This window comes from Trichocoleus sp. FACHB-46, from assembly GCF_014695385.1.
In the GTDB taxonomy this organism is placed as follows: Bacteria; Cyanobacteriota; Cyanobacteriia; order FACHB-46; family FACHB-46; genus Trichocoleus.
This window is the reverse complement of record NZ_JACJOD010000030.1, coordinates 173,015-230,218: the sequence shown is the minus strand read 5'-3', so window position 1 is coordinate 230,218 and position 57,204 is coordinate 173,015. Positions and strand designations below refer to the sequence as shown.

Annotated in this window: 57 protein-coding genes and 1 tRNA gene (2 of these 58 only partly in view); 17 read left to right on the top strand and 41 right to left on the bottom strand. The window is 49.1% G+C overall.

What is annotated here, in order from left to right:
• Window positions 1-1,072, bottom strand: partial view of a PAS domain S-box protein gene (locus H6F72_RS30315; RefSeq protein ID WP_242016996.1) — the beginning only. Its footprint begins 2,465 nt before the window's first position; only the first 1,072 of its 3,537 coding nucleotides appear in the window; the start codon lies at window positions 1,070-1,072; its stop codon lies beyond the left edge, outside the window.
• A 406-nt stretch (window positions 1,073-1,478) separates the two neighbouring features.
• Between H6F72_RS30315 and H6F72_RS17520 the strand changes: the two genes are divergently transcribed.
• Window positions 1,479-2,468 carry an aspartate carbamoyltransferase catalytic subunit gene (locus H6F72_RS17520; RefSeq protein WP_190438303.1) on the top strand — a complete coding sequence of 330 codons (990 nt, stop codon included), beginning with the start codon at window positions 1,479-1,481 and terminating at the stop codon, window positions 2,466-2,468.
• A gap of 82 nt (window positions 2,469-2,550) precedes the next feature.
• Entirely contained in the window at window positions 2,551-3,078 is a 528-nt protein-coding gene (locus H6F72_RS17515; protein ID WP_370527522.1) for a molybdenum cofactor biosynthesis protein MoaE, read from the top strand.
• A 58-nt stretch (window positions 3,079-3,136) separates the two neighbouring features.
• Here the strand turns inward: H6F72_RS17515 and H6F72_RS17510 are convergent, their stop codons facing one another.
• Together H6F72_RS17510 and H6F72_RS17505 are read right to left on the bottom strand one after the other, a co-directional pair.
• Window positions 3,137-3,736, bottom strand: coding sequence for a Uma2 family endonuclease (locus H6F72_RS17510; protein WP_242016995.1), 600 nt, complete (start codon window positions 3,734-3,736; stop codon window positions 3,137-3,139).
• A 16-nt stretch (window positions 3,737-3,752) separates the two neighbouring features.
• Complete coding sequence (locus H6F72_RS17505) at window positions 3,753-4,892, bottom strand: tRNA (guanine-N1)-methyltransferase (protein WP_190438297.1); 1,140 nt, start codon at window positions 4,890-4,892, stop codon at window positions 3,753-3,755.
• 220 nt (window positions 4,893-5,112) lie between these two features.
• On the opposite strand from H6F72_RS17505, the gene H6F72_RS17500 reads away from it, so the two are divergent.
• Window positions 5,113-5,436: a hypothetical protein gene (locus H6F72_RS17500; RefSeq protein ID WP_242016994.1), complete on the top strand. Its 324-nt coding sequence runs from the start codon at window positions 5,113-5,115 to the stop codon at window positions 5,434-5,436.
• Between the two features lie 36 nt (window positions 5,437-5,472).
• Here the strand turns inward: H6F72_RS17500 and H6F72_RS17495 are convergent, their stop codons facing one another.
• The 3 genes from H6F72_RS17495 to H6F72_RS17485 all read right to left on the bottom strand — a co-directional run bounded on the left by H6F72_RS17495 (window position 5,473) and on the right by H6F72_RS17485 (window position 8,393).
• Window positions 5,473-5,820: a DUF2103 domain-containing protein gene (locus H6F72_RS17495; RefSeq protein WP_370527521.1), complete on the bottom strand. Its 348-nt coding sequence runs from the start codon at window positions 5,818-5,820 to the stop codon at window positions 5,473-5,475.
• Window positions 5,821-5,851: 31 nt separating this feature from the next.
• Entirely contained in the window at window positions 5,852-6,178 is a 327-nt protein-coding gene (gene clpS / locus H6F72_RS17490) for an ATP-dependent Clp protease adapter ClpS (protein WP_190438295.1), read from the bottom strand.
• A 94-nt stretch (window positions 6,179-6,272) separates the two neighbouring features.
• The gene (locus H6F72_RS17485) at window positions 6,273-8,393 is read right to left on the bottom strand and encodes an FAD-dependent oxidoreductase (RefSeq protein ID WP_370527520.1); all 2,121 of its coding nucleotides are present in this window, start codon (window positions 8,391-8,393) and stop codon (window positions 6,273-6,275) included.
• Between the two features lie 291 nt (window positions 8,394-8,684).
• On the opposite strand from H6F72_RS17485, the gene H6F72_RS17480 reads away from it, so the two are divergent.
• On the top strand, window positions 8,685-9,254 hold the full coding sequence (locus H6F72_RS17480; protein ID WP_190438294.1) for an NUDIX hydrolase: 570 nt from the start codon (window positions 8,685-8,687) through the stop codon (window positions 9,252-9,254).
• Window positions 9,255-9,472: 218 nt separating this feature from the next.
• Window positions 9,473-9,850, top strand: coding sequence for a hypothetical protein (locus H6F72_RS17475; protein ID WP_190438292.1), 378 nt, complete (start codon window positions 9,473-9,475; stop codon window positions 9,848-9,850).
• On the opposite strand, the gene H6F72_RS17470 is transcribed toward H6F72_RS17475, so the two are convergent.
• From H6F72_RS17470 to H6F72_RS17445, 6 genes are all read right to left on the bottom strand, one after another.
• Window positions 9,847-11,949, bottom strand: coding sequence for a cation:proton antiporter (locus tag H6F72_RS17470; RefSeq protein ID WP_190438290.1), 2,103 nt, complete (start codon window positions 11,947-11,949; stop codon window positions 9,847-9,849). The two genes, H6F72_RS17475 and H6F72_RS17470, sit on opposite strands and share 4 nt — an antisense overlap.
• A 125-nt stretch (window positions 11,950-12,074) precedes the next feature.
• Entirely contained in the window at window positions 12,075-12,743 is a 669-nt protein-coding gene (locus H6F72_RS17465; RefSeq protein ID WP_190438288.1) for an HAS-barrel domain-containing protein, read from the bottom strand.
• 5 nt (window positions 12,744-12,748) lie between these two features.
• Entirely contained in the window at window positions 12,749-12,946 is a 198-nt protein-coding gene (locus H6F72_RS17460; protein ID WP_190438286.1) for an NAD(P)H dehydrogenase subunit NdhS, read from the bottom strand.
• A 169-nt stretch (window positions 12,947-13,115) separates the two neighbouring features.
• Complete coding sequence (gene rodA, locus H6F72_RS17455; protein WP_190438274.1) at window positions 13,116-14,384, bottom strand: rod shape-determining protein RodA; 1,269 nt, start codon at window positions 14,382-14,384, stop codon at window positions 13,116-13,118.
• Between the two features lie 77 nt (window positions 14,385-14,461).
• Window positions 14,462-15,529 (bottom strand): Mrp/NBP35 family ATP-binding protein, encoded by a 1,068-nt coding sequence (locus tag H6F72_RS17450; RefSeq protein WP_190438271.1) that lies wholly within the window; start codon window positions 15,527-15,529, stop codon window positions 14,462-14,464.
• 132 nt (window positions 15,530-15,661) lie between these two features.
• Window positions 15,662-16,132 carry an SRPBCC family protein gene (locus H6F72_RS17445; RefSeq protein WP_313930222.1) on the bottom strand — a complete coding sequence of 157 codons (471 nt, stop codon included), beginning with the start codon at window positions 16,130-16,132 and terminating at the stop codon, window positions 15,662-15,664.
• Window positions 16,133-16,720: 588 nt separating this feature from the next.
• On the opposite strand from H6F72_RS17445, the gene hemF reads away from it, so the two are divergent.
• From hemF to psb29, 3 genes are all read left to right on the top strand, one after another.
• Window positions 16,721-17,767: an oxygen-dependent coproporphyrinogen oxidase gene (hemF, locus tag H6F72_RS17440; protein WP_190438266.1), complete on the top strand. Its 1,047-nt coding sequence runs from the start codon at window positions 16,721-16,723 to the stop codon at window positions 17,765-17,767.
• A gap of 269 nt (window positions 17,768-18,036) precedes the next feature.
• Window positions 18,037-18,396 (top strand): STAS domain-containing protein, encoded by a 360-nt coding sequence (locus H6F72_RS17435; protein ID WP_190438263.1) that lies wholly within the window; start codon window positions 18,037-18,039, stop codon window positions 18,394-18,396.
• A gap of 263 nt (window positions 18,397-18,659) precedes the next feature.
• Window positions 18,660-19,382, top strand: a complete 723-nt coding sequence (psb29, locus tag H6F72_RS17430) for a photosystem II biogenesis protein Psp29 (protein WP_190438641.1) — start codon at window positions 18,660-18,662, stop codon at window positions 19,380-19,382.
• 48 nt (window positions 19,383-19,430) lie between these two features.
• Here the strand turns inward: psb29 and H6F72_RS17425 are convergent, their stop codons facing one another.
• The 17 genes from H6F72_RS17425 to H6F72_RS17345 all read right to left on the bottom strand — a co-directional run bounded on the left by H6F72_RS17425 (window position 19,431) and on the right by H6F72_RS17345 (window position 34,575).
• Window positions 19,431-20,426, bottom strand: coding sequence for a CBASS cGAMP-activated phospholipase (locus H6F72_RS17425; RefSeq protein ID WP_190438261.1), 996 nt, complete (start codon window positions 20,424-20,426; stop codon window positions 19,431-19,433).
• Window positions 20,427-20,624: 198 nt separating this feature from the next.
• Window positions 20,625-21,383, bottom strand: a complete 759-nt coding sequence (locus H6F72_RS17420) for a phycobilisome rod-core linker polypeptide (RefSeq protein ID WP_190438259.1) — start codon at window positions 21,381-21,383, stop codon at window positions 20,625-20,627.
• Between the two features lie 125 nt (window positions 21,384-21,508).
• Window positions 21,509-22,252: a phycobilisome rod-core linker polypeptide gene (locus tag H6F72_RS17415; protein WP_190438257.1), complete on the bottom strand. Its 744-nt coding sequence runs from the start codon at window positions 22,250-22,252 to the stop codon at window positions 21,509-21,511.
• A gap of 65 nt (window positions 22,253-22,317) precedes the next feature.
• Window positions 22,318-23,163, bottom strand: coding sequence for a phycobilisome rod-core linker polypeptide (locus H6F72_RS17410; protein WP_190438254.1), 846 nt, complete (start codon window positions 23,161-23,163; stop codon window positions 22,318-22,320).
• 62 nt (window positions 23,164-23,225) lie between these two features.
• Window positions 23,226-23,894 (bottom strand): HEAT repeat domain-containing protein, encoded by a 669-nt coding sequence (locus tag H6F72_RS17405; protein WP_190438251.1) that lies wholly within the window; start codon window positions 23,892-23,894, stop codon window positions 23,226-23,228.
• A gap of 86 nt (window positions 23,895-23,980) precedes the next feature.
• Complete coding sequence (locus H6F72_RS17400; RefSeq protein ID WP_190438248.1) at window positions 23,981-24,832, bottom strand: HEAT repeat domain-containing protein; 852 nt, start codon at window positions 24,830-24,832, stop codon at window positions 23,981-23,983.
• A gap of 50 nt (window positions 24,833-24,882) precedes the next feature.
• The gene (locus tag H6F72_RS17395) at window positions 24,883-25,218 is read right to left on the bottom strand and encodes a phycobilisome linker polypeptide (RefSeq protein WP_190438245.1); all 336 of its coding nucleotides are present in this window, start codon (window positions 25,216-25,218) and stop codon (window positions 24,883-24,885) included.
• A gap of 127 nt (window positions 25,219-25,345) precedes the next feature.
• The gene (locus H6F72_RS17390) at window positions 25,346-25,579 is read right to left on the bottom strand and encodes a phycobilisome linker polypeptide (protein ID WP_190438242.1); all 234 of its coding nucleotides are present in this window, start codon (window positions 25,577-25,579) and stop codon (window positions 25,346-25,348) included.
• A gap of 126 nt (window positions 25,580-25,705) precedes the next feature.
• Entirely contained in the window at window positions 25,706-26,578 is an 873-nt protein-coding gene (locus H6F72_RS17385) for a phycobilisome linker polypeptide (RefSeq protein WP_190438240.1), read from the bottom strand.
• A 128-nt stretch (window positions 26,579-26,706) separates the two neighbouring features.
• Window positions 26,707-27,195: a phycocyanin subunit alpha gene (gene cpcA, locus H6F72_RS17380; protein WP_190438238.1), complete on the bottom strand. Its 489-nt coding sequence runs from the start codon at window positions 27,193-27,195 to the stop codon at window positions 26,707-26,709.
• Between the two features lie 83 nt (window positions 27,196-27,278).
• Window positions 27,279-27,797, bottom strand: a complete 519-nt coding sequence (locus H6F72_RS17375; RefSeq protein ID WP_190438236.1) for a phycocyanin subunit beta — start codon at window positions 27,795-27,797, stop codon at window positions 27,279-27,281.
• A 566-nt stretch (window positions 27,798-28,363) separates the two neighbouring features.
• Window positions 28,364-29,329 (bottom strand): RluA family pseudouridine synthase, encoded by a 966-nt coding sequence (locus H6F72_RS17370; RefSeq protein WP_190438233.1) that lies wholly within the window; start codon window positions 29,327-29,329, stop codon window positions 28,364-28,366.
• Between the two features lie 131 nt (window positions 29,330-29,460).
• Entirely contained in the window at window positions 29,461-30,276 is an 816-nt protein-coding gene (cobA, locus tag H6F72_RS17365) for a uroporphyrinogen-III C-methyltransferase (protein ID WP_190438232.1), read from the bottom strand.
• A 164-nt stretch (window positions 30,277-30,440) separates the two neighbouring features.
• The gene (locus H6F72_RS17360) at window positions 30,441-31,322 is read right to left on the bottom strand and encodes a sirohydrochlorin chelatase (protein ID WP_190438229.1); all 882 of its coding nucleotides are present in this window, start codon (window positions 31,320-31,322) and stop codon (window positions 30,441-30,443) included.
• A gap of 330 nt (window positions 31,323-31,652) precedes the next feature.
• On the bottom strand, window positions 31,653-32,213 hold the full coding sequence (locus tag H6F72_RS17355; RefSeq protein ID WP_190438226.1) for a Dps family protein: 561 nt from the start codon (window positions 32,211-32,213) through the stop codon (window positions 31,653-31,655).
• Window positions 32,214-32,465: 252 nt separating this feature from the next.
• The gene (locus H6F72_RS17350) at window positions 32,466-34,025 is read right to left on the bottom strand and encodes a serine/threonine-protein kinase (protein ID WP_190438223.1); all 1,560 of its coding nucleotides are present in this window, start codon (window positions 34,023-34,025) and stop codon (window positions 32,466-32,468) included.
• A gap of 139 nt (window positions 34,026-34,164) precedes the next feature.
• A complete protein-coding gene (locus H6F72_RS17345; protein ID WP_190438220.1) occupies window positions 34,165-34,575 on the bottom strand; it encodes a DUF4359 domain-containing protein in 411 nt (136 codons plus the stop codon).
• 149 nt (window positions 34,576-34,724) lie between these two features.
• Here H6F72_RS17345 and H6F72_RS17340 point away from each other — a divergent pair.
• Window positions 34,725-34,797: transfer RNA gene (locus tag H6F72_RS17340), tRNA-His, on the top strand.
• 92 nt (window positions 34,798-34,889) lie between these two features.
• On the opposite strand, the gene H6F72_RS17335 is transcribed toward H6F72_RS17340, so the two are convergent.
• The 8 genes from H6F72_RS17335 to H6F72_RS17300 all read right to left on the bottom strand — a co-directional run bounded on the left by H6F72_RS17335 (window position 34,890) and on the right by H6F72_RS17300 (window position 43,118).
• Entirely contained in the window at window positions 34,890-35,456 is a 567-nt protein-coding gene (locus H6F72_RS17335) for a hypothetical protein (RefSeq protein WP_190438218.1), read from the bottom strand.
• 222 nt (window positions 35,457-35,678) lie between these two features.
• Window positions 35,679-36,272 (bottom strand): hypothetical protein, encoded by a 594-nt coding sequence (locus H6F72_RS17330; protein WP_190438215.1) that lies wholly within the window; start codon window positions 36,270-36,272, stop codon window positions 35,679-35,681.
• Between the two features lie 328 nt (window positions 36,273-36,600).
• Complete coding sequence (locus H6F72_RS17325) at window positions 36,601-37,101, bottom strand: hypothetical protein (RefSeq protein WP_190438214.1); 501 nt, start codon at window positions 37,099-37,101, stop codon at window positions 36,601-36,603.
• A 60-nt stretch (window positions 37,102-37,161) separates the two neighbouring features.
• A complete protein-coding gene (locus tag H6F72_RS17320) occupies window positions 37,162-37,965 on the bottom strand; it encodes a hypothetical protein (RefSeq protein WP_190438211.1) in 804 nt (267 codons plus the stop codon).
• Window positions 37,966-38,690: 725 nt separating this feature from the next.
• Window positions 38,691-39,014: a thioredoxin gene (trxA, locus tag H6F72_RS17315; RefSeq protein WP_190438208.1), complete on the bottom strand. Its 324-nt coding sequence runs from the start codon at window positions 39,012-39,014 to the stop codon at window positions 38,691-38,693.
• Between the two features lie 184 nt (window positions 39,015-39,198).
• Window positions 39,199-39,645, bottom strand: coding sequence for a response regulator (locus tag H6F72_RS17310; RefSeq protein ID WP_190438204.1), 447 nt, complete (start codon window positions 39,643-39,645; stop codon window positions 39,199-39,201).
• 176 nt (window positions 39,646-39,821) lie between these two features.
• Window positions 39,822-42,518 carry an ATP-binding protein gene (locus H6F72_RS17305; RefSeq protein WP_190438201.1) on the bottom strand — a complete coding sequence of 899 codons (2,697 nt, stop codon included), beginning with the start codon at window positions 42,516-42,518 and terminating at the stop codon, window positions 39,822-39,824.
• A 270-nt stretch (window positions 42,519-42,788) separates the two neighbouring features.
• On the bottom strand, window positions 42,789-43,118 hold the full coding sequence (locus H6F72_RS17300; protein ID WP_190438198.1) for a YkvA family protein: 330 nt from the start codon (window positions 43,116-43,118) through the stop codon (window positions 42,789-42,791).
• Between the two features lie 218 nt (window positions 43,119-43,336).
• Between H6F72_RS17300 and H6F72_RS17295 the strand changes: the two genes are divergently transcribed.
• A complete protein-coding gene (locus H6F72_RS17295) occupies window positions 43,337-44,053 on the top strand; it encodes a MotA/TolQ/ExbB proton channel family protein (protein ID WP_190438196.1) in 717 nt (238 codons plus the stop codon).
• Window positions 44,054-44,080: 27 nt separating this feature from the next.
• Window positions 44,081-44,800 (top strand): biopolymer transporter ExbD, encoded by a 720-nt coding sequence (locus H6F72_RS17290; protein WP_190438191.1) that lies wholly within the window; start codon window positions 44,081-44,083, stop codon window positions 44,798-44,800.
• A gap of 63 nt (window positions 44,801-44,863) precedes the next feature.
• On the opposite strand, the gene H6F72_RS17285 is transcribed toward H6F72_RS17290, so the two are convergent.
• Window positions 44,864-46,681, bottom strand: a complete 1,818-nt coding sequence (locus tag H6F72_RS17285) for an aspartate kinase (RefSeq protein WP_190438188.1) — start codon at window positions 46,679-46,681, stop codon at window positions 44,864-44,866.
• Window positions 46,682-46,968: 287 nt separating this feature from the next.
• On the opposite strand from H6F72_RS17285, the gene H6F72_RS17280 reads away from it, so the two are divergent.
• Window positions 46,969-47,619, top strand: coding sequence for a ParA family protein (locus tag H6F72_RS17280; protein ID WP_190438185.1), 651 nt, complete (start codon window positions 46,969-46,971; stop codon window positions 47,617-47,619).
• Window positions 47,619-48,437: a hypothetical protein gene (locus H6F72_RS17275; protein ID WP_190438184.1), complete on the top strand. Its 819-nt coding sequence runs from the start codon at window positions 47,619-47,621 to the stop codon at window positions 48,435-48,437. The genes H6F72_RS17280 and H6F72_RS17275 overlap by 1 nt, the downstream gene beginning before the upstream one ends.
• Before the next feature lie 291 nt (window positions 48,438-48,728).
• Here the strand turns inward: H6F72_RS17275 and H6F72_RS17270 are convergent, their stop codons facing one another.
• Window positions 48,729-50,288, bottom strand: a complete 1,560-nt coding sequence (locus H6F72_RS17270) for an NAD(P)H-hydrate dehydratase (protein ID WP_190438180.1) — start codon at window positions 50,286-50,288, stop codon at window positions 48,729-48,731.
• A 45-nt stretch (window positions 50,289-50,333) separates the two neighbouring features.
• Window positions 50,334-51,161 carry an SPOR domain-containing protein gene (locus tag H6F72_RS17265; RefSeq protein ID WP_190438178.1) on the bottom strand — a complete coding sequence of 276 codons (828 nt, stop codon included), beginning with the start codon at window positions 51,159-51,161 and terminating at the stop codon, window positions 50,334-50,336.
• A gap of 152 nt (window positions 51,162-51,313) precedes the next feature.
• Here H6F72_RS17265 and mnmA point away from each other — a divergent pair, with 152 nt between their 5' ends.
• A complete protein-coding gene (mnmA, locus tag H6F72_RS17260; protein ID WP_190438176.1) occupies window positions 51,314-52,390 on the top strand; it encodes a tRNA 2-thiouridine(34) synthase MnmA in 1,077 nt (358 codons plus the stop codon).
• Between the two features lie 71 nt (window positions 52,391-52,461).
• Here mnmA and ndk read toward each other — a convergent pair whose 3' ends face one another.
• Window positions 52,462-52,911, bottom strand: coding sequence for a nucleoside-diphosphate kinase (gene ndk, locus H6F72_RS17255; RefSeq protein ID WP_190438638.1), 450 nt, complete (start codon window positions 52,909-52,911; stop codon window positions 52,462-52,464).
• A 211-nt stretch (window positions 52,912-53,122) separates the two neighbouring features.
• Here ndk and speA point away from each other — a divergent pair, with 211 nt between their 5' ends.
• The 3 genes from speA to H6F72_RS17240 all read left to right on the top strand — a co-directional run.
• Window positions 53,123-55,150 (top strand): biosynthetic arginine decarboxylase, encoded by a 2,028-nt coding sequence (speA, locus tag H6F72_RS17250; protein ID WP_190438175.1) that lies wholly within the window; start codon window positions 53,123-53,125, stop codon window positions 55,148-55,150.
• 214 nt (window positions 55,151-55,364) lie between these two features.
• The gene (locus H6F72_RS17245) at window positions 55,365-56,354 is read left to right on the top strand and encodes a metal ABC transporter substrate-binding protein (protein ID WP_242016991.1); all 990 of its coding nucleotides are present in this window, start codon (window positions 55,365-55,367) and stop codon (window positions 56,352-56,354) included.
• A gap of 5 nt (window positions 56,355-56,359) precedes the next feature.
• Window positions 56,360-57,204 carry the 5' portion of a metal ABC transporter ATP-binding protein gene (locus tag H6F72_RS17240; RefSeq protein ID WP_190438174.1) on the top strand. It continues 37 nt past the right edge of the window, so 845 of the gene's 882 nt are visible here — the first part of the coding sequence; its start codon is at window positions 56,360-56,362; the stop codon falls past the right edge of the window.

Below are 57,204 nucleotides of genomic sequence, written 5' to 3'. Positions count from 1 at the left end.
CCTCCATCCACATGTGGCAGGTTTTGACATAGGCGATAAAGGCAATTAAGTGCTGGTACATTTCCAGCCCTAACATCCGACGTAGCTCCTGCCGACAAAACTCTGCTTCCTCGGAATTGAGAAAAATAAAGATAGAGCAATACAGCAAACTTGTTTCTACAGCTCTGTCGCCTTCGGATAGAGCACTCAGCACTTCGGGATGAGCCGACAATAAGGTGAGGTGGTCGTCTACCTCTAGCTCCGTAGGAGGTGGCGCTTCCAACAAAGCTAGGACCTCCTGAGCTTCTACTCCCAAAGGACGCAAAGAGCAGCTATGGCAGATCATGCAGTAAGGAATCGCGCAATAACGAGAAAGATAGGCAGAGAGCTTTTCTTTGAATACTGGCGATAAAGGATTACCTAGATAAGCTAGCTGAGTCTGGTGCCATAGGTTTTCTAGGACTTGAGGATAGGTCTGAGCGGGACCAAAAAAGGGTGGTACAAAGCCTAGTTGCGTTTGAATATGAGTTTGAATGTCTTCACTGGTTCGCAACCCTAGAGATTCGCTTGCCTGCGGTAGTTGACTGGCTTGACTCAGGCTTAAGCGCTGACGTCTGAGTTCTAGCTGAGCTACTACTTGATGGCTCAGAACCCGCAGGGCTTCGAGCTGATCAACATTTATCTCTCTAGGAACATAATCAATGATACAAAGCGTTCCTAAGTTAAAGCCTTCAGGAGTCGTTAACGGCACCCCAGCGTAGAAGCGAATATAGGGTTCCGTAATCACTAAAAGATTTTGGGCAAAGCGGACATCTGACAAAGCGTTGGGGACGACCAAGATGTCATTTTGCAAAATTGCGTGAGCGCAAAATGCCAGATCTCGCGGAGTTTCGCTGATGGACAAACCAACCTTTGACTTAAACCACTGGCGATCGCGATCAATGAGACTAATGAGAGCAACTGGCGTACTGCAAATGCGGGCAGCTAAGCTAGTTAGTTCATCAAAAGTAGATTCAGATTCTGTATCCAAAATCTGATATTGCTGAAGAGACTGTAGTCTCTCTGTCTCATGATCTGGACAAGCAGCTTTCATGAATTTTTATGGTTCCTGAAGAAGTAGTGCTTTGCTAAAGCCGTGGGATTGGTTGTCTTGAGACAAGTCTCTAGATCTCGCCAACATATCTAGCGGACCTGTCTATCCAGCCTGGATCAATGAAGGCTAAACAAATGGCATGCCACCCATCGGTTTAAACCTGTAGCGACTCCGTACATACCCGTATATAGTGCCCATTTGAGGGGAGAGTTACCTTAGCTAGATGGCTGAATCTAATCCGCTAAAGCGCAATGGTCGAAGCTCGAAGCTTACAGGACCGATTTGGAAGGTTGTGCTCGTTGACTTTGAGTAACTTTAATTGGGGCTGATTTATCGGCTGATTGGTCTAATGGTTCCGTAAAAGTTTTAAAGTTGGAACCTGAGACTATCGGGCTAAATCACCAGCATGGCTACTACAGCTTGGACTCGCCGTCACGTCATTTCTTTGATTGATTTTTTTCCCGCAGAGTACGACACAGTCTTACAAACTGCTGCCAGTTTTCGAGAGGTTTTATCTCGGCGAACCAAGAAAGTTCCAACTCTTCAGGGGCAGGTAGTTGCTAACCTGTTTTTCGAGCCATCTACACGCACTCGGAGTAGTTTTGAGCTCGCGGCCAAACGTTTATCCGCTGATACTCTTAATTTTACTCCGGGAAATTCTTCTTTAACAAAAGGAGAAACGATTCTCGATACGGCCAAAACCTACTTGGCGATGGGTACTGATTTGATGGTGATTCGTCATCAGCAGGCAGGCGTACCCCAAGCGATCGCCGATGAGATGGACCGATTAGCCTCGCTAGTTGGGGTGCTAAATGCCGGAGATGGCCAACATGAGCATCCCTCCCAAGCTCTGCTCGATCTATTCACAATTTGTACCCTGCTTGATCCAGAACGACCCCGCTTAGATTTATTGGCTGACAAAAAAATCGCGATCGTCGGAGATATTTTGCATTCACGGGTGGCGCGATCGAACATCTGGAGCTTAACGGCCAGTGGCGCAGAAGTACATTTGGCTGGACCTCCGACGCTTCTGCCCCAACTGTTTGCTGACTGTGGCAAAGACCGAGCGGGCAAGCTATTTTTGCACTGGAATCTAGAGCCCGCTTTGCAAGATGCTGATTTTGTCATGACGCTACGGCTGCAAAAAGAACGCATGACCCAGCATTTGTTGCCTAGCTTGCGAGAGTACCATCAACAATTCGGCATTACTCGCGATCGCCTCAAGCTCTGCAAGCCAAATGTCAAAGTCCTTCATCCGGGCCCTGTGAACCGGGGGGTAGAAATTAGCTCCGACTTGATGGACGACCCAGAGTTCAGCTTAATTTCGCAACAAGTCACCAGTGGCGTAGCTGTCCGAATGGCTTTGTTGTACTTGATGGGCAGCGGCAAAGCTTAAGACGTTTGGATTGGAGAGAGCGGCGGAGAAATTCTGCAATCTCAATCCAAAATTTTCTCTGTTTCACGCAAAGATCCGCACAATGGAGGCAGGACGTTCTACAAAGCTGATGCCAATGGATGCTGCTACCACCCTAGCCATTTCTGCCCCCACTTCCCTAGACGAGCGAGACAGTTTTGCTATGGCGTTTGCACCGTTATCTCTAGACGAGGTGTATCGCTTAGCAGACGATGCTGCCAACGGAGCGATCGTGGTGATGAGTGGGATGGTGCGTAACCAAACCGATGGCAAACCTGTGGTTGCATTGGAATATCAAGCATATGAGCCAATGGCGATCGAGGTTTTTAAGCAAATTGCCACCCAGATTCGGCAGAAGTGGACAGACGTAACGCGGGTGGTGATTCATCACCGCACTGGGAAGCTAGGAATTGGAGAAATCAGCGTTCTTGTTGCTGTAGGCTGTCCGCACCGCACTGAGGCATTTGAGGCATGTCAGTACGCGATCGATACGCTGAAGCACAATGCCCCCATTTGGAAAAAAGAACATTGGGCTGATGGTTCTAGCAGTTGGGTGAGTATTGGCGCTTGTGAAGCTAAGGTAGCTACCTGAATGCCTGAAACCAAGTTCGTAGCGACTGAACTGCTGTAGCGATCGCCTCTCACTTAACTCACTGACCTGCCGTAAACAGTTGAGATACTGTTAAATTTAGTTCTTCAAGCTGGGGCGATCGCATCTGATCCTCACCCTGGAGCGTGGAAATTTCTGTATAGACATCACCACTTAGTTCTAAAACCAGCACTGTTTGTAGTTGCGGGTCTACGATCCAGTATTCTGGGATGCCCCGATCTTGGTATTGCATCCGTTTGGCAATATAGTCGCGATCGCGCTGCAACTCTCCGGGGCTGACAATTTCAACCACAAGCAAGGGAGGAGCCATATCAAACCGTAAGGTATTGCGTCGTCTCAACTGCTCAACATGCTCCTCTCCGATCACTGTCAAATCGGGGTAGCGGTTTCTCGGCTCGCCTCGGACTTCGAGTTCCAGCCCGTGAGGTCTCACTCTGGCATGACCTACGATCGTTGCCAACTTTAACAGTAAAAAGATTGCGATCGCTACATTTTCTCCTGATTCGGGTGGCACCTCGATTAGTTCTCCATTGAACAGTTCATACAGCTTTTCTGTGCCATCGTCGTAGGCTAGGTACTCTTCAAAGCTCTCAAATCTGGGTTTAGTTGAGATCATGATGTTGAGCGAAGGCGATCGCATCTATTTTGTTTTAATTCTAGGAGCTAGAACTAGTGGCAGATTGGCATTGCCTGGCTAGTTCAATGCAAACGGCGATCGCGGCGTTGGTTTTGATGGCCTGAGCATTAATGTGAGTGGGGCTGGCTTGGTAGCCCTCAGCCTGAAGTAGCTGGATCAGGCGATCGCGAGGAGGTGGGTCCATTTTGCCGCGCCGACCAATTTCACCTAAACCGAAAAAGTAGGGAGGTAGGTCTGCTTCAGCCTGCATAGTTTGTAGCAGTTGCACTCGTTCTGGCCAATTCCACTGTTGGGCCAACTGCTCCATTCGTTGCAACATGGGGCGATCGTGTAGGGGGCCGAGCCACATTGGGCCGCTGAGGGTGAGTGGTTCTGGGGAAGCGTGGTGGTGGCAAACAGCACGGCTGAGTTGACGCCAAGACACGGTTTCATAGTGGCCGCAATGATGGCAGTAGCCCAGAAATCCATAGTGTTTTAGCTCAGAACTAGGATGGGCTAGAACTCGCACCATCACCCGGTAAACCTGACCATTAAACAGCGAAAAAATTGGTTGAATACTTAAGCCCTTGTTATTGGCTTGTTGTAGAACACTACCAAGTAACAGCCGCAATCCCTGTTCATGCAAAGCAGGATGCCAGCGGGCGTAAGCCCCATATACTTGCAGGCTTTTTTCAGGTTCATGGCCCGAACTGGTGCGTCCATCGGTACTCGTTAGATAGAGCAATCCACCAATTTTTGTTGCCCAGAGACTAGTGCTGAAGTGGGGTGCAGGACTGCCAAAACTATCTACATCTACTAAGTCGTAGTAGTCTTGCCGTTGATAGCAATCAAAAAAGACGCGATTGGCATCTTGATAGGTGATTTGATAAGAACTTGGCTCTAAATAGCTAGCTAGATTTTGGCTTAAAGTCACGTTTACTTCTGGGTTGGCATCATTCACCCAAACCCAATCTGCTTGGCTCTCTAGCACATACCGTAGAGACCGCACGCCACAAGCGGTCATAACGTCCAGAACTCGCAGTTTTCCAGTATCAGCTTTATAAATCGCAGCGGCTAACAACCCTAGGTCTCGGCCAATTTGGCTCTGAGAGCGATAGAAAGTATTGCCGATTTGAAATTTGACTTTACCCTCCTGCTGCCAAAGTGAATTTCGATTCATTTTTCTTGATTAACTTTAATTAACTAAAAAATTGATCCCAAATTAGAAAGGATTGGTTAAAGCTTTAATCTGCTTTAGTTCTCGCAGTTAATAGGGAATTATAAAAGTGCGAAACAAGATTCTTTCTCGCACAAATTCATTGCAGTTTGTAATATTTTCGTGAGTTAAAAGCTCTAATCTTTTAGACTAATTTTCGATTCAATGCGTAATCAAGGACACAATGATGCCAACGCTCCTCTGGCATGACTGGTTGGTTTTGCTATCATTTTTTGCTTGTCTGGCTGGTCTCGGCTTGCTGGTTGGCATGCCTCAAGATCAAGGGGAAGATTTTGAACAAGCTGAAAGCATGCTGATGCTGATGATTTTTACCTACTGGGCTGTTCACTGCGTCGCTTTGGGCGTGCAGAAATTTGCCTTACCTGACTGGGAAGTTCTGCTGCTAAGCCTGAAATTCACGGCAATTATTTCTTACTTACTCACTTTTGCCTGCATGATTAGTTTGCCGCTAAATCGTTTGGCCGTCGTACTGCGTCAGGTTGAGTAGTACTAGCTCAGTAGAATAATGGCTTTGTTAAGGCTGTTACTTCGCTAAAACCGTAGCGATCGCACTTTCCAAAACTTCCTGACTTAAGCTCGTCAAAATAAACACTTCCTGTACCGTTTTACCTTGTCGGGCGAGCACCTTAAAACCGCCGCGAATCGGGACAGAGATCTTAAGTCTGAGCTTTGGAGAGTGCGCTCGTACGGCACCAATCACACCAGGAGTAATCGTTTGAATCCCCTCTTGCTGAAGCAGCCGTTCCAACAACGGAATCAAGCCCGGAATGTGGGTGGAGTGGTTGAGAACAAGCCTGCCGCGAGAGGGGTTACCCATTGTTTTGCCAGTTGAAGTGTGCTGCGATCGCCGAGTTCCAGCACTTCTCAGCATAGAGGAAATCGCAGCGACCGGAGAGTTTGAGTTAGGCCGCTTCTAGAGGAGCCATCGTCAAACCAGCGCGGCTTAGTTGCGTGTGATAAAGTTCCGCCTGCTCTTGCGGCCCTACCCAAACCACTGCCTGACCTTCAAAGTGAATTTGATTGGTCAATTCCCAAGCGCGATCGCTAGTCATAAACGGGATGTACTTAATCAAACACTCGGTGACATGCTGAAACGTGTTGAAGTCGTCATTCAGCACAATGATTTTGTAATTCGGGTAAGTTTGACGGGTAACTTGACCAGCTTTTTCAGGCGCTACCGTAGGCGCAACGGCTGCAAAATGGGAAGCTGCCGTAAGTACCAGATTCATAGGCCGTTACCGGAAACACTTTTAACAAAACTACGTATTTTATCCTAGTGCAATTCTAGCGACTTACCATCGCTTCGGCCTCCAGGTCAAAAATCTATTTCCAATCCTCCCATTTCTCATTGAAGATCGAAGTATCAGGGAATGTGATCGGATTGCCATTTTCCGCCAGCCGACGTTGCAAAAGTTCGAGTTGTGGCTCTGCTCGCGGTAATTGGTCAACCAGCTGATAAGGCATGATGCCCTTTTCGAGCGCAAAGGCGGCTGTCGTGCCTGCTGCTGCGCCTGAAGACCACTCAAATGAATGTACCCGGTAAGCTGCTGCGGCAACGTGGCTAGTGGCAATACTCTTACCCGCCACCAGCATGTTGTCAATTTTTTGTGGAATCATGGCTCGTAGCGGCACTTGGAAGGGGTAGGCATTACCCGCCCCACGTCGCTCTCCTGCTCGCTCGGTATTGCCAGGTTGCTCAGGCGGACTCTGAGTCATGCAAGGATGAAAATCGATCGCATAGTGTCCAATCCCAACCGCGTCTGGATAAATGGTCGATCGCGTCCGGCGGGTCACTTTTTCAGACGGCAATTTGCTACCTACAAAAGACGTAGCTTCTAGGCCTGCCAAAGTTGCTTGCAAGCTGCGATACATCTGGGGTGACAGTGTTTTGCGGTAGTACTCATCTTTGAAATAATCCTGTCGAGAAATATCTACCTCCCAAACTGTAAAACCTTGAGGCTGCCCCCAAGACGGACGCCCAATAATCCGGCGACCCTCGCGGATGTAAGGATACTTAGACAGACCATGAGCAGTCCCCATGGGTGTATCAAATCCTGTCAGGTAACGGTGATTGGGTTGCGGTTGTTTTACGCCTGCTCCGAGTTGAGAGTCGGTCGTACCCGCAACTAACCAATGGAAATATCCCTGAGACAACTCCTCAGCTCGCTGGAGACTTTCCGTTCGTAAACCACCCATCCACGCTCCTGGTTGCAATTGCCCCGTACTGGCAAGTTGATCGCGGGTGTAGACAAAGTTATCGGTTGCGGTGCCAGGGCGATAATCGTTCCCCCAAGTCCAGTTCTGCATGGAAATATCACCAGGGGTAACCGCGCCAGTGTTCGACTGAACCTTCACTTCTTGGCGAGTGGGGTTTTGGTTCAGAATCCGGCGGTAGGTGAAGACAAGCGGGAAACTCGCCAACCGGGGCAATTCGTAGCTGTAGTACCCGGCGTAATTGGGGTAAAACGCAGGCTCAGTATGCCGTTGGGGTTGCTCCGTGGCCTGCATTGCAAAGGTGTAGGTAAAGCCTTGAGTGCAATAGGGGTCACCCGCTTCACTAGAGGAAGACGGTTCTAGATAAGAGCGAGGATCGATGCCCAAGCGATAAGGCACATCAGCCAGTGCTACTAGTTCCCCGGTTTCGGTGGCATCTACCACATACCATTGCGGAGCATTAGCCGGGGATTGAGTGGTTTGAGATTTAGACGGTTTTGCTGGAGCTGGCACAAACCGCACGATCGCTTTTTGAAACTGGGCTGAGTTTTCGTAGCGATAGGCATCTTCAATCGTTTGGGAAAGGGGCAAGGCATTGAGCGGACTTGCACTAGGAGCAGGCCGATGCTGAATGGCGATCGCTCCTTGAATCTGTTGCCCAGCTCCGACAGGAGTTGTGTTTAACTCTTTAATCACAGTGGAGGGAAACCATTTCAGCGTCCCCTTGCCACGCTTAGCAGCACTCTGCAACTCATCGAACAAAACTTTGTGGCCGTCCCGTGGCAAGAAACAAGACTCGCTTACCCAACAATCACCCGGATTCAAATCGCCTTTGTAATAACGCTCTAGACGTTGCCGCAGTTCGAGATAGCCGCGCGGATAGAACAAGAGCGATCGCTGAGTCTGCCGTTCATCCAGCGCTGAGGTGCCTTGAGCTGAAATTTGCCCGCCGACCCAATCTGTAATCTCGGTCATGCAGACAGTGCGTCCTGCCAACAAAGCTTCGTAAGCCGTTGCGACACCCGCCAAGCCACCTCCTGCAACTAACACTTCGCAGGTCACAGTTTGGTCAGGGGTTCGAGGAGGAGCCGCGATCGCAGAAGGGGGCAAGAGTTGTAGGGCTAGGGTAGCACCCATGAAAACTTTGCTAATGGAAGAGAGACGACGTTGCATCACGAGAAAACTGTAGGGGACATGTAGGGGGTTAGTGATTTGCAGCAGCCAGCGCATTTAGCAACCCATCTAGGCGAGCTTTGCGATTAACACTCAAGTCACTGCTGCTTAAACCTGACTACAAGGCAACACCTTAAGTTTCGGAGTCTGAGCAGAATCCCTACAACTCTACTGGGGACGTACTAATCACTCAGACGCAGCCTCTAGTTTTACCTGAAACTGAGTCAAGCGTATTCATGGCTTGCCAATAGGGGCAGATTTTATGGCAGCAGGAGATCTAGCCTAGATTTGCTTATTTTCTTTGCCTACATTCTTTCCCTTCCAGAACTACCAGAAAACCTTAAAGTTATGCAGCCGATTTCCAAATGGCAGACCTTAACTTCACGCATGGTCTTTGAGCACAAATGGTGCCGAGTCCGCCAAGACACCGTGAGACTAGGCAATCAGCAATTAATTGATGACTATTTTGTTGTGGTTCGACCTGATGTGGCTTTGGTGCTTGCGATCACGCCCAACCAAGAAGTTGTCTTTGTGCGGCAATATCGCCACGGGGTGAGGGAAATCTTATTAGAACTCCCAGCGGGCACGTTTGACCCCGAAACTGAAAGCCCAGAAGTTGCTGCCCAGAGAGAGCTGCAAGAAGAAACAGGTTATAGAGCTGAGCATTTAGTAAAGCTGGCGACGCTCCACGATAACCCCGTCAAAGATACTAACCAAATTCACTTATTTCTCGCGCAAAATGCTTTTGTTTTTGCTGAACAAAACCTTGATATGACTGAAGCCATTGAAGTTGTTTTAATCCCGGTGGAAGAATTATCAGAAAGGATATGGGGTGGAGAAATTTGCGTTTCTGGAACGATCGCAGCTTTATTTTTGGGTATGCAATTTCTTAAGGTTTCAATTCCACTAGTGCCATAGTTTTTATTTCTTTACAAATTGAGCTATTTTTCCTAAAAAGCAGTCTCAGCAATTCTTCTAGAAATTGAACAGCTACTTCTAAAGATTTCTTTTTTAGAGAAATAAAAGATTGATTAAAAAATACTAGTATTTGCGTCTATCTTGGGAGCTATTTTTTATCTACCTTCAGGTATACTTGGCAAAATCACAATTCCTTAAGAATTGACTTAGTGCCCAACATGAGCGACTTGAAGTTAGAGCAAGAAATCGAAAGAATGGCTTTGGCTATGATGATCCGCAACACTCACGTCGGTAGAGATCTCATAGCCAATCTAAAATGCCAATTAACTCTTGTAGAGGTAGCAGGAGTATTGCTCGTCAGTTTTGAGCGTTTAATTAGTTTTGACACTGATTCCTTTTTTTGGGCAGTTGAACACTTAGTTCCTGCCGATGTGATGGCAGAAATCCGCAGCATCACCTCTCCTGCGATCTACCAACGGCTGATCGGTAAAGGCTTTTTACCCGGTAGAGATATCAGTGTGAGCGAAAACGGCCAATTACTTCTCAACGAACGAGCCAAGACCGTATTAAGCCCTTGTTGCCTCGTGTTGATCTAAGCCTGGGTAGCCAACTGGTCCCGAGTCTGATTCACTACTACACCAGGTTGCGATCGCTGAGGTTCTCCTAACAGCACCACAGAACAGGTCAATTGTTGAGCGACTTGAGTGGTGACATCGCTAATGTCGAGTCCAGCGTTAGTCCGACGGCGGAGCGATCGCAACACCACCAAATCGCAAGATTTAGCAGCCTGCAAAATGGCCGTCACGACATTATCACTACTCACCACCTGAATCTCTGGCTTCAGTTGGGGTGCCCATTTCGCTACGGACATCGCTAATTGTGATTCAGTCCAAGCTCTTTTGCCCGCCGAAGCTCGGCGATCGGTGATATGGAGCAGCGTCACAGTGGCTTGATTGGCGGCGGCTAGCATTTGAGCAAATTGCACCGTTCTGCTAGACGCAGATCCCAAGTTATCAATCGGCACCAAAATGCGCTGCATGGTGCTGGGAGAGTTTAACAGGCGGGTAATTGCGACTGGACAGTGGGACGACCAAAGCACGCTGTCTAGCACATTCCCAAATAGACGAGCCCGGAACCCAGTTCGCCGTCCCCAACCCATCACGATGAGGCTGGCGTCTTGTTCTCGGCTGGCACGGCTAATTCCTTGAGCGATTCCATCATCAATTCGTAATAATGGCTCTGCCTCAACTCCGATTTCTTGGCTGACAGCTTTAGCATTGGCTAGCAACGCTTCACTGCGCTCCATTGCTGCACCGATGGTGGGAGTATCCATGTTGGCTTGAGCTGTGGCGATCGCTAAAGGGACAATCCGCCCCGACTCATACCGAGCCAGCAGCGCTGCCATCTCAATTAAATACTGCTCCGTTTTAGGGTTATAAACCGGAACCACCACCGTAAAAGGATGATCGGTTGTGCCAGCACCCCAATTGCTGGGCGTAGTATCAGGCTCCAATGTCGTGTCTGAAGTAATCAGCTTGGGAGCAACCCGACTCGTAATTAAGGGACCCAACGTAGCAGTCACCAGCATCAATACAATGACGCTATTCAGCACGCCTTCAGTCAACATGCCAGCTCGATAGCCTACCAAAGTTGCAGCCAAAGTTGCCCCTACTTGAGGCATCGACATCGACCACATCGTGAGCAATTCGTCTTGGTTATAGTGATATAACAGTTTTGCGCCATAGGCAGCCAAGAACTTGCTAATAATTAAGCCAGTGACAATCGCTAGGGTTAACCAAATCGAGGAGATGCTGGCGATGAAAGCAGGAATATCAATCAGCAGACCTAAGTTAACAAAGAAAATTGGAATAAATAAAACGCTACCGACAAATACCACTTTTTCTTTAACGGGGCTTTGACCAACAGCATCATTAACTGCTAAACCTGCGAGGAAAGCCCCCACAATCTTCTCAACCCCAATGAGTTGTGCCCCTAGAGAAGCTAGGAAGATGGCTAACAAGACGAATAAAAACTGATTGCCTTCGTCATCTCCAGTGCGTTTAAAGAATTGACGACCTGCCCAATCAAACCCAAACAGCACCACTACTGAGTAGATTGCTAGAGAGCCGAGTAAGATTGCTAGTTTGGTAGCGGTAAAATCACCCGCATTAATCCCAATACAAATTGCCAGAACTAACAGTGACCCGACATCGGTAAAAATAGTCGCTCCAATCGTCACCGTCACCGCCTCATTGGACACCACCCCTAAGCGGCTGACCATTGGGTAAGCCAGCAAAGTGTGAGAAGCAAACAACGAACCGATCAAGACCGAAGCGTTCCAGTCAAACCCAAATAGGCGACCTACAACCGTGCCAAATATTAGGGGTATGGCAAAAGTCAGGCTACCATACCCAATCGAACGATATTTTTTGCGGCGGAACTCTTCAATATCGACTTCCAGACCCGACACAAACATTAAATAGAGCAACCCAATTTCCGCCAGCAGGCTGAGCGTTTCTGACTCTTTTTGCAGCAAGTGCAAGCCATTCGGCCCTAAAACCACCCCTGCTGCTAACAACCCTACTAAGCCTGGTATCCGGAACCGCTCTACTAGGATAGGTACAGTCAGAATTACTGCTAGGAGAACCGCAAACGAAACGATGGGTTCCTCAAAAAATTTCAAAATCGATTCCATAGAGCGTCCATTAAAGTGAATGAGTGCCAGCAGCTCTCAGGCATTACGCGGAAAGTCTTGCTTGAGTGCTGACTTGTCCGCATCATTCCAAACCTTAAGGCTCTAAAGGAAGAAGAAGTAAATACCTATAGGTGGATCTGACTCAAGATTACTCGCAGGCGATCGTAATCATCTTTGAGTAACACACTCAAAGTGCGTCCCGCGTTCACTAGCCAAGTGCGATCGGCTTGGCGTAATTGATAAATCTCTCGAATGGCTGCCGCAGTTAACGCATCGACTGGAGCTCCATTCACTTGTAGCAAAGCTCGCAAAAAATCTAGCTTTTCACTAAAGTGCAGCACTTCCTCTGATTCACAAACATATACTGCTTGGTGAATTTGTGGCGGTCGAGGCGGCAAGTGCTGATAAATCGTTTCACTCAGGCGTTGTGTCCCAGCTACTCCAGTTTCGCAGGGCCGAAATCCAACGATCGCAGCCCGAAACTCTGTCTTCAGCATGGCAAAAATCTGGGGTTGCTGCTCGCGTAAATCTTGTAACGACAACCCTAAAGCCCGCGCCCGATGCACTGAATCGATCGGGCTCGTCGTGGCATGATACACCACAGCATAAACGTGATTCCCCGACTCTTCATCAATAGAGCGTACCCAACTGCCAAAAGGCGGCATGACCGGAAAACTTAAGTCCTCCGGTTCTAAGCACTGCGCCAAAAACTCCGTCGTTGCCGTCTCAATCACTTCAGCAATGTGATTCGGTGGACGATTTTGGTGAGCAAATTGGGGTAGGGGCAACCGCATAGGTGCTACTTCGCTTTCTTACGGCCTGCCGTCGCGTCTACTAATTCCAACTGCGATAAGCGGAACGTAACCAACTTGTCCCAGTTACCTCCTTCAAACAAGACGGCTGCCTTGCCATCGGTTACACGCTGCACAAGACCTTGGAAGCCGTAGTAAATATCAGAGGTGCTGGTCACACGAACTGCTGAGCCAGGCAAAATCATAGTGTTCAGTGAATAGGTGTTCAGTGAATAGGATGGAGTGACTGGAGTCGCTTCTCTTCTAAATAGCTTACTAGTATTTCACCGTGTTAGTTTTGGTTGTTGGTTAGGCGAAGCCCACTCAACAAATCCAATTGAGTAAAGTACTAGCAGCTAGCCTAATTCTGCCGCTCTAGAACTTTAGCCTTTGGCGGTAATTTGCCACCGATTGCACCAAGCCGATCGCGACGAAGTTGGTTAAGAGGGCCGATCGCCCATAACTCATCCAAGGCAGGGGAATTCCAGTTACGGGAGCCAAGCCAATGGTCATCCCGACGTTCACGACAACCTGGAACACTAGCATGGAAAACACACCCACTGCTAGCAACGAACCAAAGTTGTCCTTGGCATTCTGCGCCACCATAATCAGCCGCAGGCAGACCAACCAAAAAGCGAGCAACACCAGAAAAGAACCAATAAAACCAAGTTCCTCGCCAATCGCAGAAAAGATAAAGTCGGTATGTTGCTCCGGAATGAAGTTGAGCTGCGTCTGAGTGCCTTTCATAAACCCTCGGCCCCACCACTCACCCGCTCCGATCGCAATTCGAGATTGAATCAAGTGATAGCCGCCGCCCAAGGGGTCTTTGTCTGGATCTAAGAACAAAATTAGGCGGTCTTTCTGGTAATCCTTGAGCAATCCCCAGAGAACATGCCCTAGCGCTCCAGAGATCAGGTTAACAGCCACTGCCCCTAGTGCTCCGAGCCTAGGCCAGGGTAAGGTCATCCAGGCGATCGCCCCCATCGCCACCACCCAGATAAGCTCCAAACCCAGCAACCAACTAGAGAAAAAGACATTAAACAGGATGGCCGAAACAATTGGAGAAATCAGCAGCACCAGCCAACCAGGATTGGCGTTTCCCCAATAGAGCATACCAATGGTAATTGCCCCAAAGACCAGCGACGTACCCAAATCTGGCTGCAAAAATACTAAACCCCAAGGCAGCGCCGTCACTGCTAAAGTCTGAATCGCCGCAGTCAGGGTGGAAGCAGTCCGCCCGTGCAACATGGCCGCCAAGGTAATAATCATGCCTAACTTGGCAAACTCAGACGGCTGAATGTTAAAACCAGCAATCGTAATCCAGCGCTGGGCTCCCAGCGCTGTGGTGCCGATAAACATAACGGCTAGCAGAGATGCATTGGTGATGCCGTAAATCACCCAACGCCACTGCAACAAGTTTTCGTAGCGGCACCTAGAGATTATTAACGCCAGCACTAACCCAATGCCGCCGATCAACCAGTGTTGCCACCAGTCAGTCCAGCCTTGATTCAACTCGGTGCTATAAATCATCACGCCACCGAGGAACGTGAGACCAATAGGGAGGAAAAACAACCAGCCGTCAGTCTCTTGCCAAGGTTGAATTAAAGATTTCCAGCGAATTCGGGCTAGCGATTTCTGCAACATGTTCTAGCAAATGGTCAAGTTTAAGTCGAAAGCTGTTAGGGAGGTAACTGGGTTGTCCCAATCACCATAAACATCTATTACGCTGATGCCAGCGCGGCGACAGAAACTTTTGCCGCAATTTGTTGAGCAATTGCTTTTAAAGCTTTGGCTGAGGCTGATTCAGGATCACCAACTGTAATTGGTAGGCCGCGATCGCCTCCTTGTCGGAGCGGAATTTCTAGCGGCACACATCCCAGCAAAGGTACACCCAGTTCCTGAGCCGCCTTCGCTCCGCCTTCTGAACCAAAAATGTCATATTGGCGATCGGGCATGTCAGGAGGAATAAAGTAGCTCATATTCTCTACAATGCCCAAGACAGGCACTCCCATCTGCTGGAACATCTTTAAGCCCCGGCGGGAGTCTAATAGCGCGACCGTTTGCGGCGTCGTGACAATCACGGCTCCAGCCATCGGTACCGCTTGCGCCAGTGTCAGTTGAGCATCCCCCGTCCCAGGTGGCATATCCACAATCAGGTAGTCTAGGTCACCCCACTGCGTCTGATAGAGAAACTGCCGAATGATGCCATTCAGCATTGGTCCCCGCCAGATTACAGGCTGGTCAGGGTCAATCAAAAAGCCCATTGAAACCAGCTTAACGCCGTGGTTAAAGGCAGGCTCCAGAATATCTCCTTGAGGGCCTTTAGAGACCATCACTTGGGCATCAGCTAGACCTAGCATCGTCGGAGCGTTGGGACCATAAATATCTGCATCGATCAGTCCTACTTTGGCTCCCGCTTGGGCCAGGGCTACTGCCACGTTCACAGCCACGGTGCTTTTGCCAACACCACCCTTACCGCTAGAAATCGCAACAATATTTTTTACACCCTCGATGCCAGTGCGATCGGGCAGCGACTTTTGGTGTGGAGTTTCAGCAGTAACCTCTACCTTGACTTCTTGAACTCCAGGTAGAGTTTTGACTGCTCTCTGACAATCTTCAACAATAAATTCGCGCAGGGGGCAAGCAGGGGTTGTGAGCACTAAGGTAAAGCTAACGGTGCCATCTGCGATCGCGACGTTGCGAATCATATTCAATTCCACCAAACTCTTGCGAAGTTCGGGGTCTTGAACGGGGCGCAGAACTTCTAGAACTGAATCAGCATTAAGCATACGAGATTATAAATTCTCCACCCTAACTGCAACGGGAGGATATAAGGTAAGTGGCTTTGTCCTCTAGTGCAATCTTACCGTTACCGCGGGTGGATTCGTGTCTGTAGGCGATCGCGACTGCCGAATCGCCTATCAAAAATCAAAACAACTATTTCCGGGCGATCGCGTCCTGGCATCAACTGGCACTGTGGATAGGGCTGCTTGCTCTGCCGCTTGCACTAATTTTGTTGCCACCCTAGCTGCGTAAGGTTGAGTCAAGGACCAAATTAAAGGGGAAAGCCAACCGCGCAACGTCACTGAATAAGATACACGGGTTCCACAAACCGTTGATTCAACCTGGTAAGTAACACGTTCTTCCACCCCAGGAATTGCTAAAATTCGGACGCTGAGTAATTCTCCTGGATTCACCCGCTCCACAAAAATCCGAACTGGAATGGGGCTCAAACGCGTCACGGCTCGATAAATTAGCCCTGGTTTCACGACCAAGCCATGCGGGACATCAGTGCTAGCCAGTAAAGGATGCCAAGACACATCGGTGAGGTCACCAATCTTGCACCATAGATCTTCTACAGAAGCCGTACTGAGCGCTTGATAAGTTCTCACCAAAGAATACTGAAACCTGATCCGATGACGCCGAAGTCGCAGTTTAGTTAAAAATTTTGCCATTTTTGTTCCCGCATCGAGTCACTTCAACAGGTTGGGATAGCGCGATCGCTGCCTAGCTCGATCCTAACAATTGCGATCGCTCATCTCGGATCAGCCATCATAACGATTGTCACAATCAGGTGCGATCGCACTAAAGATAGATCAACGACGCCACAGATTTTGTGTGTGATTAAGCCATTTAAACTGAGGTCTAGCAGGCAAAATCAACGACCTTCGCGCCCTCACATTAATCCAACCGCAGAGAATAAGTTTCAGAGTAATCTAGGGAAAAGTTAGACTGCTAGATAATGTTGTAAAAACGTATCAAGTTCGCCAATTTTGTGCGGCTATCTGTTAAGCTTTTTGCGATTCTCTCGATAAAACTCTATAGAAGTTTACGCACTGGAAGACCTTGAAACTCGGTCTTGATGCATTTCACTTAGCCTAACTAAGCCCAGTTAAACTTCGGGCTTGCGATCATTTTTTAACTTCTGTTGAGATTCCAGCACGCCAGCCAAAATTTTTAACGGTATTGCACTGAAGGTTATGACTACTTCTTCCACTCCTGAGGCAACTGCATCTAAACTGACCCTTCCTACTGACTCACGGCAGCAGGTCAGCCAATTCTTGAAAGACCTGCAAGATCAAATTTGCCAAGGTTTGGAACAGCTAGACGGGCAAGCAACGTTTCAGGAAGATGCCTGGGAACGGCCCGAAGGCGGTGGCGGGCGATCGCGGGTGATGCGAGAAGGCAGAGTGTTTGAGCAGGGAGGCGTAAACTTTTCTGAAGTTTGGGGTACTCATCTCCCTCCCTCCGTGCTGGTTCAACGACCAGAAGCGGCGGGTCACAAGTTTTATGCCACAGGCACTTCCATGGTGCTGCACCCCCGAAATCCCTACATCCCCACGGTGCATCTCAACTACCGTTATTTTGAAGCGGGTCCCGTTTGGTGGTTCGGTGGTGGCATTGACCTAACCCCTTACTATCCTTTTGCTGAAGATGTGGTGCATTTTCACCAAACTCTGAAGCAAGCTTGTGATGCTCACCATCCTGAGTACTACCCCACCTTTAAGCTGTGGTGCGACGAATACTTCTACTTAAATCATCGCCAAGAAACGCGAGGAGTTGGCGGCATCTTCTTCGACTATCAAGATGGACTCACTAATCACTTGTATCGCGGTCCAGCGGCAGACGGCCCAGCGGCACTCCATAGCAATCAAGTAGGTCAGATCGGTAGCCGTAGCTGGGAGGAAATTTTTAGCTTCATTCAGTCCTGCGGTCAGGCTTTCTTGCCCGCCTATGTGCCCATTGCAGAGCGCAGACAAGGGACTGAGTATGGCGATCGCGAACGGAATTTCCAGCTTTATCGTCGGGGTCGTTACGTCGAGTTCAACTTAGTCTACGACCGAGGCACCATTTTTGGTTTACAAACCAATGGCCGCACCGAATCAATTTTGATGTCTCTCCCGCCCCTCGTACGTTGGGAGTATGGTTACGAACCAGAACCCAACACCCCTGAAGCCGAGCTGTACCAAACCTTTCTTAAGCCGCAAGACTGGGTTAACTGGTTTTCTCCCGCCTCTGAGAGCTGAGGTAAACTACGGGAGGTAGGGCTGCGATCGCCAGAAATTTTTCTGCCCGATATGTTATAAACCTCTGCCACCTGCCAACTATAGATAAGGCGCAACTCGTGTCTAACTCGGGGAGTCTACAGGCTTAACAATGGCTGGTACCCACTAATCTACGGATCAGTAGCTCAATTTTTATTTAAGTTGCGGCTGCTCCTGATCTTCTCAGTTATTGCCAGCACCAGTTCATTTCCCAAATACCCATTATTGCTAGGGGAGGATCAGCGATCCCAATGGAGCAGAGAACTTACACAACCCAAGACGGTACTACAGTCATTGTCTTAACCCCCACCGGACGCTTAGACATTACAACCGCCTGGCAGTTTCGCTTAAAGTTACAGGAATGTATTTCCAAATTGAGCCGCCATGTGGTGGTGAATTTAGGCCAGGTCAATTTTATTGACAGTTCTGGTCTCACCTCTCTGGTTGCAGGAATGCGCGATGCGGAAAAAGTCAAAGGCAGCTTCCGTATTTGTAACGTCCATCCAGAAGCCAAGCTAGTCTTTGAAGTCACCATGATGGACTCAGTTTTTGAAATTTTTGAAACTGAGGAAGAAGCTTTAGAAGGCGTACCTAGAGGTATTGCTAGCTAAATATATTGATTTAATCGAACCTTGCCGTGACCGCAGATGCACAAATCAAGTTGCCTCAGCGATCGCTTGGTCGTGGTGCTCAAATTCACCACCAAGGTAGTAGGCTAAGGCCACTCATTCAGGTGAAAATTTCAGAGTAGGCGAGTCTCTGCAATCTCAAATTGTAGAATACAGAGACAGCCATCCTTGATTGGCGTGCTGTTGCCTTGGCAAACCTCCCGCCAAGCGAGACAATGAAGTTACTGATCCCCTGAATGCTTCCTGTGAATAACGTTCGCACCGTCTCCGATACTAAGCGCAACTTCTATACGGTTCATACCCGTCCCATCAACTCGATCTATCGACGAGTGGTGGAAGAGTTGATGGTAGAAATGCACTTGCTTTCGGTCAATGTTGACTTTCACTACGACCCAATTTACGCGTTGGGGGTTGTGTCTTCCTTTGACCGTTTTATGAAAGGCTATCGTCCTGAGCAAGATAAAGTCTCAATTTTCAATGCCCTTTGTCAAGCTTTAGGAGCCGACCCTCAAAAGTATCGTCAAGATGCTGAACAATTAAAAACCTTAGCGACTCAGGTATCGGCCCAAGAGTTGATTTCCCCAACTGGGCAACTTAGCAGCCTAGAGGGTGGTCAAGCGCTCCAAGAGACCCTGCAAGCGATCGCTGCCAGTTCTAAGTTCAAATATAGTCGCTTGTTTGCCATTGGCTTATTCACGATTCTGGAGTTGGCTGACCCAGAAATGGTGAAGGATGAAAAGCAGCGCACTGAGTTCCTGAAGCAAGTAGGAGCCACACTGCACTTGCCAGAGGATAAAGTGCAAAAAGATCTGGAACTATACCGCAGCAATTTGGAGAAAATGGCTCAGGCGCAAGCAGCGATGGAAGATATCCTCAACGCCGATCGCAAGCAACGTGAGCAAAGAGCACAGGCCAAGAGTGAAGCAGCCATTGCTGATGCTCCTAGAGACGAAGCTCCCTCCGCTTAAGGCAACCTCAACTAACCCTCAGCTAGCTTGTTCGATTGGTGAAGCAGGCTAGCTAACGACTAGTCCAGCAACTAGCTGGTGACAGAGTGAGTTCAGTTCCCGCTCATTGTTGTGAATCGTGTTTTGAGCAATTCGCTTGAGGAAAGCAATATTTTCGGGGCTGGCATTATCGATGTGGTTACCGCGATCGAGCTTACCGAGAGCATGGAGTGAAGCCTGAAAACGGTAGTAGCGCGGTGGGTTTTCCTCGTTAGCTAGCAACTCTTGTAATTGATAGTCTACGGTGTCACTGACGCCATCTGAAACAATATTAAAAATAGGGCGTGCCCACTCCAGTAAGCCCCAATTTTTGATCTGAGCATAGTTGAAACTAGTGGTTAGTTCACCTGTGCCGAGTGAAACCACCAAAAAATCATGGGCTTCTGGGTGATTTTTTCTGGCTTCCACGTAAGCACACATGGCGGGATTGTTAGCAAACACGCCACCATCAATAAAGGTGGAGGGCACCAAACCCTGATTCGATTTAGCTTGTAGCGGCTCAAAGTAAGTTGGGGCCGCAGAGGTGGCGCGAGCAACAGTTGCCATAGGAAAATTGCGATCGCTATCTGCCTTCGCTTTGCGACTTTTGAAAAAATAAGGACGCCGCAACTCAGTATCGTAGCTAGGCACCAAAACAGTCTTTAGCGCTTGGCTCAGCATGGTGTCGCCAAAGTACTGCCTGAGGACGGCTTCAATACCGATTGCTGGATATTTTTGATTGACTAAGCCGCGTATTTTACTCAGCGAAGACTTGGGGAAAATCCGTGCTCCTTCAGCTTCGTATAAATGTACGAGATTAGCTGCCGAATAGGCAGGTTTGCCGCTAGCGTTGGGCTTAGTTAAACCTAAAGCTAGGATGCCACCGGTTGAGGTTCCAGCAATGACATCGAATAATTCAGCGATCGCTTGGCCTGTGCGTTTCTCAATTTCGGCTAGGAGCATCGCCGGAATCACACCCCGGATACCACCGCCATCAATCGCTAAAACTTTAATCAGGCGAGACATAGAGTTTCCCTAGAAATAACTAGTGCGAACAAGTGCAACACTTTACACCCATGAATTTATAAAACTACTGGGTCTACCTACTGTTGTATCTAGAGAACTTACGGAACCGCGATCGGGCTCCATCAAGTTTTTAGTCAACAGTAACTAGACCCAGTTAAAAATTACTCGTTAGCCACTCCAAGGAGCGGGCTGTAAAGTTTAGCGTCTACCGCGCACAGGTACCTTGTTCAGGTAGTCAATGTCAAAAGCAGAAATCCGCTGTGCATAATTTCCTTTGGGTGCGATCGCAGCTGCAACATCCCGGAAGCGACGAGGATCGCCTTCAGGCAACTGCCGATCTTGGAACTTGCGAGTGTAGAATTTCTCCAAGGTGATGCGCCAGTCGGTGGTAGCAGTTCCAGCCACTTCCTGATAGTCTTCGCCGTAGCGAGGCAGGAAGGTAAAGGGCCGATTCTGCATCCGCTTCCGCTGATAAGGGACAGTGCTGTCCCCAAAGTTTTGGGTGTACTCTTCGCTATCTACTAAGGCATCAACGAAGCCGTGGAAGCCTAGAGTACCAATCTTGATCGACCAAGCGATCTTTTCATCTTGGTTGTAAGGTTCACGACCTAGCAAGCGCTTGAGGCAGACTTCTACCAAGCGGTAATTATCATTCACGCCTACCACCAAGGTGTAGAAGCGCTCTGATTTCGCCAATTCTCGGATGAAGTCACGAACCGTAATGGAGCCGTTTGCCAAGCGAGTTTCTAGAGTCACTTGACGGTTAAATCTCAGAACTAACTGTTCGTTAAAGACTTGACGATAAGCTGCCCAAATCAACTGGCGCAGTTCTTCGGGAGAGCTGACGTTCTCCGTCCGATAGATGTAAGGGGTGTCCTCGTTTTGGTCAGAAATACCAAAGCTACGAACCCGGTGATTTGGGGCAGTTGGTTTGTATGCAAGTAACGGCAATGCCATGCCAGAATCTCCCTTATGAAAATAGTTAAAAACTTACAATGCCTAGAGCGTGCAAACTGGATCACCCGCAAACTGCGTCGCCAAAGGAATTTGACAATTCCACGCCTCTCTTGGATTGTACGCTTTTAGCGGATCGGAAAACCAGCGGATGTATTGATTGAAGCGAGGGTGCCTGTGGGCTGCGCGTCGCGAGTGGTATTCGGAATCTGGATGTTAGCGGTTTTGACAGTCACAAACTTGGCTTGAGGCAGCTTGAGCGATCGCGCCATCTCCAAGAAGTTATTCACATCGCCCCACTTGTAGCGATCGCCTTCTTCCTTATCGCGCCAGTAGCTGTTGTAGCGTGGCGTGACTAAATTGAACGGGCGATCTTTATAGCGACGGCGCTGATAAGGCACCGTGTTGTCGCCAAAGTTTTGGGTGTACTCTTCGCTATCTACCAAAGCATCCACAAAGCCGCTCAGGCCTTGGGTCGCAATCTTGATTGACCAAGCGATTTCTTCGTCTTTGTTGTAGGGAGCACGGCCCAACAAGCGCTTGAGGGTTAACTCCACCACGCGATAGTTGGAATTGGTTTCTACAACTAGCCGCCAATACACATCGGACTTAGCCAAGCCCCGAATGAAATCGCGGACTGTAATCGCCCGATTTTTCAGTTGAGACTCTAAAGCCGTTTGGCGGTGGTTGCGGAGGGTTTCGTGCTCACTAAACACCTGACGGTAAGCAGCCCAAATGATTGCTTGAATATCATCGCTGGCGCTACCGCTATCTAGCTTATAGATATCGGAATTATCTTCGTTTGGCACTTCATAACCAGCAACTCGCTGATTTTGTGAAGAGGGTTTGTACTCTAGTAGAGGAATTGCCATCAGTAAACTCCTAAATAGTCCTGTAAGCGATCGCCCCGATTCATCAGTTTGAAACGTGGACTGAGTTAGACCTTGGGTTGAGTCGGAATATAACGGTAGGGCAGTGCTACATTGGTCCGCTTCACAGTGGGGGGTGGTGGCACATCATGGGTAGAAGCAGTCTGACCGGAGGTATAAGCTGCTGCGACACCCCGAGCCTGGTCAGTTGTTCGCTGATAGTTCATTTGAGGCACCAAGATACCTTGAGCCATATTCAAGAAGCTTGCCGGAATCCCTCTGCGAATGACTTGCAGATCGCGATCGCCCGCTTGGTACTGCCGACCTTGAGCAAACGCACTACTGCTACCTGAAGTAGACTTCTGGATCCGCCAGTAGTCGCTGTAACGAGGAGTCACTAAGTTGAAGGGTCTCCCCTCCATGCGTCGGCGCTGATAAGGCACGATGGAGTCACCAAAGTTTTGCTGATACTCATCGCTATCTACGACAGCGTCAATGAAGCCGTGCAAACCTCGTGTGGCAATCACAATTGACCAAGCGATTTGCTCATCTTTGCCGTAGGTAGCCCGCCCTAAGAAGCGCTTGAAGGTAATATCAACCAAGCGATAGTTCGAGTTGGTGTCGGCAACTTCACGACGGTAGACATCCGACTTTCCGAGGGCACGGATGAACTCCCGCACAGAAAGTTGACGGTTGCGTAGTTGCGACTCTAAGGCGAGTTGACGGTACTCTTCTAGAATTAAGTGCTCACTGAAGATTTGGCGATAGGCCGACCAAATCAACTCTTGCACATCCGACTGGGAAGCAGGTTCCCTAAAGCGGTAAGGCTGAGGAGCATCTTCATTGGGCACCTCGAAACCAGGAACCCGTTGATTCTGGGTTTTGGGTGTAACTTCAAGGAGTGGAATAGACATAGGTAACGTTTACCACTGTATCGAGGAACAGGTATCGAGTAACAAAAAATGACAGCCGATCGCTAGCCGATCGCTGCCAACTGATTGCTCAATGCGTTTAGTTGCTGCTGAGCCATTTCAGCTCTAGCACGCACAGCTAAGTCGGCATCGGTTTGAGCAATGTGATTGAACTGGGCTAAGATTCGTGCAGCCAGCTCCACTTCAGTCGCCTCTCCGGAGGAGGCTAAAGCTTGGAGACCCACTACCGCTGCATAACGAATGTCCCAATCTGGATGCTGGGCTAAGGCCAACAGTGACTGCAATGCCCGATCTTGAGCTGCTTGGCGTTGTTCATCTGGAAGTTGAGACCAGTGAAGTTGCCCAATCCCCTTAGTTGCTGCCCGACGTACACTCGGAGCAAAGTCAGTTTCTGCGGCATTAATGAGAACGTCTAAAGCTTGAGGGTCGGCGATCGCGGCTAAAGCTCGAAATGAGTAAGCCCTAGCGCCATAGTTGTAATCATCTAACCGCTCAATTAAAGGTTGAACTGCTGCTTCTCCCAACTCAACCAATCCTTGCACTGCAATCACAGCCGCTTCGGGGTTGTTGTAGCCCAGCGCTGAAATAAGTGTGGGAATGCCTGCCTCTAGACGAGCTTCTGCCAAAGCTTGAACTGCCACCACTAAACTAGCGGGAGTAGCCGCTTGTTCGATAGCAAAAATCAGATCAGAAGCGCAAGCAGAATGGGTCATAGCTGTATCAAGTTCAAGAAGATGGGCAATAGATTTTGAGGGAGTTCAATGAACTGAGTGCTGATGACCTCAAAATCCGTAACCGCCTACAGCAATGAGTCCAGCAAATTCATGACTCGCTCAGTAGACGGTGAAACCAAGACAGCCTCTAGCTGCTGCTTAAGATGGTTTTCTAGCAAGCTTTTAAGGGCCATTACTTTAAAGCTATTTTCCACAGAAGCTTGGGCAATCGCCTCAGCTCCTGACAAATAGCCACTCGCGCCCATATCTAGCAAAATCATGCGACGCATTTTCAGATCGCTATTGCCTAACTCTTGAACCAACCGTTCTCCATAAACCGGATCTTGAGTTAGCACATATAAAGCTCTTGCTGCTCCATGCCGCACCCGGTCCAACGAATGCTGGAGAAAGGGTTCGATCAGCGGTACTGCCTCTGTTACCTTTAAGGCTTCTAAGGTTTCCATTGCTGCCTCAGCAGGTTGCGTCAGGTGAGGTCGCCCTGGAAACAGTTGCACCGCTGCCACGCCGCCTTCTAGCCAAGACATCAAAACCGGAATGCAGGTGCGATCGCCCAACATGCCTAAAGACTGAGCCGCAGCTTCGCGGACATAATAGTCAGGGCAGTCTAAACAACCTAACAATCCTGGTACGGCCCGGTCGTCTGCCAGCTTCCCCAATGCCCGAACTGCATTTCGCCGCAGTGGATAGCCTCCTAGCTCAGTGCGATCGGCTTCATCCTCTAGGACGGCAATCAGAGCGTCAACGACTTCAGGTTCGCCTTTGGCAAACTTTCCCAGCCACCAAGCAGCATAATAACGGAGACTCAAGTCCTCATGAGTGAGGTTGGCGATCGCTTGCTCAACAGTTAAAGCTTCGCCAGAAGACTCAGTGGGTTGTGACTCTGATTCAAAAGACTGCTGTAGGCTGGTTTCGGACATGAATCTAACAGGTTCAGCACAGGAACAGGGAACAGACAATGGCACCCAAGTTAACCTTTGGCAACGGGTGCGGCTGTCACGTTATCAGCTTCTGCGGTCGCCTCAATATTCTGATGTGCCGCCGTCGCCTCTGCTTTTGCTTGAGGATGATCAGCGTTCAGAGGTTCAATGCTGACAATCTTGCCGCCCAAACGATTAATCCGCTGCATCTCTTCACTCATGCGACCGTAGGGTACAGTGACGTAAGTACTGCCACTACGGCGAATCGGATAGCTGAGCTTATTAGAGCGATAGGTTTGACGCAGACCCCGCACTTCAACCCGAAACATGCGGCTAGCAGAATCATCCACCGAGGTATTGCTTCCTAAGGAACTTTGACCAAACATAATTGCAACAACTCCCTCATCAAAACTTAGAAGATTAGCTCTGGGACGAAATCAATCCAGTGTGAATCGAACCAGTGTGAATCGAATGGGAGCAAAAAGCTTCACTCCCTGGTGCCATAGGCACTAACTAAGCAGAGACCGAGGTGATGTTGACAATCTTGCCGCCCAAACGGCTAATTCGCTGCATTTCTTCATTCATGCGACCGTAGGGCACAGTTACATAGGTGCTACCGCTGCGACGAATCGAGTAGTTGAGCTTGTCAGCTTCTTCGTTTTGACGCAAGCCTTGAACTTCAAAGCGAAACATGCGGCTAGCGGAATCGCTTAAAGAAGCTTTTCCTAAAGCAGTTTGACCAAACATCGTTACAATAGCTCCTATGAAGTTGAACTAGATGATTGCAGGCAGTAATGGCAAGCTCATTAAATTGATGCCTGCCATTACCGTCTTTTCTTAAAGACTTAATTCAGTAAGATGCGATTAGCAGCCTTAAGCAGGCGTAACGCTGACAATTGTGCCGCCCATGCGATGAATCTGCTGCATCTTGGGGAGCATCTGCTCGTAGGGAATGAGATAAGCAACACTGCTGCGACGGACTTTTGGATATCCAGGGTTGCGAATTCCTGTCACCTCTAGACGATAAATCCGTCCGCCTTCGCCCCAAGAGCCACCCAATGCCTTGTTGGGAGTGTCATCACCAACGCTGCTATGGAAGCTACGGCTACCTTCACCCGTAGGCTTTACGATGCTAGAAGCGCGGTTCTGAGCCAACTCGCGGAATACGTGAGGAGCTTTACCTGCAACTTGAGCGCGATCGCTATTGGCATAACCCCGATAAAGGCGGAACATGCGGGTAAAGCCCGTGGTTCTAACACCAGGATCAACCGAGAAGCCACGGTAGTAAGGAACTACGTTGTTGCCAAAGTTATCTTCGTATTCAGCACTGTCGATGTAAGAGTCGATTTCAGCGTCGTAACCTTTTTCGTTGTAAAGGTTAAGGTGAAAATTGATTTCGTCTTCTGAATAGGGAGCACGACCGAGTAAGTGCTTGTAATTCAGTTCAATAAAGCGCGTATTGGAATTAGGAAAAAGAAATTTGTTTTTATAAAGGTCGGACTTCGCGATCGCTCGGACAAACTCCCGCACCGTGATGTTGCCTTGGCGGAGTTGAGACTCGCTATTACTGAGGCGCTCAGACTTCATCACGTAGTCATTGCCTAAAACTTGGCGATAGGCAACCCGGATTACGGCCCGGAGATCATCTTCTGACCAGTCTGGACGCAATTCTACTCTGGTCGCATCAAAAGCAGAAACACCGAGCTTCCCTGCTGCCGCCAAATTGGACGCTGCTAAACCGCTCATGCATGCCCTCCCAACACAAAAGATTTTCGAAGATTCTTATATTCAAATTGAGAAAAACAATGCCCGGGAAGATAAACAACTGCTAACACTCGCCAGCACTTGCATATCTTTCCGGGCCATGCGTTCAATTAGCTTAGAGCGTTGATCGCGTAGTCGATGTAAGCGTTAGCTTCTACAGCAGCTTGTCCGGTGATACCGTGGTTAGCTTTGATGTGCTTCAGAGCTTCAACGTACCAGCTGTTGGAGAGGTCGAAGGTCCGGTGCATTTCATCTAGACCAGCGAGGAGGTACTCATCCAAAGGACCTGTGCCACCAGCTACCAAGCTGTAAGTGATGATGCGCACGTAGTAACCGATGTCACGAGCACACTTGGACTTACCACGAGCATCAGAAGCCATGTTGTTGCCAGCTTGCTGAGTGGTGTAAGGGAATTTTTGGTAAACAGCATTAGCTGCACCATCAACCAACTTTTGAGCATTGCTGGTCAAAGCACGAGCAGCTTCCATAGCAGCAGCGGCACGCTCATAGCGACCATAAACTTGGTGCATCTCAGCGTTGCTGAGGAAACGGCCTTGAGTATCTGCTGCGGCGATCGCTTCGGTAATGGGGGTCTTCATAGTTACGGTATCTCCCTAAATATCCTGTTCTGCAAAGTTTTTGTAGAAACGTATTCCGTGACTTGGTTGAAACAGAGGCTCAATTAGCCAACTGCAGCAGCAGCGCGGTCGAAGTAGCTAGCGAGTTCGGAGACCAACGCACTGCAATCGCCCTTGGTGATACCGTTGGGGTCGTTAGCAACTGCGATCGCAGCATCCTTCATTTTTTGAACGCCAGAAGCCACAGAACCACCAGGTACACCTAGAGCTTGGTAGGTCTCGCGGAGGCCATTCAAGCAGCGATCGTCAAGAACACTGGAATCACCAGCGATGGTTGCGTAGGTTACATAACGCAAGATGATTTCCATGTCGCGGAGGCAAGCAGCCATCCGACGGTTGGTGTATGCGTTACCGCCGGGTTGGATCAACTGAGGCTGTTCTTCGAACAAAGCGCGAGCTGCATTAGCAACGATGGTGGAAGCGTTGCCAGTGATGCGGTTAACAACATCCAGGCGCTTGTTGCCTTCTTTAACCATGTTGGTCAAAGCATCGAGCTGAGAGGTGCTGAGGAATTCACCCTTAGCATCAGCCTGAGAAACAACCTTGGCGAATGCATCTAACATGGACTTTTTCTCCTAATTTTGACTTGAGTTTGAATCTGGATTCAGAGCTGGGATGTTAGTTCAGCCACTTGAAGCTGCTCAGGTAGCCCAGAAAGGTTGCAACAGACATCAACCAAAACTATTTAGCTCTCCCACCCTCTAACTCGTTACCGACGGTAAAAGTAAAGGCAATTTAAGAAATCTGAGAAAATTTCATATTTGTATGAGAGAACTCAAAACTCAATAACTCGGCGCTTTGGTCAACTTTTGCCTGTTGTTTATACCCTTCAGGTTATTTTTATACACCGCGGTAAAGGCTTTATTTATTACAAGTTATTAAAACCAGCAAATCTATGCGAACGATTAATTCAAATCCTTATCAATCAAAGGCTTCAGCCGACCATTAACCAGAAAATTCAAAACATTTCGTTACATTTTTGTAGAGTATTTATACTTAGTCACTACCAGTTAATAGTTTTATAGATTCTTAATAAAACCTCAAAACTAGATATAGCAAAGGATCTAAATTTCGAGCTGTTTCTTGTAAACTCCGCTCTTGTGTAGATATGTGTAACGCAAATTTTCGACTAAATCTTTAAGTTTGGTAAAGCAATTCGTTTCTTTAAGACTTCCAACAGCGTCTTAAAAACAGGCGGAGGAGGGGCTGTCGCTTCGATCCAGTCATTTGAGACAGGGTGCTGCAATCGGAGTTTCCAAGCATGTAGTGCTTGACCTGGCAGGTTTACACCGATAGGGCGCTGGGAACTGTAAACCGGATCTCCGACGATGGGATGACCTATATGGCCACTGTGGACCCGAATTTGATGAGTGCGGCCAGTTTCTAGCTGAAAGTGCATCAGCGTGTAGTTCCCCAAGCGCTCCAATACTCGCCAATGGGTCACAGCTCGGCGTCCTCCCTTTGCTTCCACAACGATCGCCATTTTTTTACGGTCTACCGGATGCCGACCGATGGGCAGGTCAATGGTGCCACTTTCGGCGTTGGGGGAACCGTAAACCACAGCTAGATATTCCCGGCGAGCCGTTTTTGCTTTTAGTTGGGCTTGTAAGTGGTGATGGGCCTGGTCAGTTTTAGCGATCGCGATCGCGCCACTGGTGTCTTTGTCGAGACGATGGACAATTCCCGGTCGCTGCACGCCGCCAATTCCAGGCAGAGTATTTAATCCAGACAAAGTTTGACAGTGAGCCAACAGCGCGTGTACCAGCGTGCCCGAGTCATGTCCCGGTGCGGGATGGACCACTAGCCCAGCAGGCTTATTTACAATCAGTAGATGGTCGTCTTCGTAGAGAATATCAAGGGGGATGGCTTCAGGTTGCAACTCCAGCGGTTGTGCTTCAGGAATCTCGACCTGTACGCGATCGCCCATCTGCACAGTAGCCTTCTTAGAGGTGCAGACTTGACCATTTACCTGCACTTGGCCTTGCTCAATCAGCTTTTGCAGCCGCGAACGAGACAAGTCAGGCAGTTGCTCCGATAGCCAGCGATCGAGCCGTTCGCCAGCCTGTTCAACCTGTAAATTAACTTCTGAAGCCAAAGTAACCAGCCCTCAAAACCGAATCATGGATGCGCTTCTTCCATTGTCGGTTGTGCAGCCGCTCCAAGACTATCTGCAGTCGCTATTTAGCTACAACGAGGAATAAGTTCTCACTTCTCACTCATTACTCATTACAGCCCACGCCTTACCCCCAACTCCGAAGGTCGAGAACCAGAAAGCAGCCCATGTAAATTAACGACCGAGCCAATCACCGCGATCGCCGGAGCACTAAACTCAGCGGCTTCCATCTGGGCCACGATGGTGCTGAAGGTGCCAATCAGTTCTTCTTGGTCGGGACGAGTGCCCCAGCGGATTAAGGCGATGGGGGTCTCTGCTCCCAGTCCAGCCGCTTGCAGCTCGCTCAGGATGTAGGGCAAGTTGTGAATGCCCATATAGACCACGATTGTTTCTGAGCCGTGGGCGAGCGCAGCCCAATTTACCTCTGGACGATACTTGCCAGCAGATTCGTGACCTGTGACAAAGGTGACAGAAGAACTGTGCGATCGATGGGTGAGGGGAATTCCAGCGTAGGCAGGGGCAGCAATTCCAGAAGTTACCCCTGGCACCACTTCTACAGGCACTCCTGCCTGGATCAAGTCTTCCATTTCCTCGCCGCCACGCCCAAACACAAACGGGTCGCCTCCCTTCAAACGCACGATCACGGCTTGAGTTTGAGCTTTCTCAATTAGTAGTTGGGTCGTTTCTTCCTGAACTAGGGAGTGCCGCCCTCGCCGCTTGCCTGCATTGATTTTCTCAGCGTGGGGATTAATCAAGTCCAAAATCTGCGGACTAACCAACGCATCGTAGATGACGACATCGGCGCACTCCAGCAAGGTCTTGCCTTTTACCGTCAGCAATCCGGGGTCTCCTGGCCCTGCCCCAACTAGATACACTTTACCGAGGCAGATTCGAGTCGGAGCAGGCGCAAGGTTAGCTTCAGCAGTCATAGAAGTTTTGAGGCAAGCGGGGAGAGGAGGAACCGAAAATCGTGCACCAACTGAATTGGCAATGTTTCAGCCTAAGAGAGTTGGTTTCACAAAACTGAAAGATTTGATACAAAAAATACCCAATTTTGACCTGCTATTTGCTAGCAAGTTGCATAGGGCGATCGCTAGCTGGGGACAGTACTCAAGGCAAGGTCTAAAACCAGGGAGGCTAAAGCTGGGCTGGTTCCTATTGGCTCGGCCAACGTGAGTTCTATCTCTGGAAATTGCCAAGACAGCCGAGTCACTAACTGAGCGATCGCATCTGTGATTCCTCCAGCGAACAAGAAATAAGGCAGGATGCCAACTCGGTGATGTCCCATCTGCACCAAGTCAGCCACAGTCGATTCCAGATTGGGTGGAACTGACCAATAAGCTGGCATAGCTTTCAGTTGTGTGGCGATCGCCTCAATGGGCGCATTTGCCTCAGGGCGGCGACTCCCATGCGACAGCAAAATCCAAACATCTACGCTAGCCGCAGCCATCTGATTTGCTAAGAGTTGCACCAAGTTCGGGTGCGTGCCCAAGTAAGGGCAAATCTGTAAATTAAGGTGTGAATCTAAAGCGGTTTGAGCCAATTCCACTTCGGTAGGAATGTCTTCCATCACATGCACCCCAGGCAACAAAAACAGGGGAACTAATTGCATGAGTGAAGATTCAATCTGAAGCACTTGCTGCCGCTTTAAGGCCAAAATGCGATCGCCAAATTGTTGAATTTGTTGATGTAGAGGCTGAGGGCCTAGCTCTAGGCAAGCAGTTCCAACTAAAGGCAATCGTGGATTACTAATAGTCGCTGGAGTTGAAGCAACAGTCGGTGTGAGCCAGCCTTCTGCTGAGTAAGGGCTACCAACATAACTTAAGCGCGGTGCCACATCTTGGCCCTCATCCCATAAGTGATAGCGCTGTTGAATCTCTTTGCTGACCAATAGCGCTAACTGTTCCACCGCGATCGCAGGCCGAGGATCACGGCTACCATGAAACACCAACAAATAGGCAGAGGGTAAGTTCAAGAGTGCGCCGAAAAGATAGAGGTCTTCTTTGTAAATTGTATCTTTCCAATCTCAATACTTTGTATAAATAGTCGCTGTTTATCTCACAAATCTGCAATTTCTACCACTCAAATAGAACGGCGAGTAAAACAATTTAGCGCAGCCTAATTTCTTAGGGTTGTGACTGAAATGGATGAGCTGAAGAAAACAACAAGCTAAAATGCAAAATTCTGGTCAAAGTTACAACTTTTTTAGATTTAGAACTTCTGGCCAAAAAGAAAGGTGCCTAATGGCACCTCAGCGAAGTTTAGCGAAAAGTGTAGTTGGGTTTACAACCTTTTGGCAAAACCTTTAATTACTCGAATTAGCTGCCTGAACAAAGGCCAAGGTTAGGCTGTCGTGAGTCAGGAAATGAGACAGGTGGAACGCTCGGTCTTCCGTCTTCAGCAAGATTTGCTCATAGAGGTAGCGAGTAGCGCGATCACCTAAGCTTTCAGCTTGACCTGCTTGACGACGCAGCAGCTTGATTAGGGCTTGCTCCGCTTGCAAGTCGTTCTCTACCATTTGACGGCAAGAGAAAACCCCATCTGGCTCTGGAGTAAAGCAGCACAGTTCTGCCAGCTTCGTAAAGCTAGCCACTGGCACACCACCCAAACCATCTAAGCGTTCGCCCACATCATGAGCATGGCCTTGGACAGCTTCGTAACCTTCCGAGAAAAATTCGTGTAGGGAATAAAATTCTGCACCTTCAACGACAAAATGGTGCTTTTGATATTGCAGATAGAGCGCCTGGAAACTTGCGAGGGCAATATTTAGCCCTTCACAGACAGGAACAGTTACACTCCGCTCCAACAAAATTGGATTATCGTAAACCTGGTCAACAGAACGTAATAAGTTTTGAGTTTCAGACATCGTTTCCCCTCCCGTGTCACTGTCTTCAAGACTGTGAATAAGCTCAATTTACCATGCTGATTCTGATAGTCAACATAGAGATCTATTTCTATTAGGAATGATTGTCAATACACTTAGAAATTCTGCTGGAGAAAATTTTACTCAGATCGCGATCGCCCTTATTTTCGTAGACCTTCAGCTTCAATTAAGTGAGATTAATTCACATAAATAAAATTTGGAATTTTATAATCTCTACAACTTTCCTGGTGGAGCTCAAGCTGGGTTTACTCCAATTTTCTTCACAGATTGAGGGCTACATTCAGTTAATTTTGTCGCGATCGCTTCCATATGTCGCCACCAGTAGGAGCCTCCTACCCAAACTCGTGAAGGTAAATGGCCGATCGGCGCGGAACGGTTGAATTTGAGGCTGCTATAGCTAGAAGTGGAGTTGTGCAGAGGCCAGCCCACTCGTTGGCAAAAGCTGCCGTAATCTGCACCGACACTTTGATAGACCTGGACTTGCACCGTCCAACCAAACCGCCTCTGGCTGTGTTTCATCCACAAGCCATCGATCGACTGCAAGTCTTCACAGGGCAATTTGCTCAGGTCACCGGGCAGCAAATAGCGACCCAACGGCTTACCTAAAGCTTGACAGAGCACAGCCCAAGTCTCTTGGTCAGCTTCTTTCCAATGGGCTGCGGCTAACAAATCTCGCAACTTTGTATAGTCCACTCCGATGGCTGAGCTTAACTGACCAGGGCAATGAGTTGGAGTAACCGCAGAGGATCGCGCTGAGGCCGAGGTGAGTGGCGATAGATGCAGAGCCCGAGCCTGAACCGAGGTAAGCTGACTCGTGATTTGACTGGCATTGATAGCTTGCAACACTTCATCCACTGACTGATAGCGCTGACTGATAGCCTCTTGGAGAAGTTTGTCTAGAATCTGCCCCAAGCGATCGCTAATTCTGGTTCCCTTGAGCAAAAAATCGCGCCACGCCCAGTGGTTGTTGGCAATGTCGAACATATCTAACGCAGGCACTTGGGTCAGCAGATGAATGCAGGTGACTCCCAAACTGTAAAGATCGCTGGCAGGCACAACCTTACCTTTGATTTGCTCCGGTGGCATATACTCTGGGCTGCCAATAATCGTGCCAGTGCAAGGCGTAGGGCTAGCTAGAGATTTTGCCACGCCAAAATCAATCAACACTAATTTGCGATCGCTCAATGACTCCACCAGCGATCGAGCTGCTGGGTCGATTCCTGAAGCAGATAAACCAGACCAGCCTGAGCTTCCCTGTGGCAACGTTGGAGTCCGGTTGTAGCGAATAATATTGGCAGGTTTAATATCTCGATGAATGACTTGGTGCTGATGGATAAACTGCAACACAGGCAGCAAGTCTTGCAGCAATTCCCAAATCTTGCCCTCGCTAAATCTGCCTTGTTCATGCAGTTCCTGTGCCAGGGTCTGCCCACTAATCCAGGCTTGGACTAAGTACAGGCGTTTTTCTTGCTCAAAGTGGGCGAGTAATCTGGGAATTTGAGGATATTCCCCCAACTCTTGCAAGCGCATTGCTTCCCGGTGAAACAGCTCCACTGCCTTTGTGAAGTGGCTGCCTGTATGTCTCGGCACATGCAGTTGCTTAATAACGCAAAGCGGCTTGAAGGGGAGATCCTCATCTATGGCTAAAAAGGTTCTACCAAACCCGCCTCGACCTAACGGTTGGAGGGGCCGATAACGCTCTCTGAGTAACAGGCGACCTCCACAATGCTGACAAAACTGAGTAGCACTGGGGTTGGTCGGTCGTTGGCAATCCGGATTCAGGCAGTAGCTCATGGGCGATCGCGGATTAGGTAATGTTCTATACCTAAAGGATTTTTGAGCTGCTAGAACAATTTCTCACAATTCTTGAATATTGCTTCAGCCACCAAGTACTACAAGCGTTAAACGCAACCCGCTAGCTGACGCGATCGCCCTACCGTCTTTGGGCTTTGTGAATATAGAAAGTGTTGAATGCCCCGACCGTCTCAAAACGGTAAGCGGGCAAAAAAGAGCCACCAAGCGAGAGATAAGGCGGCAGGAGTGAATTGATCGACAAATCAGTTTGGTAAGTACTAAAGAAGATATAGTCTTGGCGCTGGGTATTTTCAGCGATTAGTTGCTCCATCTCGCCACGATTGTTGGCGGCTAAGGAGAGACAGCGCTTTTGCAAGCCGAAGGCAGTGGGAGCTTGAGAGCAAATATTATCTTTTAAATATGCGCCTAGCTGCTCAGCCGCATACTTGTTGTAAGCCGCTTCACTCGGATTAGTTACTGCTGAGCCAACTCCCACGCCTAGCAGAGCCACCAATCCAGTCAACAATGCGGCTGTCCTGACACCTTTCATAAAACCCTGCTAAGAATTGCTCTGCCGTGATCTGTGCTGAGTGAATCGCTCGATTTACCCATTACAGATTAACTGATTGCAAATCCAGTTTTTTTGCTCCCAGATCTGGAGAATTTTCTCAAAGGGGTGCTATACTTAGAAACGCAATGGCGAGCGTGGCCAAGAGGTTAAGGCAGTGGATTGTGGTTCCACTACTCGCGGGTTCGAGTCCCGTCGTTCGCCCTTATTTCAGCGACCAACGTAAATAGCTGATATAGATTTGGTCTAAAAAGCACCTACTTTAAGTTAAAGGGGTGCTTTTTTAGTTGGGACGACTACGCTTGCAATTTCACGGGAGCTTGCAGGAGTTCGACATTCCTAATCTCAAGAATGCCGCTACTTTCAAAGTCGATAAGGACCTGAACTTTAGCAGGGGTAGTGTCTTGCTTGAAATGAGCGCGAATTTCAAACGAATGGAAATCTTCAGTTGGTGAAACGCTTTTCGACCAAGCTTTTGCCGATGTGCCTACTTGCCTTTGCTTACACAAACCCAACTTCACTGTGATTGCTTTTTCGGTATTTAGTGCCTTTGCTTGAAATCGGCAGGCAAGGACACATTCTGGGTCAGTAGGTTCGGCGATTTCGAACAAAATGACCTTTCGTAGAGGCTCGTTGTCAATTAGGCGTAGGGAATTATCTTCATAGGCTTCAAGCCGCCAGCTTTCCCCAACGATCGCAATGCCTCCTTTTGTGATGGTTGAATCAGCAATCGTGAATTGGCGGATGAGGGTAAATGGTTCTGCGGGTTCAGGAACAGCGAGACGTTTTTCAAGCTCTTTGGCAGCTTCCTGCACTTTAGAACCAATCAAGCCCGTCAAATTCTTGAATAGCTCATCAAACATAAGAATGATTCTAAAGACACAACGCCTCTATCATTCCCAAATCTAAATTATAGGCTCCTAACAAGTTGGCTTTTGCAGGGCTATGGACCCAAAGTAAGGCGATCGCTCAGGCCTAATACCGTTATTTGCACTTCAGGTTTCGCCTAAACTTTGCCTAAACAAAAATAGAGACTCCTCTAGAATTTGAGAAACCTCTACTCATCAAGTTAGGAATTTAATGTTTTAGAAAACTTTGGTAATAGGTACGCTTTTATGGCTGTTTTCGTGACTTGAATCTTGAGCAGCTTCTAAAGCTTCAACACGATTTTTCAATAGAGCGATCGCTTGAGAGTTTCCTCCTACCGATCTGGGCACCACTCTAAATCTAACTAATAAGCTTTCCACTAGTTTAGTGCGATTTTCTAAAACTGTAATTAGCTGGGTATTTAGTTCCGCTTTTTCTAAAGAAGGTGTAATTTCTTGTGTCAAAGTTTCCACACAATCAAGGCGGTTGTCTAGAGTAGCGATCGCCTGACGAGAGTCTTTCATATGCTGTCCCAAAGCACCTTTTTCTCCCAGATATTGCTCGATTGAATTAATCCGCTTTTCTAAAGCTGCCATTGCTTGATCGCGTTCATACAATCGTTCTACTAAGGTGCTAAGTTTCAGCAATAATTGCTCTGTCTCACTGGTGTTATTGACCACAGGTTGTTCTTCAACTTTGGGTTGAGGAGCAGGCTTAGGCTGTAAACTACGATTCACGACAGCGGTTAACCAGTGTGCTACAGCCATAATTACTTCTTCTGCCACGACTTGCACCATCTTAGAATCTCGCATTCTGGAATCAGTGGATGGCTGTTCTTGCTCTTGAAATTGTTTTTTCAGAAAAAGCTTTTGTAACCAGCCCATAATAATTAGTGTGATACTGCTATGTCTCTACCAAACATTTAGAACATTTAAAGAATCTATATTCATCAATCCTAGGATTGAATAAAATCACAATTTCTTATGGGTTTTCAGATTCAACTTCGTATCTTTTTCTTGCAAAAACCACCTACCAACTTAGTGTTAGTAGGCAGTCTTTTTAAAACGGATTAAAACGCCAAAGCTCAAAAAAGTGTTTTAGCCAAAATAGGAATCTGGCAGAAATCGCAAGATCAAAGACTTACGACTCTGGTTTACTTGGGCTAACGGGTACTAGCTTATAAAGCATTTCCTCAGCTGGCACATCAATACTATCTTTGGGAGATTCCATGATGTCTTCAGACTGGTGCTTGATACTGTCTAAAGTACTTTTGACGGTGGTGTTAACATCTTCTGCCGTGCCTTTGACAGAATAAAATGTGTCTTTTACAGTACCGTTCACACCCTCAGCCGCATCTTTAACTGCATCTCCAACATCGCTGACCGTATCATTCACGCCCATAGCAACTGATTGCACGGCATCTCCAACTCCCCTGACCGTATCGTTGACCCCTCTAGCCGCATCTTTAGCCGCATTGCCAACATCTTTGACGGTCTGATTAATTCGACTGACTACACGCTTATTAGTTAAAGCACCAGCAATGCCGCCTACTGTAGCGCCTATTAAGGCTCCAATGATCACTTTTGCTAAGCTGCTAGTGCTATCTTCCTCTTCAGTTAAAAGCTGATCGCTGTTAGTCACTGTTATCACCTCCTTGGTTGCTCATTACAACGGTTTACTATTAGGTCTCAGATAGGTGTTCTAAATACCAGTTGAACTAATGCTGGAATCAAAAGCATCAGCTGAACTAGCAGTGGGGTCAAATACTGGGTCAATAGGGCTAACATATCCACTTTCAACGCTGTCAAACTTTTGACTTGTGGATATTGCGTTGTCCTTAACCATCTCTTTACTTTGCTCTGCTACATCAGTAATAGATTGCTTAGCAGATTCACTAGAAACTTCAATGGAATGTGCTGCGCGTTGAATCGTTTCGTTAACGCCTTCTGCTGTTGCTTGCACTACATTTGCTGTCGCCATTCCTGCTTGCTTAGCGCCTTCAACAATACCTTTGGCTGCATCGGAACTACCACCAACCACAGCATAAGTTACACCTTCACCGACGCTCTTGGCTGCGTCTCCTACGCCTTTCGCAGTTTGACCTAAGCCTTCACCGATTGTCCTAAAAGCATTACTAACGCCTTTGATGGCATGATTAACACCTTCAGAGGTTTTTCTACCTGCCAAAGCGCCAGCCAATGTGCCTAATGTCGCACCAATTAGTCCGCCTACTAAAGCTCTAGACAAGGCGGGACTCATTGCTTTATCTACAGATTTGGCTTCCGTGGAAGGGCTATAGGTGACTGGCTCTTTTGGCACTTCAACTGCTCTATAATCTGCGCTTCTTTCTGTTGTGCCAGCGTAGGGTTGTGCGGTGCCTACAGAAGAAATATTCTCCTCAGGCTGAATTACAGATTGATAATTGTCTGCCATTACAACTGCTTCCTTTTTGGTGTCAAAAACTGTATAAAATTCGTTTAACGCCTGGCTAGAAGATGCACCCAAAATATTGCTTTATACAGCTTTAAGCAAAACTTTTTACACCCTCTAAAACCAAGCGTTGTTAGCGACAATTTAACAATAAGCAGTAAGTACTTAACTAATCTACAGGGATAGATGATATAGGCAGCAGCCTATCTAAAGACATAGATAGTGACTGTGGTTAGCGATGCAGTCCGACTTAACTCAAGCCCAGAATCGGCCAAAATGAAGTTGTCAAATTAGTACAGGTAACCGCTAATGGTGAGGTTTAATTATTTCCAGCCTGCTGCTCTTATACCAATTCCTGAAAATCAGGCTACAAATGCTTGGCTGTAGGCGAACGGTCGTTCGCCTCTACGAATATCTGTAAATAGAATTTGGAGAATTGGTATTAGTACTTCTATTACTCTGATGAAATACTGAAAAATTGCTCTTATAGTTCTGCTCAAAGAGTATCTTTAGCTATCTTCAATAGCTGAAGTTAAGAGTATTTCAATTACTTCAATTAGGATCGGCTTAGCACAGCAGAGAGGTCTTACCTCATCCTCAATCTGCTAATTCAAGCGCCAAAGCGATCGCTAAAATTTAGCTATATTTAGCTACCTGTAAAGCGATCGCTTTTCAAATAAAAAGTTTCTGTGACATTTTAATGAAGGGAAGTAGAGAGTTTTAAGCTTTCTCTCTACTTCCAAATACGTCTTCTGTAGTTACGCAAAAGTGCTTATCTTTTTAAGATTAAGCTTTTAAGATTAAGCAAGGTATTTATCTAGAGCGCTAGTGAACTCTGCATAAGGTTTAGCGCCTACTAGCGTTTCTGCTAATTCGCCTTGCTTGAAGATCATGATGGCAGGAATACTGCGGATGCCAAACCGCTTAGCCACGTCCTTGTTGGAGTCAAGGTCTAGTTTGCAGACCTTCGCGCGATCGCTATAATCTATTGCCAGTTGATCGACTAAAGGGGCAACTAGTTTACAAGGACCGCACCAAGTAGCGGTACAGTCTACTACCAACAGTGGCTCGCTCTCTAAAAGCGTATTGAACTCAGTTTCGCCTTGAATATACGCAGCAGTCATAAGATTCTTGCAAAGATATGATTGTCCCACAGTTACGCTACGAAAAGCGAACCTGATCTATGGTTGGTATTTCTTGGTCTACGCTGATTCTGGTGGCAATTTTAATTGGGTTGGGGATTGCTTTATTGATTTGGTTCTTGGGCAGACGATGACAAAACGCGATCGCGTTAGTAAGCCTGACGTTCTAGTAGGACTGACGTTGAGCTAACTCAGCCACAGCCATCACAAATTCATTAAACTCTAGTGGCTTAGAAAAGTACTTCTGAAACCCGACAGCTAACGCTTTGCTGTTTACTTGTTGGTCTAATAGCTTGGTGCTGTAATTAGTGATGGCGATCGCAGGAACAGCTTGTATCCTTTTTTGGTCCCCTAAAGCTCTTACCTCGGCTAAGAGCGACCAGCCATCTGTATCAGGCAACCGAATATCAGTAATGAGCACGTTGGGAACAAAGCATTCCATTGTTTTGAGCGCTTCGTAGCCCGACTTCACAGTGATGACTTGAGCCCCATACTGTTCTAGGACAAAAGTTAGCAACTCAGCAGTATCTGGCTCATCTTCTATCAGCAGCAACCATAAATCTGCTAACGGTAATGGCTGCTCAATTGTTTTTTGGTCTGCGGATCTGGACATAGCAGAACTGAAAAGCCCCTGCTGACGCTGATTAGGAGCTATGAGAATAACTCTTGCTAAATTAATGGATTGCGATGTTACTGAGGAAGCCCCTAAGGAGTGGAAATGCCATGAAGTTGAAAAGTGATATATATCACTTCCATGGCTTGTGTGATTCAATCTACTTGTTCGACCAGTTACCGTGAAGCTTTTGGTTTTACCAGGGTTGCGATCGCTTGAATAAGTTCATCCGGTTCCACAGGTTTAGCCAAATGCTTTTGGAAGCCAGCTGACAGGGCTTGTTTTTGGTCAGAATCAGCAGCGTAAGCGGTGAGGGCGATCGCAGGAATGGGTTCCTCCAGATCTTGATCAATGGTCCTGACTTGGCGAATCAGCCGATAGCCATCCATTTCGGACATACCAATATCACTCACCAACACATCTGCTCCTGACTGGCGCAAAACCGCCAATGCCTCACTTGCAGAGGCAGCTAGCTTCACCTCAGCCCCTGCTTGCTTGAGGACTGTGCTGGCTAATGTCCTCATATCGGCCTCGTCATCTACCACTAGGACTCTAATGCCCTCTAAGCTCGTTTCTTCTGGAGCTAAGGATGGCTGAGGCTCTGTTTCGGTCGCGGCTTGCATCATGGGTAGCCGCACAGTGAAAGTTGCGCCCATTCCTTCGCCCAGGCTGTCTACTTGTACTGTACCGCCATGCAACTCAACGACTTGACGCACGATCGCCAGACCTAGACCCAAGCCACCAAACTGCCGAGTCGTGCTACTGTCCGCCTGCCGAAAATGATCGAATACATGGGGTAGAAATTCTGGACGAATGCCTCGGCCTGTATCAATCACTTGAATCTGGGCATAAGGCGCGATCGCCTCTAAGCGCACTTCTACGTTGCCGCCAGCAGGCGTAAACTTGACCGCATTCGATAGTAAGTTCCACACGACTTGCTGAAGTCGGTTGGCATCTCCCGCCACCAACCCCACCCATTGATCTAGCTCCGCGTGAATCTGAATCGACTTTGCCGTTGCGGCTAACCGCACTGTTTCGATCGCCGATTGAATGGTTGTCGCTAGGTTCACGGTGGCGACATTTAAGCTCAACTTACCTTGCAGAATCCGAGAGACATCGAGCAAATCTTCTACAAGTTGGGCTTGTAGCTTAGCGTTACGTTCAATCGTTTCTAGAGCTTGATCCGTTGTTTCCGGGTCAAATTGGCGAGTGCGTAGTAACTTGGCCCATCCCAAAATTGGGTTCAGGGGCGATCGCAACTCGTGGGACAACACCGCCAGAAACTCGTCTTTGAGCTGGTTAGCCGTTTCTGCTTGTTCGCGGGCGGTTTTTTCTCGATTCAGTAGTTCGCTTCGTTCCACCTCCACTCGCTTACGAGCTTCGATGTCAATAGCCGTGCCCACCCATTTGATAATGCGTCCTGCTTGGTCATGGGCTGGTCCTAGGGAAGCCAAATACCAGCGATATTCTCCGGTAGCTGAGCGCATTCGGTACTCAATCTCGCAGGGATCACCTGTTTTGGTTGCTTGCCGCCACTGTCGTCTCGTGTGAGCGTAATCCTCTGGGTGTAGCGCTACTTCCCAGCCGCAGCCTAGAGTTTGAGCTTCACTCAAGCCAGTGTAGTTGTACCAATAGCGATTGCAGTATTCAACTTGTCCTTCTGGGTCTAGAAGCCAAACAAACTGTGGCAGCGCTTCTGAGAGTAATCGATATTGCTCTTCACTTTGGTACAACGCCTCTTGTTGTCCGTTTAGCGTTGAAACCAGGTAGCGCAGAGATTGCGATAGTTTGGCTAGCTCGTCTCGCCCCTCCAAGAGCGGAATTGGTACTCGTTGGTCTCCTTGTCTCATCCGGTTGGCGATCGCGGCAATTTCCAACATCGGATCAACAATGCGACTAGCACTCAGCCAACTGAGGAGCGCAAACCCAACGCCACAGATTAACCCCAGTCCCAAAATTTGCCTTTGCAGTTTGCGAGCGGGGGCTAGCGCTACCTCTGCTTTTTGCCTCACTAGCACGAGCCAATCTAAACCGGGGTAATCTCGATACCCTTGAGCGCGAGCAAATCCAGTTAGAAATTTTCCTTCCCCTGCCCAAGATTCAAGCAGATAGTGATTCTGGTTCGCCTGCACCTTCTGCACACTCGGTACGGTGAGGGTTTTGCCTTGCAAAGCATCTGGTCCCAGTAAGACTTTGCCGTCAGTACTCAGCACAAAAATTTCGACTTGGCTGTGCTGTCCCAGCGGCTCCAGCAGGGACTTCTTCACTTCCTCCGCCCAGGCCCAACTAAGATGCGCTGCAATCACGCCTTGAAACTGCCCCTGCTCACTCAGCACCGGAGCTGCTAAGTCGAGAAATCTTAAAGGTTCGCCATTCGGATGTGGCAGCAGCTTAGCCAGCATGACGGCATCGTGAACATCGCCAACAAAAGTTTTGTTGCGTCCCTGCTGAAACACATCCCTCGAAGCAACACTAACCCCTTCCAGAATGCCGCCTGTACTTGTAAGTACGTTGCCCTGAGGATCGATCAGCGCAATCCAGGCGTAGTCAGAAAAGGTGGATTGCAACTTTTCTAATAGCGATCGCCGAGCTGGTTGCGAATAAGTTGCCTCTCGAATGGGTGGCAGAGCCGCCAAAATTTGGATTTCGCGGTAGCGCTCAAACATGCCGCGATCGAGTTTGTCGGCCATTTGATAAGCCAACTCAGCCAGAGATTGCCCCTGAGTATTTTGTAGCTGCACACTCGTGGTATACCCTACCAACCAGCTCAGCAAGATTGATAGCAGCAGCACAATGCCACCTGTTGCTAACCCCAATCGAGCTTGAAGGCTACGAGAAGGATTCAATTGAACCCAGCGGCTAGGAAAAGTCATCTAAAACCACAGCTATCAACAGCAATGTACCTACTAGGCTAATGAAGATTAACTGAGTTAGCAGAAATCCAGCTAGATCTCTTTATCTCAAAAAAGGCCATAAGTCTGCCCCAAAGCCAAAAAGCACAGCAAAATCCCCTCTAGTCTGGTCATTAACGAGCACCAATCCGGAGGGGCGATAGAAGTTATGCAGTTGTAAGTGATGCAGGAGTATTAGTGGTGGCATGGGGCGATCGCGACTTCCCCATCATTTAGCGGCACTATGCAGCACTATTTAACAGAAACAGCATCTACATCAACTGTGCTGGAACCACCAGAACCAGTCGCAGAGGCATTATTGGTGTACTCGAAAGCTTCATCTGACTCAGTAGGCTTAGAGGCAGACTTCAAGCGGGCGGTTAACATCTGGGAGACTTCACCAATTAGGAGGGTCAGAATGACGGTATCGTCGATCCAACCAATCACAGGGATAAAATCGGGCGCAATATCAATCGGGCTGAATAAGTACAGCAACGAGCCGAGAATAATCCACCAACGATATTTGGGGTTCCGGATGGTGTCGCGGTACCAGTTGTAAACGGATTGAATAGAGAAGTTCATAAGCTTGCCTTTGAAGTTATCTTGATTTTGGCAAATTTTGCATAGAATTTCTGGTGTGGATATCTGGTGCATCCGGTCGGCAAGCTCTACTTAAAAAACTCTTTTAATTTTCTAGAAACTATTTCAGCGGGCGATCGCTCTCTACTTCTTGGCACCAATTGCAGGTACCCTGTAGAGAAAATGCTGGCTTGAGGAATGCACGGAGGCAGGAAATAACTGTGAATATTGCAGAGCTATTTCAGAAGGGCGGAATCGCAATGTGGCCGTTGCTGGTCTTGTCGATCATTGCTCTGAGTGCCATTATTGAACGCTTGTGGTTTTGGTCTCGCATCTTGACCCAAGAGAAAGAAATAGTAGAACGGGTGATGGATGCAGCACCGCATGACTGGGGTAAAGCTGCCGACTTGGCTAGAAGAGCTGACGATCAACCCGTTGGGCGTTTTCTCTATGCGCCTCTAAGACTACAAAATCCTGACCCAGAGTTATTTAAGCTGGCGTTGGAAGCCTCTGCTGATGAAGAATTGGCCTCTATGCGCCGAGGTGACAAAGCGTTGGAAGCAGTGATTGCGCTCTCTCCGCTCTTAGGACTTTTAGGAACAGTCGTGGGCTTGATCCAATCGCTGCGATCGATTCGGATTGGTGACATTGGTACTGCTTCTACAGCAGGGGTTACCACTGGTATTGGTGAAGCGTTGATTAGTACAGCCGCTGGCCTAATTGTGGCAATTTTGGCGTTAGCATTCTATCGACTATTTCAAGGTCTGCTGTTTAATCAAGTGAAACTATTTCGCAAAGCTGGTAACGATTTAGAGCTCCTCCACCGCCAGCAATGGCTGGAAAGAAAAGGGGTTTCGCCTTTGGTAGGCAGTGCTGCCGCTACCTATCCTTCTACTTCGGAGACAAAAACGGATACTCCTAACCTGACTGACTATTAAGTTTGCTGCCCCTATTTTCACAAGGTCATGAAAATCAACCTGGAGTCTCCCGGCGAAGAAGTTCAAATCCAGATTATTCCGCTGATTGATGTCATCTTTTGTATCCTGACATTTTTCATTTTGGCAGCTCTGCAACTGACGCGACAGCAAGCTATCAACGTGGATCTACCCCAAGCGGGTACTGCTGCTACCCAAATGCGTCAGATGTTGGTAGTCAGTATCGATTCGGTCGGGCAGACTTACATTGACCAAAATCCGGTGACGGAGGCTGTACTTTATCAGCAACTTCTGGGCTATCAACAAACCAATCCTGACGGCATGATTGTGCTGTATGCGCCCAAAACCGCAATTTATGATGATGTGGTGCGGGTGCTGGATTTGTTGCGCTCGGTAGGGGGCGATCGCGTGGCTTTAGCGACCTTACCTGGTAGTCCAAACCCTGCTGGAAATCAGACAAACCCTGCCAATCCTACTTTGCCTGGTGTTGCTCCACTTCCAGGTGGAGCGCCGTTGCCTGGTGCCTCACCCTATCCATTAAATCTAGAGCCGCCAGGAGCTAATCCATCTCCCACATTTAATCCCAATGTGCAGCTATTCCCCAGTCCGGGACAGGTGCCAAATGGTGCTGGACCGAATGGTGCTGGACCGAATGGTACTGGACCCAACGGTACTGGAGCAAATGGCGCTGGGCCAAATTCAACAGGTACCTTGACTCAACCGATCGCACCTGAAGCGGCTCCTCAGTAAAACCCCCAAAGAATCTTCGCTTCCCCTTCCCTGCGAGGGAAGGGGACTGAGGGGTTAGGTGCTCTAAGCGGGAACTTGGATTTTTTGGCTACCAGAGAGATTGAAAGCGGCGTGGATGGCTTGGAGAGCAGTCGTGCCTTGGTCTTGAGCCACAACGCAACTGACTTTGATCTCGGAGGTAGCAATCATTTGGATATTGATTTGGTGTTGAGATAGCGCCTCAAACATCTGGGCGGCGATGCCTGGTTTGCCCACCATGCCAGTCCCAACAATGCTGACTTTGGCGATCGCAGAGTCTACGACAATCTCACCACAGCCTAGCTCAGGAGCAGCTTTTTCGAGTACGGCGCGGGCAGCTTCAGCATCGATTTGCGCCACGGTGCAGGCGATATCGCGGGTGCTGGCTCCGTTGACCACTCGGCAGCGCTGAGACTGGATGATCATGTCCACGCTGATGTTTTGCTCAGCCAAGATCTGGAAGATTTTTGCGGCCATGCCAGGGCGATCGGGGACGTGTCGGATGGCGAGACGCGCTTGATTCAGGTCTAGGGCCACACCCCGCACTGGGGGTTCGTCGGGAGTATGAACTTCCACGGCTGGCGTGAGCTTGGCGGAGGAACTGTGAACCTCAAAGGTTTCGCACAAGGCAGCAATGGCGCGATCGCAATCCTCCGCATCGATCACGCAGCTCACTTTCACCTCTGAGGTGGAAATCATCTGGATGTTGACGCCTGCGGCTGCCAAGGTAGAAAACATTTGCGCGGCCACCCCAGGCCGACCAATCATCCCTGCGCCCGCAATACTGACTTTGGCAATTTGGCGTTGCACCATGACATCGGCAGCATCTGGCCCTAGGCCAAGTTGTGCGCCCAAAGCAGGTACAATCGCGGCGGCTACAGCTTCAGCTCGGTTTAAAGAGTTCTTGGTGACCGTGAAGGCGATGTCGTTGGAGTTGCCCTCATGAATAGATTGAATAATCAGGTCTACATCTAAGTCTTGGGTAGCAATCTCACCGAACAATCGGGCTGCAACTCCAGGGCGATCGGGAATGTGCAGCAAAGCCACCTTGGCTTGGTCGGTGTCAAACTCTACGCCATCAACAGGACGCGCCAGTTCTAAATTTTCCAGGGGGCGAGGTTGCGGTGTGGGTGAAACAACTTTGGTTCCAGGCTCCTCTGTCCAGCTAGAACGCACCACCAAAGGCACGCCATAGTTTCGGGCAATTTCTACTGCGCGCGGATGCAGAACCTTAGCTCCTAAACTTGCCAGTTCCAACATTTCGTCGCAGGTAATTTCAGTCATCAGTTGCGCGTCTGGCACCAAGCGAGGATCGGTGGTCAAGATGCCAGGGACATCGGTGTAAATTTCGCAGACATCGGCTCGGAGGGCTGCCGCTAATGCCACCGCTGAGGTGTCGGAACCACCCCGACCCAAGGTGGTAATCTCTAGTTCTTCGCGACTAGCAACCCCCTGGAACCCTGCCACAACCACAACTTTTCCTGCTTCTAGTTGGCGTTGGACGCGATCGGGCTGAATGTGCAGAATCCGGGCACGACTATGTTCGGCTTCGGTGACAATGCCCACTTGTGCCCCCGTCATGGAAATGGCAGGCTGACCGAGTTCTTGAATCGCCATACTAAGCAGGGCGATCGAAACTTGCTCCCCGGTCGAGAGCAGCATATCCATCTCCCGCCGATTGGGTTGAGTCGAAATTTCGTGGGCTAACTTGACCAAACCATCGGTAGTTTTCCCCATTGCTGAAACCACCACCACCAAGGAGTTGCCAGCTTTAACTGCCTTTACCACTCGCTGAGCAACTGCTTGAATGCGTTCTACCGAACCAACAGACGTTCCACCGTACTTCTGGACAATCAGCGCCATGACCCTTCCCCTACAACCCTCCCACTCTGCTGTGAACAGTTGTAGCGTCAAATCTGTCAGGGAGCAGGCAGGTACTAATAATTAAATTAACCTAATAAACTTATCAGAATGGACTAGGCCGAAACAGCAAGATTGAGAATAAACCTTACAAGTTTTTTGGCAATGCTAGCCAATAAGAATCGAAACCAAACAATTTTTACTCCTAGGAACGATGTATATTCGACCTCAGAGGTGCTTAGATAGCATTCAACTAGCCAACTTCTAGACCGCATTAAAGGAGATCATCTTTGAAGTCAGCGTCCTCGCCACAAAAGATCCTCGCTGTACTGAATGGGAAGGGCGGAGTTGGCAAGACGACTACAGCAGTTAATCTGGCAGCAGCATTCTCAGACAAGTATCGGGTGTTGCTAGTGGACTCAGATCCGCAACATTCTGCCAGTTGGTGGGTGGAGCGGAGTGAAAAGGGCATTGGCTTTGATTTAAGACGCGAGACAGATGCCACGCGCCTCGCAGACCTGCGAAAAGTAAAAGGTTACGAGTTAATTGTGGTTGATACGCCACCTGCGCTTGGTTCGGATGCTTTAGCAGCAGTGGTGCCAGCGGCGGATTATCTTGTACTTCCCAGCCCTCCTGCGCCAATGGATTTAACGGTGTTGATTGAAACAGTGAAAACGGCGGTGATACCCACGGGCGTAATGCACCGAGTGCTGTTGACCAGAGTTGATCCGCGCAGTTTGGCAGAAGCGCTAGAAGCTCAAAATACATTGCTAGAGTTAGGCATCCCTGCTTGTAATGCTTTCATTCGAGCGTATAAAGCTCATGAGCGCGCAGCTTTAGATGGGGCATCCATTATGCAATGGCGGGGCAAAAATGCTCGTGAGGCTGAGGCAGACTACCGTCGAGTTGCAGAAGAGATACAGAGAGACTGGAGGAAGTGATGGTGAAGAAAGGCTTGGGCGATTTGCTGCGAGAGGAGGCTCAGAAGTCCCTAGAATCAGAAGTAGTTGGAACTGTTGAAAGGAGTCAGGAGTTGGTGCAAACGTCCCACAATACCCCTAATAATGCCGAGCCCGCCTCAGCACAGACTGTAGATGTCAAGGCTCAACCTGTTGCCGCTCCTGAGCAGCCTGAAGATACGGCGGCTAAATCTAAGCGTGGTTCTAGTGCAGGTGGCAAATCCACCCCTGCTAAAGCTGCTGCTACAAAGCAGGCTACTAGTAAGGCGAATCACAGTGATGATGATGCTAGCCCTAAGCCAGCTACAGGTAGCACTTCAAGCTTAGAAGCCACGATCGCAGAGTTACGCAAAGATTTAGAAGCGGCTCGGAAAACTGAAAAGTCCTTATTAGACAAAATTACTGCCATCCAAACAGATTTGGATGAGCAAAAGTCGTTGTCTCATAAGTTGCAGACCGAAGTGAAGCACAGCAAGAAGCTGGAGTCTGAGCTGGAGGAAGCCAAGAAGGTGATTCTGCAACTGACTGAATCCAACGCTAAGCCAGAACCCGCAGCTAAGTCAGAACCCCCAGCTAGGGCAGCACTCGTACCAGCACATAGGGCAGCAGCAAAGAAGGAACCTGCTAAACCCCAAAGTGTACAGTTGGCAAGGGTGCCTCAGTCTCCTGCGCCTGATTCAGGCAACCGAGACTACCGATCGCATCGCATTGTGCTACAGGAGCGCATTCCTCAACACTCAATGCACAAGCACTATCCTAGCAACACTACTTCTGATTCTGACCTGGGTTGGTTTGACTAAGGCTGATTTGCAATTGAGTTAATTACAGGCGATCGCTTCTAAAACAGGGGCGATCGTTTTTTCTTGAATCCCCTAGGCGATCGCCGTAGTCTTCTCAAGGTGCTCAGTTAGGCGATCGCGAACTTCCAAGAAATCTTGCCAGGGTAGATAGTTTTTTTGGTGTTCATCCAAGTAGCGGGTGAGGAGCGAACGGGCAACAGACCTCTCCCTAAATCCCTCTCCTGAGAGGCGAGGGACTTTGAAACTCTAGCTCCCCTTCCCTACAGGGAAGGGGCTGGGGGTTAGGTCTTGCTATTGTAAATGCGATCGCAAAGCTGGCATCAAATATTGGGTCAGCGTAAACGCATCAACCCCTAACTCTGTGCGTTCCTGAGCCGCAAGCATTCCTGCTTCGGCATGCCACCAAACCCCCGTTTGTACTGCTGCCTCGATTGGAGCCGACTGCAACATATCTTGCGCTAGTAGTCCTCCAATCAAACCTGTCAGCACATCACCACTACCACCCCGCGCTAGGGCAGGTGTACTGGCTGGGTTGATCCAAACGGTGCCATCTGGATTCGCGATCGCGACTCTGGCTCCTTTCAGCAACACCACCGCTCCCGTTTGTTGAGCTGCTTCTCGGACTGCGATCACTCGATTTGTCATCCCCGCTGCGATTTCAGGAAACAAGCGCTTAAATTCCCCGAAATGGGGTGTGAGGATGGTAGGAGCTTGGCGTTGAGTGAGAGTTGGGATGGTACCTGCTTGAGCCAACACGTTTAAGCCATCGGCATCTAGAACTAAAGGGCGATCGCTAGCTATAACTCGCTCAACTACAGTGCTGGCATCCATCGTCAGACCGGGACCACAAGCGATCGCATTGTAAGAACTGAGTTCTACGCTTTCAGGTAGCTGAGCGATCGCGCCACTGCTGTTTTCTGGGCAACCAATGATTAGGGCTTCGGGTAACTGAGCAGAAAGCAACGGCTTAATTGATTCTGGGACTGCGACAGAGAGCATGCCCACACCACTAGCTCGTGCTCCTAATGCCGTCAGAATCGCTCCGCCTGTATAACGATGAGAGCCGCAGATGGCTAGTAAGTGCCCCATTTTGTATTTGTGGGTGGTGGCGGACCGAGGGAGGGGCAGATTGGCGATCGCACTCTGCGGTGTGACTCGATGGATGCACGGAGAATCAGCCAGTACTGCCTCAATATCCGCTAGAGGCAAGCCGAAATCAATTAACTCGGCAGTCCCGACATACTCCAAGGCGTTGTCTTGCAGAAGTCCTAGCTTCCATAATCCTAAACACAGAGTTTGGGTGGCTCGAATCGCCGTTCCTAAAGCGGCTCCTGTATCGGTGTGCAGACCAGAAGGTAAATCAATGCTCACGACTGGCACTGACCATTGATTAATCTGATTCACAGCTTCGGCGATGGAAGCAGAGAGCGATCGCTCTAGCCCAAACCCAAACAGGCCATCAATCAACCAATCACAGGATTGCAGAGCTTCTATCTCGTTTACCAAGGCAATGCCCAAACTCTCGGCATACTGAGCGTGCTGCTGGGTTAACTCTTTCAGCCTAGAAAATGGGCGATAGATGACCACTTCATAGCCTTGCAAGTGCAGCTCCCGCGCCACGACTAGGGCATCTCCGCCGTTATGCCCTGGCCCCACCAGCACCCCAACTTTTTGATGAGTAGAGAGTGGATATAGCGCTTGCACTCGTCGCGTGATCAAGCCAGCCACTTTTTCCATCAGTGCAGCCACAGGCATACCCGCCGCAAATGCCCGTCCCTCGATCGCCCGCATTTGCTCGGCAGTCACGATAAACTGCTGAATTTGCTCTAGCCTGTTTTGTCCTGGAGCCACAGTGCTATTCCCCCACCTACTGATTCAAGCGATCGCTAGCCAGCTTTAGCGTCCGTAGTAAACTCGCGCATTGTTAATGCCGAAATCTTTGACATAGCGATTCCAAGAATTCGCAGCATCCCAATTGGTGAAAGGCCCCACCGCAATGTGCTGACCTCTCGGCTTTTCTCGGGGAATCACGTTCACCCGTAGGTCGCCTGCTAGCCGTTTCACTTGATCTCGAATGGCGGCAAGTTCTCTATTTCCCGCTGGAACCACCACATAATAGCCCTTCGGCTTGGCTGATGCTGAATTGCCACTACCACTGCCAGAAACTTGGGCAACTTCAGCGCGAATGCCTTGGTCTTGCAATGCCTCGGCTCGCCGTCTAGCATTCGATTGGTCGATAAATTGCCCCACTTGGATGACTGTACGGCCTCGATATTCTTTGCGAAAAGCCTCTGGCTCGACTCGTCTCACTTGGTCCAGCATTAAGGGGCTATTGCCATTCACAAAAACTAGATAGGTTTCTGAGGGCAGCGCACGGATGCTAGGCGATGGCGCGGTGACTGGAGCAGCGCTATTTGGAAAAGGAGCGGGGGCTGGCTCTAAGGTGGGTAGGGTAGGATCACGGGGCACAATCACTGAAGGAAACTGATCAGACGGTGGGGGTGGTGCTTCAAAATTAAATTCCTGCGCCACTAACACACTGGCTTTCGGTTCAGCCGCGATCGCCCCATTAACTACCAGCGCTAGTCCACCTTGGCATAGCAACATTGCCAAGGGTGCCGCAGCCCAGCTCCATCGGGGTTGGGTTCCAGGTTTTAATTCACCCACAGATAAGCGCAGTTCTTGAGTAGATTTCTTAGATCTGTTGCCTGAATGAATGGTCATAGCGATCGCAACCCTAGGGATATTTCCTAATACTTTGGCGATAAAAATTTGCGGTTAGTGTAGCACGGAAAAAGCGCTATCTCTTGACAAGCTCTGGGCAAGAGAATGTTAGCCTAGGAGAGTTAGCTTACTCTCAGCAGTATTGGCAGTCCATGAATAAAGTTGTGGTAGGACTCTCCGGTGGAGTTGATAGTTCCGTTACAGCCGCCATCCTCCACCAGCAAGGCTACGAAGTCGTTGGCATGACCCTATGGCTGATGAAGGGGAAAGGCCAATGCTGCTCCGAGGGCATGGTGGACGCTGCCCGGATCTGCGAACAATTAGAAATTCCGCACCACATCGTCGATATCCGAGACACCTTCCAAACCTACATTATTGATTACTTGGTGTCGGGTTACAGCGCCGGCATCACACCACTACCTTGCTCTCAGTGCAACAAAGCCGTGAAGTTTGGGCCGATGCTACAGTACGCCCGCGAGAACTTCGGCATCGATCGCATTGCCACCGGGCACTATGCGCGGATCACCGTTGATGAAGCCACTGGACGTTACCAACTGCGCCGAGCCGTCGATCGCAGCAAAGACCAAACCTATTTCTTATACGACCTGAGCCAAGAGATTCTGGCTGGGGTGTTGTTTCCGCTGGGTGAGCATCCCAAAACTGAAACTCGCCGCCTTGCCGCAGAACTGGGTCTCTACACTGCTGAAAAGCCCGAAAGCCAGGACCTCTGCCTGATTGAAGCCCACGGTTCTATGCAGAAGTTTTTGGATCAGTACATCACGCCGCAAAAAGGCGACATTGTCGATCAGGCAGGGCGGGTACTGGGCCAGCATGAAGGCGTACATCACTACACCATCGGTCAACGCAAAGGCTTGGGGATTGCTGCGGCTCAACCCCTCTACGTGATTGGCCTAGATGCAGGACGAAATCGAGTGATTGTAGGTGAGCGCACAGAGGCACAGCATGCAGAATGCACTGTGCAGCGAGTAAATTGGGTCGCGATCGCCGCCCCGACCACTCCGATTCGTGCAGAAGTTCAGATTCGCTATCGATCGCCTGCGGTGCCTGTGACGGTGATTCCGCTGGATCAGGATGGTAGCGATCGCGTCAAGCTAGTGTTTGATGAACCTCAGTTCAGCGTCACGCCTGGGCAAGCCGCAGTTTGGTACGACGGAGATGTGGTGCTCGGTGGCGGCATCATTGAACCCTTAGAAGCTCCAACTTCATAAACGTCCTACCAACTTGACCCCGCCTTCTGGCTCCCCTCTCCTGCGGGAGAGGGGACAGGGGAGAAGCCGATTTACTCGCGGGTCCAAGCCATCAGCGTGGGTTCCCAGTTGGCAATTTCTTCCTCTTTGAACCAGAGGGCAATTTCCCGCTGAGCGGTTTCGATCGCGTCAGAACCGTGGATCAGGTTACGGCCAATGTTGATCCCGAAGTCACCGCGAATCGTACCAGGCTCAGCGGCGAGGGGGTTGGTTGCACCAATAATCTTCCGAGCAGAGGAAACTACGCCTTCGCCTTCCCACACCATTGCCACAACGGGTCCAGAAGTGATGAACTCGACAAGACCAGCGAAGAAGGGTCTTTCCTTGTGGACATCGTAGTGCTGCTCGGCCAACTCGCGGCTCACATTGAGGATCTTGAGGCCAACTAAGGTAAAGCCTTTGGTTTCAAAGCGACGAATGATTTCACCGACTAATTTCCGCTGCACACCATCGGGCTTAATCGCCAAAAATGTCCGTTCCAAGGGGTACTCCTGATATTTCATCAACTGTTACAACGTCCAGATTACCCCAGAAAGTCTCTGCCAGAAGGTGAGGCTGAAAGTGCGCTAGATGATCATTTAGCATCAGATGAATGCGCTAGACTGGCATTCGAAGTTAAGTCTGATTTTGCCAGCAGCGAGTCAAAATCAGGCTTTTCTTTTGTCTAGGAGGATACTCAGAGGGTAAGACAGGATGGGTGGACGGCCAGCAGCAAAATCCGGAATGGGGAAAGCCGCTAACGATGGCGCTAACAAAACTCAGCTAGACAAAAGCCACGCTGAACCAGAACCATTGAGTTTAGCGAAGCCAACAGAAACTTTGAATCTCCGTAAATCCTGGACGATTGAAGATAGCGAAGAACTCTATCGCATCCAGGGTTGGGGAGAGCCTTATTTTTCCATCAATGCTGCGGGCCACATTACGGTGTCTCCCAAAGGCGATCGCGGCGGTTCTCTGGATCTGTTTGAGTTGGTGACTGCGCTTAAACTCCGAAACCTAGGCTTACCGCTACTGATTCGCTTTTCTGATATTTTGGAAGACCGTATTGAGCGTCTTAATGCTGCATTTGGCAGGGCGATCGCGCGGTACAACTACCCCGGTACTTACCGGGGTGTGTTTCCGGTCAAGTGCAACCAACAACGGCACTTGGTTGAAAGCTTGGTCAAGTTTGGTAAGCCGCACCAGTTTGGCTTGGAGGCAGGTTCCAAACCAGAACTGATGATTGCCCTGGCAACCTTGGACACACCCGGAGCTTTGCTGATTTGCAACGGCTACAAAGACCGCGAGTATATTGAAACGGCAATTCTGGCGCAGCGCTTAGGCCAAACTCCGATCATTGTGCTGGAGCAAGTCGAAGAAGTGGCGTTGGCGATCGCGGCAGGACGCAAGCTGGGCATTCAACCGATTCTGGGCGTGCGGGCCAAGCTGAGTGCCAAAGGGATTGGACGCTGGGGCAGTTCGGCGGGCGATCGCGCCAAGTTTGGCCTCACCATTCCGGAAATTCTCCATGCAGTCGAGCAGCTAAAAGCCGCTGATATGTTGGGTTCGTTGCAACTACTGCATTTCCACATCGGCTCCCAAATTTCTTCGATCAACGTCGTCAAGGATGCGATTCGCGAAGCTAGCCAAATCTATGTGGAGTTGGCGCAGCTCGGAGCCGACATGAAATATATTGACGTGGGCGGCGGTCTGGGTGTGGACTATGACGGGTCCAAAACCAACTTCTACGCCTCCAAAAACTACAACATGCAGAACTATGCCAATGATGTGGTCGCGGAAATCAAAGAAACTTGTGCCGAGCGTAATCTGCCTGTGCCCACCATTGTCAGTGAAAGTGGTCGGGCGATCGCCTCTCACCAATCTGTCTTAGTCTTTGATGTTTTGGGCACCAGCGAACCGCCATCAGAAACGCCAGAACCCGCCCGCGAAGATGAGCATTTGATCATTCGCAATCTCTACGACACCTACTCAGCCATTACTGCTGAGAATTACCAAGAGGCTTACCACGACGCCACGCAGTTCAAAGAAGAAGCAGTGAGCTTGTTTGGCTTTGGCTACGTTAGCTTGACCGAGCGAGCGAGAGCTGAGCGCTTGTACTGGGCCTGCTGCGAGAAGATTTTGGAGGTTGCTCGCCAGCAAGATTATGTGCCCGATGATCTCGAAGATCTAGAGAAAATCATGGCCTCGATCTATTACATCAACTTGTCGGTGTTTCAGTCAGCCCCCGACAGTTGGGCGATCGATCAGCTCTTTCCCATCATGCCGATTCATCGCTTAAATGAGGAGCCGACTCGACGGGCAACGCTGGCTGATTTGACTTGTGACAGCGATGGCAAAATTGACCAGTTTATTGACTTGCGCGATGTCAAATCTGTTTTGGAGCTACACGCCCTCAAATCAGAAGAGCCATATTATTTAGCCATGTTCCTGGGTGGGGCGTACCAAGAAATTATGGGCAATCTGCACAATTTGTTTGGCGACACGAACGCTGTGCATATCAGCCTCACACCCAAAGGCTACCGGATCGAGCATGTGGTCAAGGGCGACACGATGCACGAAGTTTTGGGCTATGTCCAGTACGATGCCGAGGACTTAATCGAAAACATTCGCCAGCAAACCGAACACGCCCTGCAAGAAAAGCGCATCACCTTAGCAGAGTCGCAACTGCTGCTACAAAACTACGAGCGCAGCTTGAGCGGCTACACTTACCTTTCTTCGTAGTTTGGTGTAACTGGCTCATTCATCTTTAGGAGTTTGATGTGGGGCACTCTTTAGGGGTGCCCTCACTTTTTGCCGATCGCCTGCCCAACGTAACCCCACACCAATTTAGTGAAGTACTAGAATAAGATTCATTCTCAATCGATTAGAATAAGATCGATTCTCATTTTCTTGGGGCTACCTGCTCTATCACTGCTGTCTCTGAGGAGAAGCTGTCTTGCATATCACCATGCGATCGCTTTTACAAACTCTGTCCCTGCTGCCTTGGTTGGTTCTCATGGGCTGTAGTCAAACTACCTCAGGCTCTCCTAGCGCTGAGCTATCCCAAGGTAAAGGGCAGTCTGATCGGGTGCAGGTGATGACCACCTTTTTGCCCATGTACTTGTTTACCAAGGCAGTGACAGGGGATGCGGCAGATGTGAAAGTCTTGATTCCGCCGGGGACTGAAGTACATGAATACCAGTCGAAACCGGGGGATGTGCAGGCGATCGCGCAGGCAGATGTGCTGGTCGAGAATGGCTTAGGGCTGGAATCTTTCTTACGAGATACCATCAAAAGTGCTCAGAATTCTAAGCTAGTAGTGGTTGACGCGAGCCAGGGGATTCAACCCATTGGTGCAGCGGCTACAGAGGAGCACGGACACGCAGAGGCAGAGCCTGGAGAGTCACACTCAGCAGACACAGCCGCCCATGCTCATGCAGAAGGTAATCCGCATGTTTGGCTCGATCCAGTTTTGGTAAAGCAGCAAATTACAAATATTCGCGATCAGTTAATTAAGGTCGATCCACCCAATCAACCTGCTTACACAGCCAATGCTGCGGCCTATCTCCAGCAACTTGATACGCTTCATGGGGAGTTTCAGCGAACTTTGCAAAAGTATCCCAACTGCACTTTTGTAACCTTTCATAATGCTTATCCCTACTTGGCACAGCGGTATCAGTTGCAGCAAGTCGCGGTGGTGGAGTTACCCGAAGATAACCTTTCGCCCAGGGAAGTGCAAAATGCGATCGCGACGGTGAAGCAGTACAAAGTAAAAGCATTATTTGGTGAACCGGGAACTGATAACAAGCTGCTGCAAAGCTTGGCCCAAGACTTAAATCTCACTTTGCAGCCCCTCGATTCCCTAGAAGCTGGCTCCTTAGACCCACAGTATTACTTCACCGCAATGAAGAAGAATCTCCAAACTCTCGAAGCTGCATGTCAGTAGTATTGATGAATTCCGATCAACCTCATTTCGACTTTGAGCAACAGTATCACCCAGAGCTTTCTCCTGCTGAAGGGAACTGGAGCAGCCCCATCTTGCAGATTGAGCACTTGATGGTATATCAGGGACAACACCCAGCGGTGCAAGATGTCTCCTTTGAGTTGCAACCTGGAACAGATACGGCTGTAGTAGGGCCGAATGGGGCAGGGAAGAGTACTTTAATTCAAGCCATTTTGGGCCTGTTACCCCGTAAGCAAGGCACGATCCAAATTTTTGGTCGTCCGTTATCTCGCTTAGGAAATTTACGGCATCAAATTGGCTATGTGCCTCAAAACTTTGTATTCGATCGCAGTTTTCCAATCTCGGTGCATGAGTTAGTCGGGTTAGGCTGGGTAGATCTGCAAACGCCAGCTTCTCCAACTGCAACACCCATAGAAACTTGGTTGCGGAGCCTGCAAACTTTAGCGATCAGAGGCGATCGCCATCAAAGACGACAAAGCGCGATCGCTCAAGCGTTACAACGAGTGGATGCGTATCACCTACGCCATCGGCCTATTGGCACCCTAAGCACTGGACAACTGAAGCGAGTGTTGCTGGCCTACTGCCTCGTGATGCCTCGCAAACTTTTAGTCTTAGATGAAGCTTTTGCTGGCGTAGATGCTCAAGGAGAGGCAGACTTCTATGCCTTGTTACACCAACTCAAGCAAGAACAACAGTGGACTGTGTTGCAAGTGTCTCACGATCTAGATATGGTTAGTCGCCATTGCGATCGCGTGTTGTGTGTGAATCAAAGACTCATTTGTCATGGACAGCCAGAGATCGCCTTATCTCCACAAAATCTCCTGGCTGCCTA

Excerpts from the sequence above, each read along its gene's own strand:
- H6F72_RS17520 (WP_190438303.1), top strand. The coding sequence starts at position 1,479 with ATGGCTACTACAGCTTGGACTCGCCGTCACGTCATTTCTTTGATTGAT.
- H6F72_RS17515 (WP_370527522.1), top strand. The coding sequence starts at position 2,551 with ATGGAGGCAGGACGTTCTACAAAGCTGATGCCAATGGATGCTGCTACC.
- H6F72_RS17510 (WP_242016995.1), bottom strand. The coding sequence starts at position 3,736 with ATGCGATCGCCTTCGCTCAACATCATGATCTCAACTAAACCCAGATTT.
- H6F72_RS17505 (WP_190438297.1), bottom strand. The coding sequence starts at position 4,892 with ATGAATCGAAATTCACTTTGGCAGCAGGAGGGTAAAGTCAAATTTCAA.
- H6F72_RS17500 (WP_242016994.1), top strand. The coding sequence starts at position 5,113 with ATGATGCCAACGCTCCTCTGGCATGACTGGTTGGTTTTGCTATCATTT.
- H6F72_RS17495 (WP_370527521.1), bottom strand. The coding sequence starts at position 5,820 with ATGCTGAGAAGTGCTGGAACTCGGCGATCGCAGCACACTTCAACTGGC.
- clpS (WP_190438295.1), bottom strand. The coding sequence starts at position 6,178 with ATGAATCTGGTACTTACGGCAGCTTCCCATTTTGCAGCCGTTGCGCCT.
- H6F72_RS17485 (WP_370527520.1), bottom strand. The coding sequence starts at position 8,393 with ATGCGCTGGCTGCTGCAAATCACTAACCCCCTACATGTCCCCTACAGT.
- H6F72_RS17480 (WP_190438294.1), top strand. The coding sequence starts at position 8,685 with ATGCAGCCGATTTCCAAATGGCAGACCTTAACTTCACGCATGGTCTTT.
- H6F72_RS17475 (WP_190438292.1), top strand. The coding sequence starts at position 9,473 with ATGAGCGACTTGAAGTTAGAGCAAGAAATCGAAAGAATGGCTTTGGCT.
- H6F72_RS17470 (WP_190438290.1), bottom strand. The coding sequence starts at position 11,949 with ATGGAATCGATTTTGAAATTTTTTGAGGAACCCATCGTTTCGTTTGCG.
- H6F72_RS17465 (WP_190438288.1), bottom strand. The coding sequence starts at position 12,743 with ATGCGGTTGCCCCTACCCCAATTTGCTCACCAAAATCGTCCACCGAAT.
- H6F72_RS17460 (WP_190438286.1), bottom strand. The coding sequence starts at position 12,946 with ATGATTTTGCCTGGCTCAGCAGTTCGTGTGACCAGCACCTCTGATATT.
- rodA (WP_190438274.1), bottom strand. The coding sequence starts at position 14,384 with ATGTTGCAGAAATCGCTAGCCCGAATTCGCTGGAAATCTTTAATTCAA.
- H6F72_RS17450 (WP_190438271.1), bottom strand. The coding sequence starts at position 15,529 with ATGCTTAATGCTGATTCAGTTCTAGAAGTTCTGCGCCCCGTTCAAGAC.
- hemF (WP_190438266.1), top strand. The coding sequence starts at position 16,721 with ATGACTACTTCTTCCACTCCTGAGGCAACTGCATCTAAACTGACCCTT.
- H6F72_RS17435 (WP_190438263.1), top strand. The coding sequence starts at position 18,037 with ATGGAGCAGAGAACTTACACAACCCAAGACGGTACTACAGTCATTGTC.
- H6F72_RS17425 (WP_190438261.1), bottom strand. The coding sequence starts at position 20,426 with ATGTCTCGCCTGATTAAAGTTTTAGCGATTGATGGCGGTGGTATCCGG.
- H6F72_RS17420 (WP_190438259.1), bottom strand. The coding sequence starts at position 21,383 with ATGGCATTGCCGTTACTTGCATACAAACCAACTGCCCCAAATCACCGG.
- H6F72_RS17415 (WP_190438257.1), bottom strand. The coding sequence starts at position 22,252 with ATGGCAATTCCTCTACTAGAGTACAAACCCTCTTCACAAAATCAGCGA.
- H6F72_RS17410 (WP_190438254.1), bottom strand. The coding sequence starts at position 23,163 with ATGTCTATTCCACTCCTTGAAGTTACACCCAAAACCCAGAATCAACGG.
- H6F72_RS17405 (WP_190438251.1), bottom strand. The coding sequence starts at position 23,894 with ATGACCCATTCTGCTTGCGCTTCTGATCTGATTTTTGCTATCGAACAA.
- H6F72_RS17400 (WP_190438248.1), bottom strand. The coding sequence starts at position 24,832 with ATGTCCGAAACCAGCCTACAGCAGTCTTTTGAATCAGAGTCACAACCC.
- H6F72_RS17395 (WP_190438245.1), bottom strand. The coding sequence starts at position 25,218 with ATGTTTGGTCAAAGTTCCTTAGGAAGCAATACCTCGGTGGATGATTCT.
- H6F72_RS17390 (WP_190438242.1), bottom strand. The coding sequence starts at position 25,579 with ATGTTTGGTCAAACTGCTTTAGGAAAAGCTTCTTTAAGCGATTCCGCT.
- H6F72_RS17385 (WP_190438240.1), bottom strand. The coding sequence starts at position 26,578 with ATGAGCGGTTTAGCAGCGTCCAATTTGGCGGCAGCAGGGAAGCTCGGT.
- cpcA (WP_190438238.1), bottom strand. The coding sequence starts at position 27,195 with ATGAAGACCCCCATTACCGAAGCGATCGCCGCAGCAGATACTCAAGGC.
- H6F72_RS17375 (WP_190438236.1), bottom strand. The coding sequence starts at position 27,797 with ATGTTAGATGCATTCGCCAAGGTTGTTTCTCAGGCTGATGCTAAGGGT.
- cobA (WP_190438232.1), bottom strand. The coding sequence starts at position 30,276 with ATGACTGCTGAAGCTAACCTTGCGCCTGCTCCGACTCGAATCTGCCTC.
- H6F72_RS17355 (WP_190438226.1), bottom strand. The coding sequence starts at position 32,213 with ATGTCTGAAACTCAAAACTTATTACGTTCTGTTGACCAGGTTTACGAT.
- H6F72_RS17350 (WP_190438223.1), bottom strand. The coding sequence starts at position 34,025 with ATGAGCTACTGCCTGAATCCGGATTGCCAACGACCGACCAACCCCAGT.
- H6F72_RS17345 (WP_190438220.1), bottom strand. The coding sequence starts at position 34,575 with ATGAAAGGTGTCAGGACAGCCGCATTGTTGACTGGATTGGTGGCTCTG.
- H6F72_RS17335 (WP_190438218.1), bottom strand. The coding sequence starts at position 35,456 with ATGTTTGATGAGCTATTCAAGAATTTGACGGGCTTGATTGGTTCTAAA.
- H6F72_RS17330 (WP_190438215.1), bottom strand. The coding sequence starts at position 36,272 with ATGCGAGATTCTAAGATGGTGCAAGTCGTGGCAGAAGAAGTAATTATG.
- trxA (WP_190438208.1), bottom strand. The coding sequence starts at position 39,014 with ATGACTGCTGCGTATATTCAAGGCGAAACTGAGTTCAATACGCTTTTA.
- H6F72_RS17310 (WP_190438204.1), bottom strand. The coding sequence starts at position 39,645 with ATGTCCAGATCCGCAGACCAAAAAACAATTGAGCAGCCATTACCGTTA.
- H6F72_RS17305 (WP_190438201.1), bottom strand. The coding sequence starts at position 42,518 with ATGACTTTTCCTAGCCGCTGGGTTCAATTGAATCCTTCTCGTAGCCTT.
- H6F72_RS17300 (WP_190438198.1), bottom strand. The coding sequence starts at position 43,118 with ATGAACTTCTCTATTCAATCCGTTTACAACTGGTACCGCGACACCATC.
- H6F72_RS17290 (WP_190438191.1), top strand. The coding sequence starts at position 44,081 with ATGAAAATCAACCTGGAGTCTCCCGGCGAAGAAGTTCAAATCCAGATT.
- H6F72_RS17285 (WP_190438188.1), bottom strand. The coding sequence starts at position 46,681 with ATGGCGCTGATTGTCCAGAAGTACGGTGGAACGTCTGTTGGTTCGGTA.
- H6F72_RS17275 (WP_190438184.1), top strand. The coding sequence starts at position 47,619 with ATGGTGAAGAAAGGCTTGGGCGATTTGCTGCGAGAGGAGGCTCAGAAG.
- H6F72_RS17265 (WP_190438178.1), bottom strand. The coding sequence starts at position 51,161 with ATGACCATTCATTCAGGCAACAGATCTAAGAAATCTACTCAAGAACTG.
- mnmA (WP_190438176.1), top strand. The coding sequence starts at position 51,314 with ATGAATAAAGTTGTGGTAGGACTCTCCGGTGGAGTTGATAGTTCCGTT.
- speA (WP_190438175.1), top strand. The coding sequence starts at position 53,123 with ATGGGTGGACGGCCAGCAGCAAAATCCGGAATGGGGAAAGCCGCTAAC.